The organism is Nostoc sp. NMS7 (assembly GCF_017115085.1).
In the GTDB taxonomy this organism is placed as follows: Bacteria; Cyanobacteriota; Cyanobacteriia; order Cyanobacteriales; family Nostocaceae; genus Nostoc.
Window position 1 is genome coordinate 1 of record NZ_JABXKJ010000211.1, and the last position, 52,730, is coordinate 52,730.

Consider the following 52,730-nt stretch of genomic DNA (forward strand, 5'->3'; position numbering starts at 1 on the left):
GTAGGAGGTAAGCGTTCCGCAAGGTTGGCAACGCCATCGCGTATTTGTTCCTCTACGCCGATTTGTAAGGCTTGATTGGCGGCCGTTGTATCACTACCGCCAGAGACAGCAACATCGATTTCTAGTTTACCTTCATCGTTAACGGCGATCGCTACCAGGTTTCCTTCTGCCGTAAGTCCGCCTATCAATCTTGGATTGCTCACAAATTAAATCCCGCTTTCTTTAATTGCTCAAACCCTTGCTGTTCTTCAAACATTTTCAAATCTTGCTCCCGTTGCAACTCCTCTATTGCAACATTCCCCCGCAAACGATCGCCCACCTGTTTGGTTAATGCTGCTAATTGTTTCGGCGATCGAGTTTTAGTTAGATACTCAATTTGGGTAGAGTTGGGAAGCAGTAATAATTCTGCGAGTACGTCAATCTCAAAATCGTTTGAAGTAACCCTTACTTCCTTTCTTCCACTTCCGACTTCCGACTTCTCATAGTCATATCCCATAAGTAATTCCAAGCCTGAGATCCAAAAGTCACCTCTACTCTCAGCAGCTATGAAAAAACTATGGCGAGATGCGGAAGACAGTACACTGGGGTCGAAGTTTGGTTGCAGGCGATCGCCTATCTTCTGGTAGTAGGGAGCGTAATTTTCATACAATACGGCATCGGCTTCTACAAGGTGATGATGAGGGAGAAGTCGCACTCGGTTGAGGAGTTCCAAATGGTAGGCACGGGCAATCGGCGCTAATTCTAGGCTGGGTGCAGCAACTAAGAAAAAGTCGTCATGAGTATCCAATCGCCGAAAGCCTAACACGCTACTTGCTGGTTGGTGTAATAGAACTGATATCCCAAGCCAGTACCGTCGTTAGGATCAGGGAGAACCCGCAACTTAACTTCTCTTTTTGGATCTGTCCCCAACTGCCCTGCGGGAAGCCTTGAACAGTTCCGCGCTTGGAATCCCGCGAAGTTCCCGTTAAAATCAATCCCCGCCGCTTTAACTGCCACCACATCCAAGAGTTGGGCGGTGATTATTGTAGCTTTCGCAAACGTACAGGGCACCCAGCCCCGAATTGTAGACCCTGTTGCCGCTAAGGTATCACTGAGGGTAATTCCCAAGCTTGCCCCAACTGTAATTTGATCTCCAGTGGGGGCAGATGCAACGATCGCCACTTGCTTTGCAAGCTTTGTTGTGGGGTCAATATAATAAATCTCAGGGTGTGTGTTCGCATCTTGAACCGTTACCTCAAAACCCGCAGTTCCAGTTACACGAGCAGCGATCGCGGTCGTATTCATCACAGCTTCAAAATAAACGAACCCATCAACGTCGTCAGCCGATGCTAGCAACCGCCCGTGAGTAAAGGTATCAAGTTCTGGCGCACCAACGGAAAATTCTAATGATATTTCTGGTTTGAATCCTTGAATATAGGTAAAAGCCACAACACTTTCACCCTTACAAGAAACGTCTTCCAATTCCTTTAAATCTTCATTTTGGGCAATTGTTAAAGTCGTGGGTGCGACAATAACCGGGAAGGGAATCAACACAGGACTATTAGAAATAATTGCCTGTCTTGAAAGTGAAATCCTCGAAACAGTTCTCAGTCCATACTTGCTATCAACTGACATATTATTTAACCAAAACGCAGGGAACAGTTAAACTAACAACGTAAAAATAAATACCACTATCGTTTTTTGCAAAGCGATCGCTCTCTAAATAAGTTTCTCCAATTACGCCACTGACACATGGGTGAAAGCCCATTAATAGATTTTCGATATCTTCAACCAGAGCGATCGCTTTATCTTCATTCCGAAAATCCTTAATTTCAATTGCTACCTGAAAAGAGCGATTTACTGATTGCAGTCCAACTGATTGAATCGTATCGGGTGGGGTGAAAGTACCGGAGGTGTAGCCAATTCTTAGAGTGTAGTCACTGGTAATTTGAGCAGCGCTTCCAGCTTTTCCGTCGCTGTCATCTACGACTATCCGCGCTCTGTCAGATAGGGGTTGAAGTTGAGAGGCGATCGCTTGTTTGATTTCAATTAGCATCTGAACGCTGAGGCACAGGAGGGATTAGAAAAAGACTATTTCCTATAACCTTAAAGTCCCATGTTTCACCATCTACATTTTGAGGATGGATATAAAAGCTGATGGAACCATCTTCGGAATGATTGACCCGTAGTGCAAAATCTACTGTTTTATCTTTATGATTGCGAAAAAAATCTTCTAGTGAGGGAGACACAGCTAATTCCCCTTTTCTATATTTTGTCTAATTTCATCAACAGTGGCACCTTGATTAGCAAACATACGCGCTTGTTGAACTGCAAAAATAGCGTATTGCTTAGTTACCTCATCTTCAATTTCAGTATCAATTGCCTTAGCAAATTCCAGTGCAAGAGCATTGATGCGATCATATTTACGGACGCGATCGCTACCTGGGATTGGAGGGTGATAACGAAAATATTCTTCTATAGGGATAGGGACTTGTGACATCAGTACAACCTTAATCTTTGTTCTGTAAAACTCGGTCTTTCTTCACTCGGAATATAAGAAGCTGACCAATCATTTAAGGTAAAGCCTCGGTCATCAACTAAAGCATTTGTTGCCGTCCTTTGTGCGATCGCTACTCCTTCATTTGTCACCAACAGCATCACACCTTTCTCAATATCCTTGAGACGAGCGATCGCATTGGTGTAGCGGGTGGCATATTGCTCAGGAGCATTATTTTTGGCTAGCCGGTACCAAGCAATATCAATGCAGTAGATTTTGAGAATATCGGGAATCGGAACAACGGGAATATTGTAACGAGTCGCTAAATAGGAATTGATTTCGCCGCTTGCAGTATCAAGTATCTGGGAGAGGCGATCGCTGTTAACCGTAGTAGCTGAGGGGTTATCAAGATTTGTTAACTGGATTGTCTCTTGAGTCTCCACCTCATTTTCAAAGTCAAGAGGAGTGGCATATTGCATGATTACTCCTTGGTTTTTATGGGAGTGAGAATTATGGTTGCCCTTTTAACCGCGCCTAATTCTAGAAGTTCCTTAGCTTGCCTTTCATCAAGTTCTAAAGTATCTCCAATTTCATAAGGTTGATTATTATGATTAATCCTCTCTATCGCCTCGTAAGTAGCTGTGGGTAATGCCATAAAGTTGAGTAATGAGTAATGAGTGAACTATTATTTTTCTTTCAGCTTCCTAAATAACATTTTGAAACAAGAATCCTGCACCGGGGAAGGTAATGACTGGATCGCGTTCTGCTTTGACTGGGAAATACCAAGTTTCTTCGTTCTCACCCCAGTAAGCAGGAAGGGCGATCGGAAAACCCTTGAGAGAGTATGTATAGCCAAAACTAGGGGTGATTATATTTGGCGTGGGGCTAGGGTTTACATAACCCAGCCAAAACTGATTCGCTAGGATGTCAACTTTTATTCCTGAAGTAGGATCGATAACCAAAGCTGTTGCAATGCCAAGGTTCTCTAGATTCCAATATCGCTTAAGCATATCGGTAGTTAGAGAATTGTCATTGGTGTATTTGAACTGATCCCTAATGTCAGGATGCACATCTAACGCATCAAAAATACCAGAGCTAAAAATAGCTGTATTTGGGTATTTCCCTATAGCTTTTCTAATCGCCTGCTTGCCAACATTAATTGCAGTCTTGGGGGATGAAGCTGCGCTTGACCATTGGGAAGTGCCACTTAAGACTACTTTGAATAAAGTTGAATAAGCATTTGGATCACTCAGCAATGTTAGCTGATCGTATTCAAGCCGTAAGTCAATTGTTTGCTTGGCTAAATCGACCGTCATCAGCTGCAAATCAATTGGTACTTGATTTGCTTGCACTTCCTCCAAAAATTCAATTGGTAATTCACCCTCAATCTTGTCTTGATAAAGGGTGTATTTATCAGAGCTATATGTCAGGGCACGCCGCTTGGTACGAGCGCCTGGGGCGCGGCGAGTATCAATTAGCGCGAAAGCGTCATCGCCAAAACGAATAATCCGCCCTGATCGCACCGAGACTGGAACAGTAGGAAACGCTAAATTACCAACATAATCGCCTTGGGATGGGCCAAGCTGAACTTGCTTAGTAAGAATGGGGTCGATGACCCGTGCTTGATCTAGATTTAAAATTGCCACTTATTTAATGAGTAATGAGTGATGAGTAATGAGTAATGAGTAGTGATGAAGGAATAATGAGTAAGAAGTTTTACTCATTACTTCTTACTCATTACTTATTCCTTCGGTTAGAATTTCCCTTCTCTAGTAATAAAAATTTCAATAGTATTGCCAGTAGTCCCCGCAGCTTTAGCACGGGCGAAAATAAATTGTCCTGCGGTAGTTGCGGTGATTAATTGGCCATTCGCGTTAGGAGTTAAAGGATCACCAATAGCCACCGTGCCGCCGATTTGAGCAATAGTTGTTCCACTTGTGGCGATCGCCACTGGGGTTCCAGAAGTGGCCGCATATCGGGCAATTCCATAAATAGCAACCCCTACTGTGCTAACTTGAGCGCCTGTGTAATCTACTGCTAAATTAGCTCCAACTGCCCCAGACGCTGTAATTACATCATTTTGGTGGGGTTCTCTGGTAATGAAAACCTCGATGAATTGTCCTGCCGCCGATGCAGCTTGTTTGGCACGAGCAAAGGCTGACTCACCGGACTTAGCCTTAATTACTTGTCCAAAAGCATCAATCTTCAGTGGATCTCCCAGTGCGATCGCTCCCCCGGTTCGGGCGACAGTCGTACCCAGCACCGCAACTGCAAAATATTCACCAATAATACTGATATCGCTGGTGGCAATCCCCAGGACAGGAACCCCAAGAGATGAAATTTGGTTGCCTGCATAATCAACAGCCAGTCCCACTGATATCGGGGTCAGTGCCTTGAGGGAGTGGTCGTCAATGGATTTAGAAGCTACTTGAAATGCGGTTAAGGCCATAAAAGGAAGTGCTGTATGAGTTATGAGTTATGAGTTATGAGTAAAAACTTACTACTCCGTTCATCGCATACTTGCTTCCAATGCTTGATTCCAATCAGTTTGGTTATTGCGGTCGAGTTTATGGGATTCGCAGTAGGCGATCGCCTTGATGTAAATCTTATTACTGTCCCCATCGACGCTGTATCCGGCGGGTGCGCTGAAACTAGCAGGGCTTGGCGCAGTTTCTCTTACTACAATGTCTTCAGAGAAGTTCCAAGCTTTGCGACTAGCGTAATCTGTCATTAGCGCCTGACGTGGGGTTTTCTTACCCAATGATTCTGAAAACTCAATTTCTGTCGTATTAGGGGTGTTAAGCAAAAGAGTTATAGTATCTTCCCGGCGACCCGAAACTAATTTTCCTTCCTTGACTAATCCCTCAACAAAACTGGAAACTTCTTGGTGTTCTAGGGCACGTTCGCGGTTTGTCAGTGCCTCCTCACGCGCTGCAAGGTCAGCTGCTTTTTGCTCTAACTCTTCACTCATATCAGTGGAATCATCCTCATCCGAATCAGAATCACTTGCGAAAACTTTATCCAAAGCTTTTTTCTGCTTGGCGTTAGGCACTTTTCCTGATTGGCAAATATCAGATACTTCTTGGGGCGTTAGTCCAGATTCTTTTGCCACCTCGGCAAGAGTCATGCCCGATTTTTTCAGTATTGCTTTGTAATCAGTCATTTCATTTTCCTCGTACCCCACAGATGGATCGTCGTCGTCATCGTCATCATCGTCATCAGCATCTTGTTGCAACTGGGCTACCTGCATCTGCAATTGGAGAATTTGCTGGTCTTTCATCGCATCCCTTGTTGCAGCATCCCGCAATGCGGCAATCTGATCAGCCGGCAAGACTCTATTTGCCGTCTCTAGATCCTCAGAATCGATCATATTTTCTCGTAGAAGCTGAAAAAGGTCAGCGGTGATTACCCAAGGGGATTGGGGGGAGCTTACATACATACCAAAGCTGATTACTCCTTCTTCGTTATCTTGAAAATTGATTGCATAAGACTCAAATTCCCCTGCCTCACACCAGTCTGAGGGCGGCTCTGGGGGAGGAGCTAAACCCTTACAAGCTGGGGGAGTTGTCCCCAACCCTGCGATATGGCGCAAACTCCACTTGCCTGGATACGGATTATTGGGGCTATTGGGAAGATAGAAACTTGAACTAAATGAGTGAATTTGTTTATCACGCACCCACTGGGCAAAGTCACGCGATATTTTTTCAAACCCCGCGTACAGGCGATCGCCTACTCGTCTCAGCGAACTTGGGATGCCGTGACATAATTCTTTAGATTTGGATACTGTTTTGTCCGTGTAATTCCCTATGTCATGTCCCAAATTCCCACTAACTATTAATGGGGCGCGGAAAGCTTCAGGGTTATACGAATCGACAACCTCTTGTAGATACTCAGGTGTAATTGTGGTGGAAACTCCATTTGATGCTGGTCGAGTTCCCGCCAAAAATATTTCTACTTCATACAAGTTAGAGGTTGCCAATGTTACTTAGTTATCAGTTGCCAGTTTTGCTTAAAATAGCCTAATAGCGGTTATCTTGAAAAGGATATCCTTCTATCCTTCCTATAGTTGCAGTGCCTAAAATTACAGAGTATCTGCCATGCGTTACGTTAAAGCAGGTGAGACTTCAAAAAAAACTAACCCAAACCGAGTTAGCTATTCTGCTAATCCAGTCTGGGCATCATATTAATAGTAATTTTATTAGTAGGTTTGAGTCAGGACACAGCAGACCTTGGCCTGCTGCGAGGAAGGCGATCGCTTCTGTATTAGAAATGAGTGAGTTTGAATTATTCCCAGAATACCAACAACAAACCCCTCTGGATTGACTGCCGTAGCAGTTCGCAGAAGGGTTATGCATGAAGATTGTCTAGGTTGTAATCGTCATGCAAAAACCCCTCAGTTTTCTTTAGGGTTTGCGGTTTATATATCGTTTTGTAATGCAGTTAGTACAGCACGGCGTAAATAGATAATCAGGGAAAAACTGGCAATACAAGCTTTTTAACTTTCGCCTTGCGGTACTAGGCTTCTTGTACGGAATCACACCTTTTTCTTTGCATCAATGCCATCCTGATAGCCTTTCTCCAACAGAGATTTTAACTGCTGTCCTGCTTCATCAAATTCTAAATATCGAAGCGATCGCACTAATTCAAAGGGTACTAGCTCCTCTGCAAAGTTGAGGCTATTAGAGGCGATCGCGTGTTCTCTTAAATTTTGAAATAGGTTAGTTAATAGCATTATTTAATCCGTTCTTTCACTTTTTGAATATAATTTTTAATATTGCCCAATTGTTTAGTATTTTGACTGCCTAAAAACCCTATAAATCTCTGCTTTAATTCATCTGCATTCCCCTTAGCATCAAGTTTATAGTCATCAACCAACTCTTTAACTTGGCGGTAGGTTAAAGCGTTTACCATTTCGTCGGCTGCATCATCACTCGTTGGGGGTTGTTCAACAACTTTAGGCTTAATTGCGTCTGATAATTTAGTGAACACCAATCTGCAAAGACATGCAATCCTGCAATCACATCTCTGTGTGGGATAAACAACCTCATCAATTGGCACTATACCCATAGCCGCATACTGAGGGCATTGAATACAATGATAATCGCTCTCACCCAATACTCTATAAGCACCATCCAATCCCGATCGCACCGCCGCTTGTTTTTCTCCCCTAAAATACGATACTTTGGCTGCTTTAGCATACATCGCCGCCCGGATTTGGAATTGAGCAGGTGACATCACCCCCTTGGTTAAATCAACGGCAAAGTTTCTCAGATATTTGTACTGATTCTTGAGTTCCCGCGCCAATACCAAGTAATCTGTTTTCTCCATCTGAGACTGTCCCCCTATACCCAAGAGATATTGCTGGGTGTGGAGTATCTTCAGGGATTCGGCAAACTGCTCTTGCCACGCTCTCAGGGTGATTTTCCCATCTAAGAGTAGATTACCTAATGAGTGCAAATCTTGGGTAACTTGGGCGATTCTAAGTTGGGTGAGTAGAGATGTCGCACTTTTTGATAAGAATTTACCGGAGGTGCGAAGTGCGTTCCGCCCCGCTTCGCTAACGCGGTAACGGCGCGAATTGGGTTCCCATCGGTAAGCGGGATTTTGGGTGGCGGTGGCGAAATCAAGCATTTTCGCCTATTTCGCTTTTGATTTAGTTGAATTTGCAACCGATTTTGTATCCGATTGTTTATTGTCTGATCCTTCATCACCCTCCGGGTTCGCCACTCTCCCATCTGGCTGCAAGCCAAGACGGGAGGTGGACTCACGAGCAAGACTTATTCCAGCATTGTCTTCCAAGGAATCTAGTTCTTCTATAAATCGCTGTGTAGTTTCTTGGCTTACCATTTTTCTCCCAAATTTTTAAATAAATTTTTAGCATTTTCTGGCATAAGCACCATATATTTATCTCCTGACTTTACCTCAAAACCCATCTTTTTGTAAAAAGGTATAGCCCCCTCCACAGCAATTAATTCTACGCGTCCATCAAATCCAGATTGTTTGCTTTTTTTTACAGCATCAAGTATTGCCATCCGTCCAGCACCTTTTACGGATTTATCGCTTTTTAGCAAATTATCAGGAGAAGTAGCTAAATCTGTTACAAATACATGATCTTTGCTTATTTTGTATTTATATAGAGCCTGTAAATTACCGGATGAATCTACCACACCCGCCAAGTTCTTATTTCTGGCATTTGTTTCATCGCTTGTTGCAGCCTGGAAACTATTTTTAGTCCCCTTGGCATAATCATGGAGAAATTCAGCAACGCCGAATGAGTCTTCAATCTGCTGTTTAGATAATCCGTTATATGGATTTTTATTAGAAACAGGTTTATCAGATTGAATGTCTGAATACGCTGCTTTTAGATCGGATATACCTGAATTCCATTTTTTAGCTAATTCTTTTAGTTTGCCGGGATCATTAACTACCTCTGAATTACTGGATGACAAGGAGTTACTAGGGGTTTTTACAGAATTTTGATTTCCACCTGTTGTTAAGAGATCGTCGATACCTGATGAAGTACCTGAATCTGATGATTTGCTGTTCTTCTGTCTATCTTTTGCCTCCATTTCCTTTTCAAATTTATCACGTCTCTTTAGCAAATCTTGAGCGATCGCCTTTGCTGCCTTGCTTTTGCTATTATTGGCGTATTTCTCAAGGATATCTTTTTGGAAAGCATTCGGACTTCTGGGATCAGACAGTTCGTTCTTCTTGTCTTCAGAAGCTATTTTGTAAATCTTCAAAGCTTCTTCATCTGCGGTTTCTGCAAATTTTTTACCCAAGGGACTTACATCCCTAACGGAACCAGCAGTATCTAAATGTTTTAATAAAACGTTATCTTGAATAATATTGTCTGCTTCTTTTTTATCCCCGGTAAACCTTGCCAAGCCTTCAACTCTAGAAGTAGCCGTATTTGGCAATTCGAGAGCATCAACTGTTTTTCTGCTTAAAATATCTCCCACTTGAGATGGGATTTGAACTTTGGTATCCGGTGTTTTCTTGTCCTTTCCTTTCTCGACAATGTGCGTTCCGCCCCGCTCCGCTATCGCCTTCACCACCGCCTTCTCTTCTGCACTCAACCCCAGAGATTTACACTTATACCCAATCTTGATGCAATACACAGAGCTATCAGGACGGGTACAGGCTGAAGATTTACCTTCTTTACACTGCTTGGATTTACTACCGGGTGCAGCAAATTCATATTCTGAAAAACTTGCAGGATTAACGGGGGTATCAATTTGGGTATAATCTACATCCCCCGTATCAGAATCAATGGTGAAATTGAACGATTTTGTCAACGACGGGGAAACAATGTCGTAAAATATACCTTCAATCTTACTCCCCTGAACTTTGACATTTTTAAACCCAGAGATGCCATCGGTGTAACGTTTCTCCAATATCTGCTTAATTTGGTTGCCCTGCTCATCAAAATTGAGAGGGAAGAGTTGCGATATTGCTTCTAACTCTGAAATAGTAGATTCTGAGAATTCCGCAGTACTGCGGTGATTATGCAGATTTAAGAATAACTCAGCTATTGGCATCTTCTTCTCCTATTAAGTTTTTAAATTCATCGGGCAATTCTTGACCCCAGTCTTTGACTGCTGTTTGCACATCATCAGAGTCAACAGATGCGATCGCCTCATATTCTGAATCCTCCAATATCTCACCCTCAATCTGTATTGGCTCTCCAAACTCAAGTTTGCTGATTAGTAAATCGAGTCTTGAAACGTGGGGGGCAAAGGCGGACTCTACCGCTTTGGTTATTGCATCCTCTGAGAAATTGGGACTAGGCGGTATTAAATCAAAAAACTGAGTCAGTGTTTCTTTGATATCTGATAACTGTTCGCTAAAATGAGCCACTCCGGTTTTGGGGTCTTGCGGTTTAGCATATTGATCTAAATCATTGATTCCTATTTCCCTAATTCCACCAAAATAATCTAGCGGCATCTCGCGCAAGTAAGCAGCCTTAGCATCATCCAAGGATTGATAGCCCAAAAGCATTTTGTCTTCATCAAAGCTCCCGTCTTCTGGGGATATTTGAGAAACTTTGAATAGGCGATCGCTCGGTATTGTAGTATCGTCAAAAAATGCCGGGGCAAGGTAGCAGTCAAGGGCTTCCCCATCACAACCAAGATGGTTCCTCAAGTGGCCGTAACCCGATCGCAGCTTGCGAGAATTCCGACGACCAGGGAACCTTACCTGTCCTGGCTCATATTCCAAGCCGATGTCTTTTCCGTTCCACTTAATGACACGGTGGATGATTGAGCCAAATTCTAGGGATTGGGTGCTAGATGTTGGGCGGTAGGGATTAAATTCATTTTTTAGGGAATCCCTGACAGCCTCTGCTATCTCGTCGGTGCGAGGGGTTAGGGGTTGGGCGTTAATCCCCCTTTCCATCAATAACTGATAAACTGTCGCCTCAAATGCACCGTCCACCTCAGCCTCATCAAACTCTGAGTAGTCGGTATCGGGGTCGAATTGCTGGGCGATCGCCCTTTTAAAGTCAACATTATTTGTCAGCATCTTCTGAGCTTGGTATTGGCTTTGCGTCTGGATCTGGCTTATTTTTTGTCACCTTCGGCGGTTTTTTTTCAATTTTCCCAACGCCTGGAAGTCCCAAAGGAAAATTCATTTTCTCTTGCAGATTGCTGAAATCGTCAGACATATTAAGCTTCGTCCATATATATTTTGACCTGCCCATTCTTTTTTTCTATCTTTGAAACCTTAAAGCTTGAGCCAGATTTAAATAAAACCTCATCTTCTTTTGGAATGATAGAAAAATCTTTAATAGAAACACCTTTTTTAGACTTAATTTCGTAAAGCACAGGAGTATATCCCTCAACTGTACTATCAGTAGAGGCGAAATCGCTAGCTACTTCTTTATTAGTTGTAGTGCTAACAAAGGCTTTTTCCTTTACAGTATTCCCCACTTTATACTGACTTAACACCTCATTGGGCAACATAGCCCCTCGGTAGACAGACCCTTCATATTTCGGCATATTTTCAAGGGCAGCGTTAGTCATCTTTATGTGAGATTCAACTATCTTTCTGATATTTGGTTTTAGAGCATCTGATCCATTTCTAAGAGAATCATTCATCTGCCCATAAAAAGCACTACTATAACTTTCTACCCCTGCCAATTCTTCAGGGTATGGAGGCGGACTATTTGGTATTTTTTTCAAATTTTTCTTTGCCCTATCTAGAGTAGATTTTTGTACCTCCCCCCTATATTCCTTCCTTTCTATTTCCGTTGTAGAGGATTGACGTTGTTTACCGCCATAGGCATCCGGTTGAGATTGCAGACTCAAAACAGGTTCTTTTTTAGACTTAGATGCTTTTGGCGGTTTTTCAGAAAGCGGTTTTTGAGGTGGTTGTTTTGTTGTTTTCTCTACAATCGCCTTCACCACCGCCTTCTCCTCACCACTCAACCCCACTGATTTACACTTGTAGCCGACCTTGATGCAATAAGTTGAGCTGTCAGCACGGGTGCAAGCCGAACTCTTCCCTTCTTTGCACTGCTTGGATTTACTACCGGGTGCAGCAAATTCATATTCTGAAAAGTTCTGCTCTAGATTCCCGGTATCAATTTGGGTATAATCTACATCCCCTGTATCAGAATCAATACTGAAGTTAAACTTTTTCGTTAATACTGGCGAAACAATATCAGAAAATACCCCGATAATCTTACTCCCCTCTCTACGAGACGCTCCGCGAACAACCTTCACCCCTTCCAAACCGGAGATGCCGTCAGTGTAGCGTTTCTCTAGGATCTGTTTGATTTGGTCGCCAGTTTCGTCAAAGTTCAAGGGGAATAAAAGGGCGATCGCGTCTAATTCGCCGATATCAGTTTCTGAGAATTCCGCAGTGGCACGGTGATTATGCAAGTTGAGAAATAGTTCAGCTATTGGCATCCCCAAACCCTCTACCAGATTTAGCAAACTTCAACTCTTCCTCAAGCCGCGCTATATTTGCAGCCCTTGCCAATTCTTCTGGACTTGGCTGTACCAGCTTTTCTTGAAGCCGTGCTATATTAGCTGTTTTTAGCAACTCCAGTCTTTTCCAGTCTTCCCGCCCTTGAATACTGTTAAGAATAAATAGCACGTCTTTTCTTGAGGGAAGCCTACCTGTTGCAATGCTTTTAAATCCCCATTCATCAGCATAATTTTCTGCTTCACCGAGAATTGAATCAATCCTACTTCTGTAGCGGTCAAGATCCTCAGTATTTGAATCCTCAAAACTGGTACTATCAACAGCATCTTTTATTTGCTCAATGTTGCTCCAAAGCCTTACTATAGCAGCTTCTTGTACAGGCGTAATTTCACTTTTTTCTTTGGTTACAAGAGGAACTTGGGATTGAGGGTTGAGCGCATTCCCAATAGTGATAGCACTTGAAAGCAACTCATGCAATGTCAAATTCATGGCAAAATCATTTATACCGTTGTATCTCACTAACTCCCGTGGTAAAGACGGGAAAATGGCAGATAATGAATGGGCGATCGCAGCTTTCTCTTCTGGATTTGATAGTTTCTTTCTTAATGGCTGCGTTAATTTATTCTTAACGGCGTTAGACAAGGATTCGTAATCATCTACACCATCTAAATAAAATTGCCCATGGTCTCCCAAAAACAAGTCTCCAAGGGCAAGATAATTGGTATCGGTTAAGTGTTCAGCAATATAAGTTTTATTTCTTAAGGTAATTTCCATGATCCAAGTATTCGCAGATTTACAACCCATTCTACGATCACTCACCCGATTAGGTGGAAAACTCACCATACCTACTGAATTTCTCAAGTCTACTGGTGATTATTTGCTCAAACGCGCTGAACAGGGATTTAGAACCGAAACTGACCCCTACGGGCAAAAATGGGCTCCGTTATCCCCAGCGACGATCGCCCAAAAGGAACGCTTAGGATATCCCCGGAAAATCCTGACTCGCAAAGGGGACATGAGGAAAAGCCCTACTGCAACAATTCAAGGTAAATCTGTCAAAATCACCATAGCGTTTCCATCGGAATTTCATCAGCGTGGTACTCGGAAGATGCCCAAAAGACAGATATTACCAGAGGGGAGGTTGAGTAAAACCGATGAGAGAAATATTATAGATTTGGCGGTTGATTATTTGGAGATTTAATCTTGGGGTTGGGCGCGATCGGATTGTGCTACAGGAGGGATTTTAAGTTTTGTAACTGTTAAATATAAACTTATTCTATTTCTGGCTTATACATTAGACTATCTGGTAAATACAGTCTGACAAAATTAAATATAACTTGTTAGAAGTACTGTAACAAGTTTTAATTGTGAGGACATTGGACATGAGCAAGCTATCGAAAATCAAAAAGCGAAGAAAATTAAGTTTATTAGCCAACAAAGAAAGTGCTAAAACAAAAGATACTCCATTGAATCATTCTTCAGGAAATACCCGATTACATAGTGATATACCAGATATACTTAAGTCGTCTCATAAAATTATTAGCATTTTTGATGCTGCAAAAATGTTTTTTGCAAAATTCGGTAGAGGCATGATTCTTTACAATAAACCTATGCTTCCTTTTGGTTATGTACTTTTAACTAATAAAGATTTGACTGATTTAGACAGGAGTATCATTAAAGACTATAATCCTAATAAAGAATTCTATATGTCAGGACGCTTAGATGATGATACAAATAGTATGATATATATATCATCTATATATACTGAAAAGGATAAAGAAGCAAAATTACGTGTTTTAATTCCAAAAAATGAAGGGTTTGAATTTTCTGAATCCCAGGTTTTTAGATGACAATCTATATTTATGCAAGCTCTGATTGCAAAATAAACGAGCCAGGATTTTACATCGAAGCATATTCTACTCTTGAAAAAGCGATCGCATCTTACCCAGGTGAGTGGAGACAAACATCAGATGGAATTTGGGAGATATGTGAAGAATCCCCCTATGACTATTTAATTAAAGAAGTAAAGTTAGACCCTAATCCGTATGAGTGAAGCATTGATAGAAAAAGCTAGAACTGTCAGCATGACAGACATACACAATATTGTTTCTGATTACGTACACTTGACAGCCAGAGGCAAGGATTATCACGGGGATTGCCCCTTCTGCAAACAGAATTGCACCTTTACGATCGCACCAAAGTTCGGTATGTTTTATTGTTTTGGATGTCGGGAAGGTGGCGACCCGATTAAATTCTTGCGGTTAATGACTAATAAGAATAGTGAAGAGATAGTAACAGAATTATCCGTAAAATACAATTTAGCATGAGTGAAAATACTTTCTTAACAGATAGACATGAAAAGCAAAAGAAACAAATATTTGATGTTTATTTGGGAGATGGAGTCATTATCAATATCCAACAGTGCGATATTGATTATTTGTTAGAGTTGCGAGAGTCGGTTTTGGTGCAAATTGCTAGCATAGAAAGCCAAATTGACAAAGCTAAAAGTCTTGCAGCCGCAGAAGGTGTTTATTCTGATAGACACTGGTTTTTATCTGCACAAAAGAGCTTAAGAGTCAAAAATGTACAATTAAACATTATTGAGAGAAGAATAAAAGAGCTAAGAAAGGTGCAAGAGAAGGAAAAAAATGAATCTGTGAATATTTTCTATCAGAACTTTTATAAAACTGCTAAAAGATTCCTGGCTAAACCAATCATTGAGCTAATTGAGAACGAGATTAAGAAAAAAGAAAATTCACTATGAAATTAACTTTTCCCGATGTAGCCATCATCCTTTACTTGGTACTCAGCATTGAAAACATTAGAAAACTGCTGTCAGTCGATGAAGCATGGGCTACAGCGATCGCCTTTGCAGTTGTGGGTACTATGCTTTCGGCTGGCTATGTTTTGACGGCAAGATTCCAGGAAGCTCGAAGGGTTGAACAGATAATCAAAACAGACATAGCCCAAAGCGCGATCGCAGCAATGTCTCAAAATCCCGGTTACGATCACAAGCAAGCCGAGAAAACTGTCCGGGCATTATGTGCGAATATCTCAGAAGACAATGCTGAAGTGTTGTTAAAGGCGATAGCTTCTCAATGCGTGGGTAAATTATGACTGGATTTGTTTGCTATCCCGAATACCTGGAACCCGATGATCCAGATTATGACTTACATGATTATTGGGATGGTGATGAAGACGATGAAAAATCGTTCGATTGCGGTTTTGTACCTGGCGAGGGTTGCACTTTGGGAGGCACAGAAATATGTGATTTTGACTGCCCTTACCGAGATGCGCTGATAAATCATCCTAGCTACCCTAATGTTGATTTTCTCGCATCCGACTATAGCTTTTGAAATGTCGATTTTGGGTGGATCACGCGATACCTACCGCAGGCTACGCCAACGCCGTCGTGTCTGACATTAACATTTTCAATTCCCCATAAAAGCGGCTTCTACGCTCTTCAACCATTCGATGATGCTGGTATTGAGCATAATAATGTTTGGCGATCGGGGTGATTAAAGTTTTGATGGCACCAAATAAAACCAACAGTGCAACGACTAACGCAACTATTAAAAAAGATGGAGATTTCATTTTCAAATTCCTATACAAGCGAGTTGAAGTGATTGCCTGCTTATTACTAATATATACTAAACTGGCATAGATGTAGTTAGTGATTTTGCTGAAGTTTGTATAAAGGTATTTTGAAGAAACTAATGTCAAAGGTCAAGGTATTTAACCGTAATACAAAATTGCTACTTCAATCGTTTGATAGTAGGAAAGAGGCTGTTTATTGGTGTAAGGTCAATCAATCGTTGCCGATACCTGATTATGGATGGAAAGATGAATTTTATATTGAGAAGTAGAGGCGATCGCTATGCATAAAGAAATTGAATTAGTTTCAAGTCTCGCTGGAGAAATCTTTTCTAGGTTTGTCGATGAGATAAAATTAATAAACCAAACAAAACATGATAAGTTAACCGATCCGAAAATACATTTTTACTTCGAGGAAGAGTTTGAATGCTGGATAATTCGAGTTTCTTGGATGTGTGCGGGTACTCTCTGTCGATATCAATACGCTTATAATATTGTCGAGTTAAAGACTTCACTCTGTAGCCGTTCGGCTATGTCAGAACTCTTTTTGAGAAAAGCTCTTAAAGTTTATTCAGAAATAGAAGGGTGGGAGCGATCGCTTTATGGTTGATTTTGATTTTTCCGGTTCTTCTGTCGTTGGACAAGACGTGGTTGAGGCTCTATCCAAACACCCGCAGATAATAACTGCATATCAAAATAAGGGCAATACTGGGAACCCTCCAATGGAATGGGTGCTTAAATATGTTTTTGGTGAGAACGCCAAAATGGTTCAATCTAGTCAAGTCGGAAAATTGGATGCTAAATTTAAAATTATTGACTGAGGGTGATCGCTATGAACATCAACGAACCGTTAATTGAAGCATCACAAAACTTTATCATGAAACTCCACTCAACCATAGATTCTATGTGTGCAGCTTATTTAAGTGAGACTGGACACAGTGGGTTTTTAATTGAGGAAAAGTATAATTTGGGATTAAAGTATTGGGTGGCTAATCACAATGAATTCCCGTCTCTTGAGGTTCCGACACCAGATAGCTTGAAATTGATAGAGCAAACTTATCTTCAACGCAAAAATCAAGAGTGGCGATCGCTTACTGATTTTCTCGCAAGCCAAGTAGAAATAGTGGTTGAGAGCAATAGCCTTCAGTTTATGAGTTTTCGGATTCAGCAGAGAGGCGATCTCTGCGGCAACCCGAAAGAGGAAAGACCATGACTAAAGCGCAGGCTTATCGTGACTTCACTATACAAAGCTTTCGATTTATAGCAGGTTTGTCAAATGCTTGCCCTGAATCAGAGCGATACACCTTTAAGTACTTTATTGATGGGCGATCGCGTGCTTCTGAATTGCGTCAAATGAAGCAGTATTTTCGTGTTATTAACTCAAAATATACAAAAAGAGAGTTAATTGAGTTTTTCTGCAATCTACCAGCAGGTGACAGAAAGTTTTTACTTGAGAAAATACCCGACATAATTACTGTTTTGCCGTCAGACTGTGATAATTTTAAGGTTGAACGCCCCAGGGCGATCGCTCTTCGGTATGCGAATTTTGGCGGGAAAACTGTAGAGTATGATGTTTATGCAGTGGTTGACTTTTTGAAAGCTGTCGAGCAAAAGATGTTGCTAATTAAGACTTAAGGAAAGAGCTTTTTTATGATTCGCCACCCAATATTAAGCTTAACGCCAAAAGAAAGAGAAGTGATTGCGTTTGTCCGACAAGGATTCAGTAATAAAGAAATAGCCAAAGCAATGGATGTCAAGTGTAGAACTATTGAGAGTCATCTTTACAATGCTAGCTATAAATTAAATGCTAAAAATAGACTTGAGCTTGTATTAATTTTAGATGGGCGATTGAAATCAAGAATAGAGCCAATTCTTAGTTTTTCAAATACTAAAAAGCTATTGAAAGCTAGAATCAAAAAATTATATGAGCAAGGTCTTAGCGTTTTGCAAATAGCAGAAAGAGTAGGGATTCGCTATGAATCGGCTCGTGTTCATCTAGTAAATATGAAATTAAAGGAAACCAGTGATTAAATTTATGTCAAGAAATGGAGGGACACTGTTAGGTCGGCACAGCTACCGATCATCGTTTATGATTTAAGGGAAAGATATGATGGGAAGCTGTTAAAGAAGCGATCGCCTACGAACCCAACAAGAATTCCCATAACCAGAATAGACTGTAGATATTGAGATTTGGCTTAAGTTCTAGCACCTTGCATGGCAAAAAGAGCAGAAAACCCGCATGGATTAACTGATTTACAACTGAGATTTTGTCAAGAATACGTCAAGGATTTAAACGGGACTAAAGCTTATCTTCGTGCTGGGTACACGGCAAAATCTGAATCTGCGGCTGCTGCTGGGGCATCTGCGCTTATAACAAATCCTAAGATTAAAATCTATTTGGGGGAATTATTGAGTCTTACTGAAGCCTCAGTAATTTCAGAAATTGCTAAAATAGCTTTTGCAAATTTTACTGATATTGCTGATTTCACTTCTAATTCAATATCAGTAAAATCTAGTGATACTTTAAGCGATCGCGGCAAATCTGCACTTCAATCAATCAAATTTACTGAGCGATACACAGAAGAAGGAAAAATTTGCACTGTAGAAGTAAAGATGCACGATAAGTTAGCAGCACTGGAGAAATTAATGCGGCGTTTGCGGCTATATCCCCAAGCCATGAGTACCATGAGTGCAGTAACGCATTTATTGTCGCAGGGTTTGCTAACAGATGATCAAGCAAGGGTAATAATTGATGGCGTTTCCGGGATTGAAGAAGGGTTGCGATCGCTTACTAGCCGAAAACCCGAATCAACCGACACAGAGTAGCTTAACTCCAGATTTTGTGAAAACTGCCTACCACGAAGGTGGAAAGCCATTTGTTGCAGCAGTCGAGAAATGGGGGCGTAACGAGAGAGGCGATCGCCTTACGCTGCATAACTGGCATAGAGAATATTATGAATTAATAGCTACCTTCTACATAGCAGAGGTGCTTGCTACCGGGGCAAGTCAAATCGGCAAATCGGTAGCCCATACTTTGCTCCTCTGTTATTGCATCACAGAGGGCGGCTTAAACACTCTGTGGAGTTACGACCAAGAGCGATCGCTAAACATCCAAGTTCCAAGTAATTTCCGCCCCGTAATCAAAGCATGGCTCAAAGCCAAAAACATTAAAGTTAAGCTATCTGAAGGCACGCAAAATAATACCCTTTACCAAGTCAAAGGTGCAACTGCCCAGTTTGTCTACGTTTCCACCAGTAAATTAAAAGATGGTGATGGTTCGGCGGCGGCTGGTGGGATTGCTGTTGGGGTGAGTAGAGATATTCTATTTAAAGAGGAGCGATCGCAGTATCCCCCAGGCGCAGACGCACCGCTAGACCGTCGCCTCGATGCTGGGAGATTACCATCCCGCCCAATTCGCCAAATCGGGACTCCAGGGTCGGGGCTTGGTATTGAGTTAGAGATTGAAACGGCTGATTATGACTTTCACCCCCACACCCAATGCCCCAAGTGTAAAGCTGAATTCAACCTCACCCCGATGGGCTGCTTACTGCGGGAAATTAAGCAGAAAAACAATAAACCCGTTTACCTCTCAGAATCGGGGAGGCCAGTAAATTGGCATCACCATAATCCGCAATCCGCGATCGCGTCTGCTTACTTTGCCTGTCCCAATTGTTTTACTGAAATCCCCAAGAGCGACCGCACCTTAAAAGCGTGGTTTCGCTGCATCAAAACTGGAATTAACCTGCGATCGTTCCTAGATTCTCTCCCCAAAGGCTACCCAGAACGTCGCATTAAGGTGGGTATCTGCCTTAGTCCCCTCTTACGGGAAACCGAGTATAACCTAGCTACTGAAATTATCAGGGAAGGGCTAGAAACATCTAACCCGGCTGACTGGAGTCAACAGCGATGCGGAATTGCTTCGACAACTGGGGCGACTAACGTTAGTTTAGATATGCTCAAAAGTGCGATCGCTCTAATGCCACGCTTAGGCAAACCCGATTTTATCCTAGCTGGTATTGACCAAGGCCGCGCCGAAGATTGGTTGTGGATTTGTGCCTACTTTCTCCCGGAGGATCGAACCTCTCTTAGTACTGCCGAAGTTATTGAACAAACCACCCGTGTAGTGCTATTCGGTGGCGATGTGGTGCGTGATGCCATTCCTGAGAAGTTGAAAGAGTATGGCGTTGTTTACGGTATTATCGACAACGAACCAGATCGTGCCGATGCCTCAGATTTATGCCGTGTCAGCTGCCTTGAAATGGCAGACCAAAAGCCAGGTCAAAAAGATGCAGCTGTTGAATCAACTGTTAATGATGGTGGCATTGAATACCCCTGCTGGCATATTCGCTCTGAGAAGTTTTTAAAAACTGTGGTGGTCGCCTTTGCGATGGAAAAATACTGTTTACCGAGTGATTGGGATATATGGCTTGGAATGATGGGGAATGAGCGATCGCCTATCACTCATTTATCCGCCCCTTCTTACGATCCCAAATCTGGGAAGTGGAAGCGGGGCAAAAATAATATAGATGACCTTTACTATGCTGCTATGTTTTGCGAAGTGGCTTTTTATCTACATTTAGACAGTTATCAGTCTGATGTTAGCTTTGATTTTGGTGGGGAAGATAGAGAAATCTATGGAGCGATCGCACGCTATTGATATGACACCAGAGCAATTCAAAAATCTCAAAACAGGTGATATCGTGAGAGGCGTTCTCTCATCTCATACTTATATTGTTACGGATAATTACGGCGATCATGTAACAGCAGTCAGAACGGTTGATCTGACAAACCCAAGTGAGTGGGAGTTGGTGCAGAAAAGCTTGTATGCAAAACCATGAGGCGATCGCTTGTGGAATTAGAATCAAGGTGGTTTTACGGTTACAAAGTTTGGTGCAAAAAAAACAATGTGGTGTACGAAGAATCAGAGGATATGTCTTTGTGCTTGCATGAAAGCTTTCTTGCTAACCCTCTGTATAAAGCAACCTACTATTTGTGGATTGCTGAGTGTAATGGCAGGTTAGGACGGCAGATGTATAAATTTCAGTAAGGGTGCGATCGCTTGTGAACGTGAGCTACGCATTTCGGCAATATTACTTTTCAGCGCCTGGAAGAAGACGCTGTGAAACCTTGGCTACAAGTTCATCACCTGTTAGGCTAGGTGAATATGCATCGATTAGAACTTGACAAATAGCATTGTGTGTTGACAAAGCTTCGTCCCAAGTTGAATACCTAAAAGTGGTATCGTCTAAATCACCACCTCCAAAAATCATTGTTTCAAATAAAATTGGCTGTCCCTCTAAACTCCAATTATGATTTCTTCCCAAAAATACAGTAGACATCCTGCCCCACTCAAACTCAGCTAACGCCACAAGTGTGTCATGAGTTTCCATCCAGAACTCCCACTCAGCAATATCCGTTTCTTCTATGGGTACGCGGTTTTCTAAGATGTAATAGTATCTGGGCAGCACAATGCCTACTTCACAAGGGGTAATCGCATTTTATCATGTGCAACCTGCCACAGGCGATCGCTCTAAGCTTTTTTGCTCTTTGTTTGATTAATTTGTTTTTGTGGATGAACTTTAGCTTTAGTTGCCTTTTTAACCAAGACAGATTCGATTTCCTCAAAAGTCCAGCCCTTTTCAATCAAGATTTTTGCTGCATCGTTACGAGTCTTGCTCATTGGTACAAATTGAAGGGACTATATAGACAGGATGCGATCGCATAGTATTAAGAATTTATGTCGGTCAAAAGCAATATCTCATCTAGTCGTTTTGTACGTTCCTGCTCCCAGATTTTTTCAGTTGCTTGGGATAGTAAAGTATTGTGACTCAACCTGTAAGGACAACAATCAACCTCGTTAGGGTCTTTGTCTGACAAGAATACCTTTATATCACTTCTGATATTTTGACATTTTTGAGTTTTTAGCAAGTAGACAATAGCAACTGAGTAGGCGATCGCTGTGACCGTTGAAATCAGATCCAGATCGTCACTGGAAGAATATATAGATGAATTTATCTCATTGACCAATCCCACTGTGAAAGTAAGTACTGCTACGACTACGCACAAAGTGAGTGTTGAAGGCTTATCCAACTTTAGCCATATAGATGACAAAAAGTAAGAAAGCACAATTGAGCCTAAAAAACTTGTCGCTAAAATATATATAGATAACAAAGCTCTCATTCTTTTAACCACTACAAGACCCAAGCTTATTTTAGCTTGGGGCGATCGCTTCTGTGGATGATGAAGATGTGAAGGAGGCGATCGCTAATTGGAAGCAAGTCGCACCAAGTACTTACGTTAATATTTTGAGTGCTGAATTATGAGATTTTTCTTAGATACAGACTTATTCATAGCGCCGAAGAATTTCTTTTGCCCAAGCAATAGCATCTTCAACGCGAATCCCAGTAGGTTGAAGCTAGTGATTGGGTAAAACAAAACGTTATTTCTCAACTGCCAAGCCGCGATAATCCTTCTTGGAAAACAAAAGACGCGATCGCCTTTGATGTGATGGCTTTTATTAAGCAAAAAACTCCAAAATTTAAACTTTATCACCATACATTTGACGAACTTAAAAAATTGGAGGTAACAGAAAAACCTGAGATTTGGGCGTACTATGCAGATTATGACTGGGTTTGCTTTTGCCAACTTTTTGGCACAATGATGGACTTGCCAAAAGGATTTCCAATGTATTGCCGTGACATTAAGCAATGGTGCGATTACCTTGAAAACCCAGAATTACCAAAACAAGGTAAGGGTGAACATAATGCACTTGCTGACGCTAGGTGGAATAAATTAGCTTGGGAATTCCTTGATGAGTATGAAACAAAAGTGCTTTATTGGTTTTAATGTTTAGCTAGATAGTAAAAGTCTCTGTTCCTGGGTTTTGTTTTGGGGGAGTATAATTTAATTCAAATACCCGCGATCGCCTCATGCCTCTTTCAGCAATATTATCCCAAGAAATCGCCGCCGCCGACACCGACCCCAGGCATTACCTATTTGATGGTTTCGCTCAAATCCCAGACGACACATTGCTTTACCTACTGGGTGGCGACACAGATTTTTATGATTTAGTACTAAAAGATGCCCATGCAAAGGCAGTACTGGAGACACGCGATCGTAATGTAACTTGCCGTGAATGGAAAGTTACCCCAGCTTCAGACTCCAAGGCGGACAAAAAAGCCGCCGATGTCGTCAAGAGTATTTTGACCGATTTCGACTTTGATAAAACCTGCTCGGATATGAATCGGTTTTCCTTTTTGCGAGGCACAAGCTTTCTTGAGTTTAAATGGGATCTTGTCGGGAACCTAACTAAGATTAAAAGAGCTACAGCCAAGCCCACCTATCGGTTTCGCTTCAAAATTCCCGATGGCAAAGAAGGCGAAGATATTGGCTATTACGAAGGTTACGAAATCCGCTTGCTATCTAGAAGTGATTACTATGAAGGCATGACGGTTCCCCCGAAACGGATACTTTGCCATTCCTACGATCGCATCAATGATAATCCGTGGGGTATTGGGCTAGGGCGGGTGTTGTATTGGCTAGCAGTGGTGTTCAAAAAGGAGCTAACCAAGCAACGCCTAATTTACCTTGATAAATATGCCCAACCATCAATCATGGGTAAGGCTGGTAAATCTAACGAAGAACAACGCGAGGAATTCACCAAAGTACTTGCCCAGATGTTTAAAAAAGGGTATGGTACACTTCCCCCGGGATGGGATGCCGTACTGATGGAAGCCCAACGCTCATCAACAAGCGACGTATACCAAACAGCGATCGATTGGTGCAACGCCGAGATGAGTAAACTTGTGTTAGGCGAAACCCTTTCTCTGGAACTCCCCCAAGGTGCTGGTTCTAGGGCAGCTACTCAAACGCATCAAGATGGGAGTACGATATTTCTTGCCAAGTTTGATAGCGATCGCCTCTCCACTGGCCCACTCAGAGAATTAGCCAGATGGATAACTGAGCTTAATGTCCCCGATGCCCAGCCGCCGATGATTTGGCGACACTTTCCCGAACTCGAAGAAAGTGAGGATCTTAACCAACGGGTGAATCGGGATAATACACTTAATACTATCGGGTATAAGATATCTGTTGATAAAGTTAAGGAAGTGTACGGCGATGGCTACGAGGACACGGCAGCCGTACAAGCCGAACAGCAAAAGCAGCAGACGCAGCAGCAACAAGATAGTGGGGCGTTTGATGTTGGGTTTGAGGAGGATAATTATGAGGCGAGAAAGGCGATCGCCTTTAAGAAACGTTTAGAAAAATCAGGACAAAACTTATGGAACAGTCAATATCCGCAAAAATTACACAAAATGAACATTTAGGCTACGATGCTTTGCTGACTCAAGAATATATCTTAAAGCTAGCGCAATCGGAACCAAAACTTGGTGTAGCTGTTGGATTTTGGCGAGGCGGAGATATTTCTTGGGAAAAAGCAACTTATTTGATGATCCTTGAGTTACTGGAGACAATACGTATTGCTCGTCGGAATTCTGAGTTAAGCGATTTAAAGATTTTTCCAGAAACAAGTGTTCTTGAGTCATGAAGTAAGTATGCACGTAACCAACAATCTTGATTTCAAAAGGGCGATCGCCAATGCCAGTAGCTGAACTATTCCTCAACTTGCACCGTTGGCACCTAGCTAGTACAAGCTTCTCTGAGTCTGACATCTCGGAGTTAGATGCGATCGCCCAACTCTTCCCCTTAAACTTTGATGAAACTGGCAATCAAATTAAGCAGATATTAGAGAAGCGCTACACAGATGGGATTTCTGGATTTGAAGGGGTGAAGGTTGTTCGCGGAGCGTCTCGTAGAGAGGGGAGTAAGATTATCGGGGTATTTTCTGATATTGTTTCGCCAGTATTAACGAAAAAGTTTAACTTCAGTATTGATTCTGATACAGGGGATGTAGATTATACCCAAATTGATACCGGGAATCTAGAGCAGAACTTTTCAGAATATGAATTTGCTGCACCCGGTAGTAAATCCAAGCAGTGCAAAGAAGGGAAGAGTTCGGCTTGCACCCGTGCTGACAGCTCAACTTATTGCATCAAGGTCGGCTACAAGTGTAAATCAGTGGGGTTGAGTGGTGAGGAGAAGGCGGTGGTGAAGGCGATTGTAGAGAAAGGTGGTAAAGGGCAGAAACGGAAAGGATCGCCTTCGACGACAGGTGGATCTACCCCTACGACTTCTGCACCATCAGCCCCATTAGCTACCACAACACCCTCCGCGACAAGCGCAGTCAAAAAAAATAGCACCTCCAAAAAAACTGCTGCTTCCATTACTCCCCCAGCGTCTCCAGATCCTGATGGAAACCCCCAAATCAAAACCAATGATTTGAAGCAATCCAAGCCTGGGCGATCGCAGCGCCTGCAAGATATGGACGTAGCACTTAAAAATGGAGACTTCAGTAAAGTTGCGGACATTACTGAAAAAATTTATGATGATGCTGGAAAATTAAAACTTAACCCAGGGGAGGAAGATGCTGTTCTCAAGCAGCTTTATAAAGAGTCTGGATTCGATGGCAAACCAGCAGTAAAATCCGAAAAAGAGATGAATTCATTAGCTGCTTCTGGATCGACAATGATGGTACGGGGTGTGACAACTGAACATTTCGCTGATCAGTTCCGTAATGGGGACTATTTTGTAGGTAATGGACAATATGGGAATGGGACTTATGTAGGGAATTCTGGATCTCTGTCCAAGGATGGCTCTAGTTTTATACATGGGGGAGATACTGAATCATATCACCGCACATTTGATGAGGTAGCTAAACGCGGTTACATAACGCCGGATGGAAGTACTTTGCGGATGGCACTGAGCAACGATGCTGTTGTTGTGACTCAAAAGGCACTCGCCAAACAAATTGCTCAAACTGAAAAGAAAGTTAATAGCTGGGAGGCGAAGGAAAAAGTAAAAATTATGAAGCAAGAAGGAGATTCTAGCCACCAACTTCAGCAATTGAAAGAAAAAGCTAATAAACTGCGTTTGGTTCTTTGGGGAGATTTAGGGGATGGGGCTTCGGGGCGCTACGCGATCACACACGGTATTGACGCGATCGCCCTAAACAAGAGTTACCAACCTAACACCTTCATGAATCTTTTAAACAGAAGTAAAGTTACTGTACAAGATACTAATCTGAAATTTACCGATGGGCAGAAAAAGGGTGTAGGAGTTTAATTGATGGATGCAGAACTCTCTAGAACACTAGCGTTAGCTAAAATGTCGCCTTATTACCGCTATACAATCTCAGGGTTGATAGTTGATTCCAAAGAGGATGCAGGTGCAGGAGAAAAATACAGCAATCAATTGTCTGAAGATTGCTTAAAAGCAGGCACAATAAAAAAACTGAGCAGCGATCGCCAAAAATTTCTTGGAATATGTTTACTTTCTTTGAAAACTGCTAAAAAGTTGTTCCCAGAAGTTAATTCAACAGATTTTTTATCTGATAAGCAAGTAGAATCTGCGGTAATCGAAGCACAAAAAAATCATGCCAAATCTTAAATATGGCGTTCATCAAGGGTTTTTTGGGCATGGAATCCCTTATTTTGCTGGTGAGTCGTGTCCCTACATTATAAGGGATTTTCCATACCGAAAATCGCTAAAAGCCTTATTCTGACTGAAACAGAAGTGCAGCTTACGCCGCATTCTGTTTCTATATAGATCTAAAAACAAAAAACCTGTAGTGACTACTACAGGCGAATTTACAAAAAAAGTATATGTCAGTCTATCCTGGATGTGTTTTTTCTAAGGCTTGTAAAGTTTGCTGGATTTGGCCTTGTTTAATCAAACCCCGCGACCTTCTCCCAGCATCAACGGCTTGACGCATTAAAGAATGACCCTCGACATATTTACCAAGGCGTATCAACTCAATTCCCCTGCTACTGAAATCTTTAACTTCAGAGGCAATAGTTAGTAGTCGTTCTCTATCCATTTGTTTGCTCTTGAATAACTACGATGATTGATTCTGCTTCTTCAAAAAGTCTTTCGGCTCTTGCCTCCAAGAGACTAGCGTCAGCATAAAATTCATTCTGCATTGCTTTCTCATATTCGGCGTACAAGTCGAATATTATCTCTTGCAACCTGTTATAAGCGTCAAGCAATGCTGTAACTGTGGTCTGCTTCACTTCATGTTGACCTTTAGTATCTATTTTATCGAGATTAAGCAGAACACAATGACGAGTTGCGAGGAGAGCGGCTCTCAGTGCCATCGCCCTCACCCTCCGGCATCAGCTTTCGCATATCGTGAGGGACTCCTCCACCTCTTGTAGTACTAAACTTGCGATCGCCCTCAATCCCCAACAATCAAATCTCGCTTTACTGCCTCACAAATTATCCGCCGCAGGTATTTCACCCTCTCTTCTTGTGGAAGTGCATGCAGGGCATCGTGAATGCTTTGCGGTAACTTCAAGCCCGTTACCTTCTTTGATAATGGCTCTGTCAATTCTTCGTCGTAGACTTTAAATTGCTGCTTCTTAAAACCTTCTGACTGTACTGGCGTGGGATTGGTCATTGCTGGTTAACTAGTGATAGCCACCATAATAATCGCTAAAAATAATTAAGTCAATCGTTGACATTCCCGGTTAACCGGGTTATAGTCGATATACAAGGGACAAAAAACACTACCCCTTGCCAGGAGGTGTAAAAAATGACTCAATCTGGAAACGGACAAAACAAAGATGCCAACCCCAATGACATTGATGTTTATGAGAAGATTCCACAAGACAACCCCGCGCGAGAGCCTGACTGGTTCAAGGAAAACTTAGCTACAGGCGAACGAGAGGTTGTTCCTGCGGAAGATGCTCCAAAAGAGCTAGAAGAGAATGAGGATAATCCTCAAGGTTAATTAGTTTGTTTAAAGCCCCTACCCCTGTGGAGGGGCTTTAAAAAGCCACTTTATCAGATTTTAACTCATGGATACCACTATTATCTACCCAAGCTACTTTCGGATATTTGAGTGCAGAAATGGGCGTTGGTTCATTAAAAATCTGGAATCATTTGTAACTACCACTACAACAAATCATGAGGATATTAAAGCACTTTATGACATTACTGAAGGACAAATAGTAGTTGAATTATTCCGAATTAATGCAGGCAAGTCTGGATATTACCTAGCGAATATTCGGGATAAAAAATATTATTATTGTGTTGATCGTGACGGGACAAAGAATAAATTACTTGAATTGGGCATTGGTCGAGTAGATCCACAAGTTGGATATCAATAAAGATGCTTGCGATCATCCTCATCCCCCAGTACGCATTTCCGCTCCAAAATCCCACAGGGTAAGTACGTTTAAGCAATCAGGAAAGAGAGCAGTATGATTTGGCGATGCTGATAAAGCAAATTGTGCAACAGATTTTGTAGGTATTAAAGGAAGAACGGTTGAAGCAGCTAGGAAAAAAGCCAAAAATTTATGTCTGTTAAAACGAAAAGATGACTTGCATAAATTAAAAAGCATTTTAAGTATCCAATAGACTGTATTTTATACTTCCCATTCAGCGAGAAGAATAACGGGTAGAAGTGGATATATTTGCTACATAGTTCGCAATACGCCCATTCGTTTAACTTGAATCCTTAGCACTGGGTCATTTTGGCATTCTTGCAGGAATTCTTCAGGGGGACATTGCCCCATTGCCGCATAGGATTTAAGTCTTGAAAGTCGCTGCGATCGCAACTTAGAGTTCTGAGCAAAATCTTGCGGGACTGTGGAGTAATCCGACAAATTGATACCCCACTGCGGGTTGCTTACGATTGCACCCAAAAGACTTCGCGCATGAGGTGTTTCTAGCAGGTCTGCGATCGCTTCTTTGGACGGACAAACTCCCTGATTTGCAGCATCTAGAATGTCTAATATCTCGGTGTTTGTAAGGTTTTGTTCATGCTGCGCGGCAGGCGCGGCGGAACAAAAGCCCTCATGACAGTCTTTCTGCTCAACACCAGAATTTTGGTTTTCAGCCAGCAACGAAGTGGGTTGACTCTCTGTAGCATCCACGAGCGTTAGCGTCGTGCAGTCGGTTGCCATAGGCAAGTCTTTCTCTTCCACGCCCTCGACAGTTTGAGGCGATGCACCCCCAAAGGGTGCGATCGCCGTCTCATCACCTTGCAAAATCTCGTTTGGCGTGGAAGAGACACACATCAGCAACTCTTTTGAAGAGTTGCTGATGTGTTCTTGAGGAGTTCCTGAAGGGTTTTGAAACGCTTGTACAGCAGGGGTTTGAATAACTATATCCGGTTTATTCGTTGCGGTATTCGCTTGTTCTGAGGTGATATCCCGTTTATTTGAGGCGGTATCCACCTGAGATTTTTCGCCACGCCAAAAATCCTTGACCCTAGCACCATGTAAATTTCGGACTTCCCAATAGGACGTTCTGCCGTCGCTTTCTGAACTGATGCGACGGAATATGAATAGACGCATTGCTTCCAATGCTCTTCTTGCAAACCTAAAAGCTGAATCACTAAGGTTGGTTGCTAGCTTCATCCAACGCGATCCGTAAGGGTCTGCTAACCAGCATTGATGCCAGAATTTTAAGACACACGGTTTCTGATCCACCATCAATACCGTGTCTTCTTCTGGAACAATCCAGTGGCGGCGGTTAAACACTTTGGTAGTCTTGCTTTTTGATGCTACTGCCACACTCATGACTCACCCCCAAATGAGCGATACTGTTTCAACACCTGCTGTTTGAGTGCGTCAAATCTCTGTTTTTCTTCCTCTGATACAACACCCGTCAGTCGTTCAACCTCAGCCTTTTGCTGAAGTCTTACCTGATGACTGGTGATAGCAGGCAATGTTTTTACATCAGATTCATTGCCAGGACGGAACCGACGACGGCGAAACATAAACCTAAAATGTCGTTTATCCTGTAGCGGTAACTTCTCCCACACAGGAGCGTCCCATCCAGGCGGGATAAAGTCAGCTGATATCGGTAGCAGGTTTTGCACTTGGGATTGGAGTTCTGCGATCACTCTACCCTGCTCCTTAATCACCTGGCTTTGCTCTTCAAACTTGGACAGCAGTTGAGAAACTAGTTCTTGAGATTGCGGGGCTAACTCTGCCTCACGGGTTTTAACAGCAAAGTAGTTTTGTGCGGCGGCGATTTCTGGTTTACGAGAATCGCCGTTCATTGCTGTCAAGTAGCAAGCATAGCGAGAAAGCTTGTAATCATCCCCTGGTCTACCTCCTATACTTTTTGCCACCGTCGGCAAAAAGTGCTTTTCAATCTCATGCCCCATGTTTTGGCAAGCGGCGATCGCTCTAGATATGGCCTCATAAAATCGTCGCCACTGCTGATATCCCAGTATGGGCATTAAGTCACGGGCAACCCAATACTCAATACCTTCTGCATCAAGAAGCCTGATTTGGTCAAATGGATTTACACCGTCATTAGTCAATGTGAGATCCGACATACTTATTCTCCGTATAAAATTCTTATGTAAAACTGGCTCCACATCAGTGCGAAGTCACTAATTCATTTCAGGAAGAGCCAAAAGCTAGATTCGATTCACGCAAACTTTAAATATTTTTCAGTGTGTTTACTGCAACACTGTCTACTGATAAAAAGTTAAAAATAAGGATATTAACCACTCAGTATCCAGCATGAAGCATCTCAAGCGTTTAACAGTAGTGTTGTCTGCCATAACTATTTCAGTCTTAAGTTTGAACAGTGCAGCCGTTGGTCAACGTGCAGAAAAATTTGTGAACGTTGGGTTTGACAGTGATGGCGATCCGTTTTTGCTGGACAGGACTAGTATGCAAAAGAGCGAACCCAGATTTGGCCATGTTCTCAAGATTTACCAAATGAAAAATGACTTGATGACCGAAATCTTGGTTCGGTCTTCCTGTGGAGATGAAAGCTTGTCGATTGTCGCACTCAGAACTTACAGTCAAGGAGTTAAGTTGACCGAAGAGAAAGTACACCAACAAGTTCAGCCCAGAACAACAGACAACCCTGCTAGCCTTGCAATGAGCTATTACTGTCACGCTATCGACGCTCGTGGTTGGTGATACGTTTCCTGTTGAGAGCGATGCCTACGGCTCTCGGTGCCATCGCTCTCACCTTGTATATAAATGTTTTTCCACTTCAACCAAGCGATTGATATTTTGGTAGTATTTAACATGAATTTTGTTCGTATCGGCTGCATTTTTTCTGTACTAACTGTTTTTGGTTTTGGTCACACTGCTGTAGCACAACAGGTTGAGGAAGCCGCGAAGCCAATTTGCTATATGCAAGCTGAAAGCGGCAAAATAATTAATTTAGGAAGCTTGTGCGGCGATGGAATGCCAGCAAGCGTATCTCAGCAAAATGATTATGTTGGTGGTTCCTCCAGTACTAAAAGAGGAAATTGTCAATACTCTTGGCAATTTGATTCATCAGTTAAAGCGTGCGGTGATCGCTCCGCAAGTAGTCGCTCTGGCTATAGCGACAGTCCGAGTTATGCACCTAGTTATTCTGGCTCCAATAGTGGAACCTATGTTCACTCTTACACTCGCTCCAATGGCACATTCGTTGAAGGTTATCATCGGAGATAATTAATTTTGCTTCTGAAATACTTAAAAACTAGGCTAGCATCTGGCTAGATATATTGCAAGCAATATTTAGCCAGATGCTAGCCATTCAAAAAGCAATCGCCCCCTAGGTATCTGTAGGGGGCGATTGCTTTGCTATATTTACTAGATTTTTAGCGCTTGCTAAGAAGGTTTCTAGCTGGCTTTTGAGTTGCTGGTTTTCTGCGGCCAGTCCGCCTTTAATTCCCCCAGCATCGCTCTCAACTCCTCTATTTCTTGCTGCTGCTGTTTTTTAAGTACCTCTATTTCTTGCTGCTGCTGTTTAAGTACTTCAGTGAAATCAATCACGTTATCAGCTTTGAGTGTTCTGCCGATTCGTTGAGAAATATAACTTTCGATGTCACTTGTCATGCTTATACCTTCCCTGTCGAGAAGGCTCTTGTACTCCTCATATAAGGAATCATTTATGCGAATACTTAGTTGTGCGTTTCGCTTTCTGGCAACGCCATTAGACTTCTCAGACATTTTATTGCGGTAATTTAATTACTAACACTATATCGAAACAATCTAGCCAGTGGCTATAAATAAGGCTAAACCCCTTTGTCTAGACATATCAATGTTTTTGGCTAGATATTTCTCGCTATTTGCTTGACAGTGGCTAGCCACTGTCTTACACTAAATATAGACACCAAAAAGCGATCGCCCTGCCTGGAAAGTTGTGCGATCGCTTTTTGAAACACTCACCACAAAGATGGAGTTGATTTGATTATGACCCATGCGACTTACCCTAAGCAAGCACTCTCTGCTAATGACGTAACCTTCACCGACATTGACGGCTTCTACAACTTTGAAGCACAAGCCAACGGTCAAACGATTGCTGAACTTTCCCACGATGCTTTCAACTCTTTAAACGCTTGGTACGTGTCTGTTTCTGGAATTGAGGTTTATCGCACCAGTCTTTATTGCCAAGCGACTGATTGGGTGAAGTCACAGTATATTGCAGGCACATTATCCAAGCATAATCATTGCCAAGTTCAGGCATTGACAACACGAGAAGAACGAGCCGCAACGATTGAAGTATTAGAACAGCATGGGGATGAGTTTGTCGTCCACAACTGTGAGAATGACCACTATTATGTGGTGCGTCCTAATTACCCCGAATTTAAAGGACGCTGTGAGTGTGCTGATTGTCACTACCGAGGGGTCAAGTGTAAACACCAAATAGCTGTAGAGAATTTCTTAGAGGAAACGTTTCCCACTGTTGCACGCTTCGTAGATGACTTACTAGATAAACCCTTTGACGAACTTAGCAGTGAGGAATGGGAGCGGTTGAAGAATAAGAGCGCAACAAGCGATCGCATGGAACTGCTAGCAGCATAAAACAAAAGTCAACGGGTGGGCGGTGTCCCACCCAAAAATATTGGAGGAAAAATGTTTAAACCAGCAACCAAATCAAATTTAAAGATCCGCCTTGCCCTGAGTGGTTCAGCAGGCGCGGGTAAAACCTATTCCGCCTTAGCAATTGCTTCAGATATCAGTCAGAAGATAGCAGTTATCGACACTGAGCGAGGCTCTGCAAGTCGCTACGCTGACCTATTTCAATTTGATGTGTGTGAACTTGACAGCCATCATCCAGCTAAATACATTGAGGCAATTAAATCGGCTGAAGCGGCTGGTTACGAAGTGATTGTCATCGACTCACTAAGTCATGCTTGGTATGCCGAATTAGAGTTAGCTGGCACTAATCGGGGAGGAGGAACCAGCTTTGACGGCTGGAAAAATGTTCGTCCTTTGGAGCGAAAATTACTAGATGCTATTGTGAGTTCCCGATGCCACATCATTGCTACGATGCGGAGCAAGACTGAGTGGGATACCACACAAAGGGATTCTAACGGCAAGATGAAACCAACGAAAATTGGTACTGCTCCCATTCAAACTTCGGGGATTGAGTACGAATTTGACATTGCCGGTGAACTCTCTGCTGAACACATACTCTACATCAGTAAATCTCGTTGCCCAGAATTGCAAGATACCAGTTGGCTAAAACCAGGATTAGAGTTGGCGCAAGCTCTTAAGAATTGGATGAGTACTGCGCCCGTTACGCAATCAGGCGCCCCAACTGTGGCAGCAGTACACCCGCAAGACTTACGAGTTAAGCAAATACGCACCTTGCTTGACTACCCTGTTGATTTGGTCAAGGAATGGTTAAGTTTTCAGGATGCCAAGTTTCCCAGTCAGCTTGAACCACATATAGTTGACGAACTTATAAAAACTATGTGTTTAGCTTGGGCTGCTGATAAAATCGACCATCCTAATCATGCTGAAAATTCTTTTAAAAAGCACGTAAGTAGCGCGATTAGTCCAGAATTTGAGGAGCTAGCGGCGATTAAGCAGTGGATGCAGCATATCCAATCAGCAAATGTACAAAACGTACCAGTGCATTCTGCTTAAGTTATTCACCTAGAGGCGCAATAATGCGTCTCTTTCTTATTTTGTAGAGGAGAATAAATGAAAATTCCTAACAGTTGGGAACTGCCCAAATATCATTTTGGACAACGGGTAAAACAAGGCGAAATCACCGGATTAGAATATCATCCCCCTGGTACACAGAGAGCCTATGAACTGGGCGAAGGCTGGAGTTACACCGTTTTAGTGGATGAATACTCTGATTATATTGAGATTTACAAAGAACGCCAGATTGAAGTGGCAACACAAGAGTCACGCAAGGAAGTTCAAGAATTAATTGACCAACATCTAATCAGAATAGCCGCACTTACTGAACAGTTAAACGAGGGTCAGGAGTAATGGATTTAGAATCGATTAGGGGAATTCGCCACGGCTTGCAAGATTCTCGCCGTGATGGGTTAACAGAGTTTTTTCACGAATTCATGCTTGTCTTACTCTCCGAAGGTTATAGCTTTGAAGACTTGTTACACGCTATTGCTAACTGGGCAAGTGAGCAACCAAGGCTTGAAGAGGTTGTGGGGCATCTGGAGAAGGCCACGGATGAAATTCACGAGAAAAATTAGATACAATACTTAACTTATTTGAACACCGCTTAATGAGCGGTGTTTTTTTGTAACTAGCTTTCTTGAGGCGGGGAAATAGATGTTTGGTGTAGGTGCGATGCCCTTCTGTGCGCGAACGGCATCGCAAGTAATCAGTGTCTTTACCGTTATTAATCCTTTGTGTAATAGATTACAACGTAATTGGCAGAGATGGCGGGTCGCTCCCGCCTTGCTTATATTTCTGCCGTGTTGTTTTCTGCCAAAAAAATCTCAATGAAAATTCATGCATTTGCAATCGCAGGTCTTTTATCCTGCTTAATTACGGCTTGCAATAACAACTCAAAAGAGTTAAGTCAAGCCGTAAAATCATTACAGCAAGTCGATTCAGCCGCTAGTGTGGGGACTAATATCGGCAACTATGCCACTCAGGTTATATCCGCAAAAACTGAAGTAGACACCTATCTACTAAAGGACAAGGATTCAGAAACAGCTAAAAAACTTAGCAAAGTATTAAATAGCCACTTAGCTGCTGTTGATTGGTGGAGATGCGATCTCTCGCAAGCAGAGTCTTTCTTGAAGGATGAGTATGACGTTGCCTCCGAATGCCGTGATGCTATCTTGCCAAGGATTTTTGAGTTATCACCCGACATTAAAAAGGAAGCGGAACAGGCGATCGCTACTAAACCGATGCGTCACAAAAGCGATTCTCTTGATAAGTCAGCAATGTTGCAGATGATTTGGCAGGAAACCTCCAGCGATACTAAATCATTATTTAAAGATACTAATCAATAACAAATAGGGCGATCGCTATTCAATCGCCCATTTTGCTAATACACTGGGGTTGTAGCACTCAGGATGTATTAATTATATCCTGGGAGCCTCGCTGTGGCAGCAATTTCACCATTGGTGTTGATTTTCCAAGCGATCGACCAAGCGTCGCCTGTAGTCAAGAACATTATCTCTGGACTAAAAGAGAATGTTGGCGTTGTTGGTGCTTTAAGTCTTGCTTATAACGAAACTAAAAAAGCAATTACAGACTTTGCCGCCCAAGGTCAACAAGCTTATCAGTTACTAATTGGTCAAAACGTAGAGCTACAAGGACAGCTAATTGCTACACAAGCATCCTTAGCGGCTACGAATAAAGTCATCTCAGATGGTTTTGAGGTTAAAGACCCGACCAAAGCAATTCAGGCATTAACTGAACCCGTAAATCAGGCGATCGCTGATTTGAGAAAAGGGTCTTTTGATTTAGTCGGGGTTACGTCTAACGACCTCATTCCGCTATTTCAATCAGTAGCTAATGAAAGCTCGAAAATTGGGGCAAGTCTACAGCAATCCACTGAGTTAGCCTTGGGATTTGGCGCGGCCACCCAAACTTTAAAAATCCCCCTCCAGCAAACAAGCAACGAGTTGAAGCTAATTTTACAGGGGCAAGTTTCCAGCGAAAATAGACTGGCAAGTGCTTTAAATTTAAATAATGAAATAGTTAACAGATGGAAATCGCAAGGTGTATTTGTTGACGAACTAAATAAAAAACTAGCAACATTTCGAGCCGGTAATGCTCTCGCCGCCCAAACAATTGATGGGGTCGTTGCCAACGGGAGAGAATTATTTTTAGAATTTGGCAGGATTGCAGGTGAGCCATTTCTACAGCCGATTGTCACTCAATTAAATATTCTATATACGTTGGTAAAAAACAACCGAGAAACAATAATCGGCGTAATTTCAGGAATTAGTAGCTTTTTCTTAGAAATTGGTACAAGGATTCAGGAAATAGCCACAATATTACAACCAATTATAGAAAAATTAGCCCAAGCGATAGGGAATGAGTTAAATGCTAATTTGATTGCTACTGAGAATGCAACTAGAGCGATCGCAGACCTGCTAGTTTCTTTAGTTCAGCTAACCGCTCCAGTACTCGATTTAATAGCTAGTATCGCCCTAGAACTGTCAAAGATTTCCAACTCTCCCTTTGGTCAAATCCTGATAGAGACTGGCCTTTTATTAGGGGTTCTGAGCTTGTTGCAGCCCGCAATTGTTGGGCTAGGCATAAATCTTATTAGCGTCATTTCTCAAATCATCATATTTGGTGAGTCTGCTGGCGCTGCCTACACTGCGATTGGTGGATTTGAAGTAGTAATTAATACTTTGGCTTTGGGCGGACTTCCAGCACTTCAGGCTGGGATTGCAGCAGCAATCCCAGAATTAGCAACGTTTGGAGTTGCGGCTACAGCTGCGCTAGCTCCACTTTTACCCTTGATTGCTTTAGGGGGATTAATTGTACTTACTCTTGAAGTCAAGGGAAGGAAGGATTTAGAGGACGGCAATGAAGAACTTGAGGAATATAGAAAACAAATAGATGCCCAAGGCGAACAGACTTTGGATTTAGCCAAAAAATTGAAAGTATTAGCTGATTCTAGAATTGCTAATGGTAGCCTTGATGCAGAAGAAGAGGCACAGTCCAAAAGATTGGAGTCCCTACAGCAGAATGAGGTTCAATCAATTCAAGATAAAATTAAAAGCATTAAAGAATTACAGAATCTCAGCCCAGAACAAGAAGCGACGCGAAAAATTGAAATTGAAGACCTAGAGAATCAGATCAAGTTGTTACAAAAATACTCTGAAGGTACGAAGTTGCAACCTAAGGACTTACAAGTATTAGGCAATGAATATCAGCAATTGGGGAATAAAGTTAATGAGGCGCTGGCTAAATTCAACCACCCGGCGACTGACGCGGAATTCAAGCAAGCAGCTAAGGATGTAGTCGATTATACTCAACAACAGTTGAAGGCTGGGGATATCAGCCAACAGCAAGCTGAGGCGAGGCTGGCCATTGTGCGGGACGACACCAGGATAACACTCGACTTACAAAAAAGTACTGATGATGCGATAGTCAAGTCCCGTGAAGACTCGCTTAATCGCTTGAATGAATTAGCTAAAGTTAGTCAGCAAAAGATTAAGGCTCAAATTGACGATGAGGTAATAGGGAATTTTGAGGGACAGCAAAAAATTCTGGAGTCTAAGGAGCGCCAGTTACAGTTAGAAATTGAGTTAATTAAGTCGGCCATACAAAAAGAAGATGCTCTGCGTGTTGCTCAGGTAAATACTGAAGTTGACCGCATTAACAAAGAAATTGCTGCAAGCCAAGCTAGGCTAACAGCCAATCCAGGTAATACAGCAGACGATAAACAGAAAGCTAGGCTAGAGCAAGCCAATCTAGAACGGCTGCAATCACAAAAAAATGCGGCTCAGGCATCACTCAATATTCAGTCAGAATCCGAAGTTAAACGCAAGTCTCAGCTAGAGCAAAATGAAGGAGAATTATCTTCCGTTCAATCTGAATCAAGAAAAAATCGTAGGGCTGAGGCACTAAAAGAATATGATGAACAACAACAAATTCTTGACTCCCAAAACGCCCAGCGACTGATAACCGAGCAAGAATACAATGCCCGATCGCTCACCATCACCAAAGCCAAAGGTGAGGCTGAAATCAAGCAATTAGAGGAAGAAAGGGCAAAATTACCTAAGAGTGACAAGGAAGGACTTGAGGCGATCGCCGCGAAAGAGGCACAAATCCGCCAAAAAATTGCTGCCTCTACAGAGAAATTTGAGGAGGAAAAATCAAAGGTGCGGATTGCATTAGTTGATACCGAACAGAAGGAATTAGCCGCCAAATTAGCCCAGAGTGAGGTATCACAACAGCAATTTAACCAACAGTCCCTAGCACTGACGAAACAACGGTTGCAGGCTGAACTTGACGAAGTGAACCGTCAACGGGCAAAAGCGGTGAAAACGGGGGATACTCAGAGGCTTAATGAGTTAAATGCGACTGAGGCAGATATACGTAAGCGTGGGGCTGATGCTGTTGAGAAATTTGATGAGGATAAGTCAAAGGCTAGGATCGCTCTTCTTGACAATGAACAGAAGGAATTAGCGGCTTCATTGGCTGAAGGTATCGTGTCTCAACAGCAATACAACCAGCAGTCCCTATTGCTGACTCAGCAACGTTTACAGGCTGAACTTGACGAAGTGCAACGCCAACGAGTCAAAGCTGTGAAGGCGGGAGATGCCCAGAGGCTTGATGAACTTAATGCACAAGAGGCGGATATACGTAAGCGCGGGGTTGATGCGATCGCTCAAAACCAAGAACAGCAAGTTGCACTTATTGACCAAGCACAGAAGAAAGCGACTGATATTGTTAGTCAATCTGAGAGCGATCGCTTAGTCGAAATTGACAAACTAGAAGCCACTCAAACTATCCACAAAGTTGAAGCGGAGAAATTACGAACGGATGCGGCTGGCGATCGCATTAAAAAGGAATTAGCACTTGAGAAAGATAGACTTGCCCAACTTGAGGCACTACCACCATTTAGCGACCCTGCCAAGGAAGAACAGCGTCAGGGTCAAATTAGGGCATCACGACTGAAAACTTCTCAAATAACTAAGTCACTAATTGATAACGAAGTTCAACAACGAGAAGCGGCGTTTAGGGTTGTCGAAGACAAACTCAATAAAGAAATTCAGCAGATTCAAAATAATGCTACTGCTGAAAACCAAGCGCTGGAGAAGCAAGAGCAATTACAAAAGTTTATCAGCAGTACCCTTGAGAATCAAATCAAGTTACTGGAAGCGAAGAAAAATTTAGTTTCTTCAGTGGCTGGGTTCTATGAAGGGGAACTCAATGTATTAAAAGAAACCACCAAGAATCAACGGGAACAGGCGCGACTTGCGGAGACGGCGGCGGAAAATCGTCTCAATTCAGCGCGGGCATCATTTGAGATTGAGAAGGAGATCACTAAGGAGAAGCAGGAACAGCAACAGATTGACTTGGCTATGAAAGAATTGGAACTACAAGGTGAGCAGTCTGATGCGGCTTCAGCCACATTAAAGGCGCAGAAAGAACAGAAAAAAGTGGAGGCGAAATTTGGGGTGACTCAAGAGGAAAAGGATACAGCTGCACTAGATGTTAAATCAGCAGTGGACAAGGAGTTGAGGTTGCAGTTTAAAGGTTTGCTTTTGGGACAAGAGAAGACACTTGTTACTACCCAAGGACAACAAGAATTGGACAATTTGGGACGCACTCAGCAATTACAGGATGACCAAAACCGCCTTGGATTGGCCAATGCTAGGGTGAGCAAGGGACGAGGGAGAAGGGAGTTAAGGAGTTTAAGAGAAGATATATTAAAACGGGGTGGGGTGACTTCGACCAGGGATTATGCCAAAAATGTAAATTTCAATGCATTGGGGGGCGGCAGCGCAATATCCTCTCAGTTGGCAGAGTTGCAAGCGATGATACAAGGGGTACTGTCAACTGGAGCGATACCACAGATACCACAATCCACTCAAAGATTAATCACTGGGACGCAAGCTGCTTCGCCAATTCAAGTAAAATCTAGTGATGTGCAGGCAGCTACTCAAAAGACGGTGGGAGCAGTAAATATTACCCTTAACAATCAATTTACTGGAGATGATGCTACCAACGGGAAAGCTGCTAACAAAGTGACTCAAGATGTCCGAAAACAGCTTTATGATTTAGGGGTGTTACTGACAAGATAATTTCATGTTACAACCGATAAAATTAATAGAAAGAATTGAAGTTAAATCACTTAAAACGCTCTGCCAAGAATTAGAAATTACAGAGTTCTTTGTGGACAAAGAGGGCAATAGTTGGGGATTCCAAGGTAAAAATGTCATGGCAGTCCCCTTGTTGCCAATATGTACAATAAGGGTAGAGTGGGATGAGAGTTATTCCACGGGCTACCCTTTTGAAATGCCAGAGATTTACGTTAGAAGTGTAGATGTTCCTTGGAATTACAAGGAAGTTTGGGATAAACCCTATGCTTTAAAAAAGATTTGTGTGCGTACCGATGTTTACCCTTTAGCTTGGGTCTATTGGTGGGTTTATTTTCGGGTAGAAGCAAGTTTAGCTTTGTTTATGCGAACATTTGTTTATTTATTAGAGATTTGGGGTATGGCTCAAATTAATTCAGGGGAGTTGGTAGGGTGGTATAACATTAAGTTTTTGCGGTGGCTAAAAGGTAAACCCAAAAGCGATCGCCACATATAAAACGATGAGTAAACGCAAGAGAATTAAATTAACCATTTCCTCTCACTGGCAATCTTATGAGGCACAAGTTTTACCTAAAGGTTGTTCACCAGTTCAATTGCAAGAAACTAGGAGAGCTTTTTATGCTGGGGCTGTATCTGTTTTAGCATTGATGGCTAAATTAAGTGAAGAAGAAATTACGGAAGAAGAGGGATCGGATATTATTGAAGAATTGATGCAGGAAAGTAGAGATTTTACCGCTCGAATTGGACGCGATCGCTAATGACACTACTCTCAGAAATCCAAGCCGCTCAATCTCAGCTATTACCGCCCTTCATCAACAAACAATTGTTAGTGCGATCGCCTCTATCAGTTATCGAATTATTTAACCCCAGTCACTACAACTTATGGCAGTTCGACCCCACTAATTACGGTGATAGCGCAGATTATGTTTACCTGCGATTATTCCCAAATTACGAGAGTGCTGATGAGGTGCAAGGGGACAGAGGATTTAAGCCAAGTTTTAACGCGACTGTGGCGCAACATACAACCACGCGTAGGATTTTTACGGCAACAGTTAAGCAACAGACGGCTTTTGTTTTTTACATTATTGAGAGGTTGGCATTGATCGCCAATACCTCTTCTTACACCACATATACACCCATTAAAATAATTGATTTTTGCTCTCCTGAGCCAAGTGATGATCCAAACACTGCTGTCTATAATGGGGAATTGGCAACGACTAGATACGGACGGATAGATATTCAGAAGCGACCAGCGATCGTTCGGGGATTTCAGATGGATTATTGCCTATCAGAGTGGGAATTTAAGTTTAGTGAAGTGGATCTACGTCCCTAGCTGCTAGCTGAGATAGAATTATATCTGTTGTTGTCAAAGCACCCTAATGAATCGTAATCAATGAGTCTGCCGACATTTCTTCATCTTCGGTAGGCTCATTTTCATGGACGCGGTGACAACTCTCACCGCTAAATGCAAGCAGTGTGGTGGGAAAATTATGTATTATAAAAAGTTGACCGACCAAGAAATTGGAGAGATAAAATGGTTAGGGAAACACACCGATAACTCGGTAATAAGAAGTAGCAGAAATTCATGCACAAGAGATACATATGCTGCAATAGGAAGTCTATATAATATATCTGAACGTTATACGCGACTAATTATAACAACCGAACTTTATTCAACGATATCTATTGTTAATCCCTCTAATGAAATTCTAGAAAAATTAACAGAATTAATTGAATCAAAGTCTAGATTAAATAAGTCTGGAATAGATAGATTTTTGAATAAACGTAAATTAAACGCATTAGAAAGTCAACAAGGAACTTTTAAAAAGGGAAATTCCAAGCTATCAGAAGTAGAAGTTTCTCAAGTTAAATATTTACTTCAAAATACTTCAATGACAGCGCGGGAGATAGCCTCACTTTTTGATGTAAGCGCAGGAGCCATATACTCAATTAAATATAATAAAGCGTGGTTTCATGTGCCAGCAGCAAATGCTATTGGTATAGTACATTACAAGAAATAAGGATGAAAATATGCAGCCAGATAACGAGGAAATCATTAAAGAGATTAGCAATGCTGAGGAATATTTAAGGCAGTTATTAGTCCGATTACTGGCTTTGAACGCAACGCCGCGTAGGCGTAGCCAGCCGTAGGCATCGCTTTCAGATATTGTCCAAGCGCTGGAAACAGTCAGCCGATCATATATCAGTACAGACGCGATTGAAACTCGACTTATTGCACGATACAATGACCCTCTTCCTCCAGCAATCCACCCAATGGTTATTGAGCAGATCCAAAAAGCAGTAAAGGAAGCAATACCGAACGGGTCTAATCTCTGAAATAGTCTCAATATTTATTGACATCCTCACCGCCGTAAACGGTCGGTGATTCCAAGAATCACTTCTTGGGTTTCCTCTTTCCGCGACTCGGCTTACTTGGAGGAGTTTCCCCATCCAGGCAGAGGTCGATGTCTCCAGAGGCGTTAAGCGTTCCCGTGTGCCCCACGGTACGTAGTCCAAGCTCTAATATATTCCGAGCAGCATTCCAGTCTCTATCTAATACAAATCCGCAATGGTGACATTTATGAGTTCTTGTACTCAAAGACTTCTTGACGACTTCCCCACAGTTAGAGCAATTCTGGCTAGTGTAGTGAGGTGGAACAGCAACCGTTGCCACACCAAAAACTTTGCCGAAATACTCCAACCAATCACGAAAAGCCGACCATGCTGCGTCAGAAATAGACTTAGAAAGCTTTCTGTTTTTAACCATGTTCCGCACCATCAAATCTTCATAAGCAACCAAGTCGTTAGACTGGATAACGCATCTTGCCAATTTCACAGCAAAATCTTTACGCTGCCTACTTACTTTGAGGTGCTTTCTACCCAAACGATTGCGACGCTTGACTCTATTTTTAGAACCCTTTTTAGTCTTAGAAAGTTTACGCCCAAGACGTTTGAGGGATTTTTCAGACTTCCTGAGATGTCGGGGATTCTCAATTGTCTGCCCGTCCGAATCGGTGTAGAAATGAGACAAACCGACATCCAATCCGATGGTTTTATGCGTTGGTTCTCGTTTCTCAATCCGCTCAACATCAAGGAGGAATTGAGCGTAGTACCCATCAGCGCGACGAACAACCCGAACTCGTTTAATCTGATTCAACTGGTAGAAGTGCAAATCACGGGTTCCCCACAAACGGAAGCTCCCTGCTTTAAAACCATCGGAGAAAGTGATAGTTTGCCTATCCTCCGAAAGCTTGTAGCCTGTGGTTTTGTATTCTACAGAGCCGTGTGTTTGATGCTTCTTAAAGCGCGGGAAACCCTTTTTGGCTACATTCTTTTTGCAGTTGTCATAAAACCGAGTGATTGCAGACCAAGCCCGTTCAGCAGAAGCTTGTCGTGCCATCGAGTTGAGGTTGTTAGCAAAGGGAAAATCTTTAGCCAGAACAGCACAATAAGCGCTCAGTTCATACTTCCCAATTCCCTTGTTATCCATCCAGTAGCGAAGGCAAGAATTTCGGACAAAACGAGCAGTACGAATTGCTTCATCAAGCTTTTCATATTGCTCATTACTACCCTTAAGTTTTGCCTCGAATACAAGCATGGTTACGCCTTTACACCTAGCGTAATTCTACCACAGCCATGAGCAATAATCAAGAAAAAGCCGTCCTGGAAGGACGGGGCTTTAGACCCAACTTTTCGGTAAGAAAAAACTAGGGTAATGCCGTTACCCTAGTTTTTTCTTTTCCATCTTTACTTAAATAGAAGTGCCACTAACTGTAATTTCCGACACTCTGTCAAAAACATTGCTGGGGGTTCTATTTATTGATCACCCTATTAGGAGTGCTGAAAGTATTCAGTTTGTCGCGGATTGAGGTTGTGCCGAAGCTGGAGACGATGAATCTGTTGCAGGCTGTAACCTAGCGATTATTGCATCAACCTTGGCTGTAGAATCCGCGATCGCTTGTTTCTCAGCAGCTAATTCTGCTGGGTCTACAGATGTCCCGGCTTGCGCTAGGAGTGCATTATATTTCTCATCAAGTGCGCTATAAGCATCCTTTTGGGTTTGGGCAGCAGCTTGATAATCGGTTACAACCTGAGAAATCCGGTCGTCTAATGTTTGAAGGGTTGCATCTTCTGCTTGAATGTCGGTAAGAATTTCTGAAGCCATTTGCTTAATCTCCTTGATATCTTCAAATAGTGGATGAAGTATTTCTCGAATTAGTATCGATATGAAATTGGTAGCCTGAGTCATAAATGAAATCAGCTTTATGACCAACGTAACTTGATTTTTACCTAGTGCCAATCTAAACTGAAGACAACTTATTTGCCGGAGGTGACGGAAGTTGGCGGAATTAAACAAGAAGGAGGCTCAAGCCTATCTCAATATTTCAGAACGCACTTTAGAAAGGTATGTAAAAAAACATAAAGTTGCTGTACGCTACGAAAACACTGAGCATGGAAGAGCGCCGTTTTTTCCCTTGAAGGAGTTGGAGAGAATCAAGGAGGAGCGCAGCCCTACCTATCAAGGCGCGATTACTCATGAGTCTCCTATTATGCCAGTGCAACAACCTGTATACCAATTGTTCGCTGATACTGAAATTATGGAATTGAGCTTCAAGTTAACCTTGAATTTGAGTGAAGCGGCATTGATTTCAGGAATTGGGCGATCGCGTTTACTTACTGCGATCAAATCTAGAGAATTGAACGCGATAAAATTCAAAGGTTGGCGAGTGAGGCCGCAAGATTTGAGAGAATATGTTGATAGTTTGTGGGAAAATTTTGAGGTATTGGGGGGCGATCGCTCTTTACCATCGGAGAAATAAATGATGTCACTACACGCAATACTTCAAACCGAATTATTAATAAAGGTGAAAAATATGCTTAATAAAGAACGAGAAGCTTTGAGTGTTGGTCAACAAATCTTTTATAGAGATTATCGCCTTTCTGTGAAAACCCCTAAAGTGGTTGCAACTGTTGTTAGCAAAAAAAAATATTCGACCGAAATCAAATATACTAGAGAATCAACTATAAAATTTCCACCAGAACACGCTGGTAAAGTAAACAGATTTGAGTCCATAGCAGAGGCAATTTCAAGTTCACTGTTTTTCACTAATGATGATAGCGATTGGTACGATTACAGGGGTTATACACTTTCTTTACATCCTTTTGGTGAGGTGTATAGCGTAAAGATTTTTGTAGGCAATTATGAAGCGATGAACCTATGTGATTTCAACAGGGAAAATCCACACTCCTATAGTCTTGAAGATGTTAAGAAATACATTGATTTAACATTATTCAAAGCCCCTTCACCTTTGCCATTGCAGCAGGAAATAATTACGGGATGCAATTGGTGGGCTGAGAATCTAATGAGTTTTGCAGCTAAAATGCCTGACGATGGATTTGAGAGATCGCCAGATGAAACCTTTTTAACTTTGAGTTTACTACATAATGTTCCACAACCTAAAGTAGAAAATATTCGGGATTTTGCACAAAAGCTATTAAAAGCTTTGAATCAGGCAGTTATTTTTTTAAAAAACCCCCATTTTATATTAGCGGTAGATAACATTGGTGATTTATGCCCACTTTTATCAGATGCGGCAGATGGACTAATAGATGAATATTTATTCCCCGCTAAAACTGTGATGCGAATTGGGGAAGGGTACGTTGAGGTGAGTATGGGGTACGGGGCTGATTTTGAAAAATTACCATTATGCCAGGTAACAAATATTGTACCAACAGACCATAACTTTAGGTTTGACATGGAGCGATGAATGACGAGCAAAAATGGTTATTACAAAGCGTAGGCGTTCCGCAGGAAAGCCCGCCCTTGGTATCGCTCCTTTATCACAACGTCCCCCGATTTATAAAGCACATTGGACAAAGGGGCGGCGTGAGTATCTCAGTGACATATTGCTAAATTGTATTTGTAGAAATCAAAAATATTAGTTTGACAACTTAAACGACTTGCCAAAACACACTCAACCCAACCGTGACTAGAGTTGCGCTTATCTCCTAATTGCCAACCATCTGAGACTACTTCATAAATAATTTCATTGGGATGCTTATACCAAAAAAGTATAAGCACCAATTGCTCATTATTCAAAAATTTAGTTGTGTCGCAAGAATTGTTCATTATAAGCCTCTTTCGTTATTTGCTGCTCATGCTGATGTTTAAGTGCTTTTAAAATAATTATTGACATCCTTTTGTCTGAGCTAACATCAATTGTCGCCATAGAGGAACCAAAAATAGCACTATAGTAATCTGCTCTTTCAATTGCTGTTTTTGGTTGATATCCGTTAGGTAAAAAAGATTTATTTAGAAAATATTTATTAAGCTCATTGATAGTGTCTAGCGCAAATTCTTCTAATTCTACTTTGTCTTTAATAATATGTTCGACTTTATTTTTAATAGCCGATAGTATCCAATTAAAGCAACTACTATCTTCCCTTTGATAAAATTTCTGAATATTAGCAATTATTTTTTCTTTCCAAAATTCACAAATATCTTTTTTAGGAGTCAAGGAGATGCCTTTTACTGCCTCTTTATGATTTCGCTTGAAAGCCATAATTGTCACTTGAACTGCAATCCTGTTTGCGGTTGGCAAAACTGACCTTTTAGAAAACCCGTCGATTCGTTTCAAATCTTGATAAACTTCTACTAATATCCATCCAGCGTGGTAATTAAATTCATTGCGAATTGCAGAAGGCACAATAAAAAGGGCATATTCTAATCGCGCCCATTCAGCACCATTAACCATAGCTTCGCCGTGTTCTAAATTATATCTAATACCTTGGCGAGTCATATTGACAGCGATCGCTGCTTCTTCGGTATTCTGATACACGGCAGGTTGATCTAGTCTAACAATGGCATAGTCGCGCTTTTTTAGTAATTGGGTATTTGTCCTTTCAATTATTTTATCAACTACGGATTTATTGTTAATTACTTTTCTTAAATAAGATGGGTTAATCCCATAGAATACTTCGGGGCGTTTATTTGCGAACTCTTCTAAATCGGATTTAGATATCGCAACTGAATTCCATCTTAATCCAACATTACCGTTCAGGGTTTTTGCAACCAAGCCACCCCTAACCCAACTTCGTACCCTGTCAACTTTAATATCTAATAATTTAGCTAAAGTTGTCATTTTAAACTCATCCTTGGTGCAAACACTGGTCAAGTTGTGTTTTCTGCATAACTTAGTTATCTGGTCGCCCACCGCGTTTTCTGTGCGCTGATTCCACCCCTTTTTGGCGGCGTAAGTATTCCAATCTCTAGCAATAATCCGAACTGGCAGTTTGTTGATTAGCTTGAGTAGTCTATCGTTTTCTTCCTCAGTCCAAAGATTTTCATAACTGCCTTTGTTGGCACATTTTCTACTACAAAAAACCCGCCTTGCTCTGCCTGTATCTGTAAACTGATTATCACAAACAGAGCAAGTTTTGGTTATTGGCTTCTCTCTAAACTTATTCGAGCAAGCTAATGAGCAGAATTTACGCAAGCTTTTAGCTGATGCAAACAGACTCGCGCAATGAACACATTTCTGCATTACTACTGCCTCCAAAAAGGTCGATTCAATTCCTTATGCACAAGCGTATAAGCCAGGGTCGCGCTTGGTGGCGTTTCCTTAAAATAATGCCCCACTATCCCATCTTTTTCTAGCTCAGAAATTGCTGTCCATAACTCTGGGTATCGCTTAATTTTTAGTGCGTCCTTGAGTTCGGACGCGAAGCGATCGCCCCTCTTCAATTCCGCAATTATCCCTGATTTGATTGGATCTTCCATGTACTATTTTCCAAATCCCTTGTATGTCCGTTTTGTTTTAGGGCTGATTAGTCCTTTCTCCAAAAAGTACTGCTCAAGCTCGTGTTCAGTGCGTCCAGAAAAGAACATTTGCATATCGTTGGGATTAGTAATAGTAGCCTTGGTTTGAAAACTCCAGAGTGGAGTTCTCATTTCCCGCATTATTCTTTTTGCTATCGGGAAAACTCTCAAGGTGTCTCCATTCACACCATGCTCCTCATCAATAAAAGGAATAGAGCGCTCTTGTACCGCTTCAATATTTTCGGCAATTTCAGCAGGCTCTTCAAATTCATTAAAATACAAAATTAATCCAAAGAGTTCAGGATGTTTCGCATACTCGAAGTCAAAAAATATCGGTTCATTGTTGAATTCCAGCCTATTGAGATTAGCCTCTGCTAATCCAAATCCGTACAAAGTTCCACCATTTTGTAGTTCAGCAAGAAATTTAATCATCTAAACCTCCAGTATGTCTGTACATAAATCCAAATTCCAGCCAACCCAATTGTAAATAGTTATGCCAGAAATAATCTTTAAACCTTATTTTTCTCAGCATGAAGTTTGGCTGCAAAAAGATAGTAATGTACCAATTCCGACCTTGCATTTTAAATATTTTTCGTGATGGTTTTATACTCATAATTTACGGTGCTAGTATTGCCTTACCGTATCTTTCCTTTCGATACCATTGGGCTAGTGGCGGTATCCACAAATCAAGTTTTTGCATGACCATTTCCGCAAGTACTCTTGTTTCTAGCTCGGCATCAGCTTTCGTTCTTTGATCCAACCAGTGAAACGTAGCTTCAATGTCTCCAGCTAAGGTGTATTCTTGTCTTGGGTTTTGCGGTAAACAATGCCTTGCATGTTCGTAAGAGTGTTTTAGGCATTGAACTTTAAAAGCGTAGTTTTTGCAAGCTTCAATAGAATTTCGTTTATCTTTATCCCTTTCTTCTTCTAGATAATCGTATTTTCTACCTCCGCGATCGCTATAAAAACCGACTGGGCGAAAGTAAAATACTTTTTCAACGTCTAGCCTGTCTTCGGCAACTTTGATGAAACGTTCATAAGTAAAACGATTGCTCTGGACTAGATGAGCCGAACCCTGATGTGTCCGCATTTGCATAATTGTATCGTGCGGAAAACCGCCTATATTAAACTTTGCAAATGCGAATCTTAATACTGAATAATGACCGCGATCGCTCACTAACTGATGTTTGATGATTGCTGCACCAGGGTCATTAGGAATTGGGCAATCATTGCCTACAAAAGTTTCAGATACACACTGATGTTGTGCCCTCCAAATTGCTCGTAGTGGGTTAGGGCTACTGGCATCACCGTCAAGTTCAACGATAAAATGCGGGTCTTCTAAGGTTGGAATTTTCACTTCTGCACCTCCATCGGCACTAATTCAATATCTGTTCTTTCTGCACAAGACTATAATAATTACAGCGCTTTCAATACATCTCTATCAATCAGGGCAACAAGTCCTTTTGCCCTGCAACCCCTGCCCCTATAACTGGGTGGATTTGCCAAAAAGTTTTTCAAATCTTCTTTATTTATTGAGTAGGTACGGGAGCCTTCGCGGATAGCTTTCAGATAATTAAGCCTTATCCACCGATTAATTGTAGAAGTACCTATCCCAAGCGTTTTTGCCACTTGTTTGACTGAGTAGGTGGTCACGCTGCAACCTCCACAGGCATCGCTACAAGTTCAGTCTCACCACCTACGGAACTCGTCAAGGTATCGTGTTGAGTATTATTTGTTGTTAGCGGATAGCTAAGGTTTAGCCCGTGTTGAGTATTTTGTTGAGTATTGTTTTCTGATACGGAACTCGCCAAGGTATCGTGTTGAGTATTATTTGTTAATTGTTGAGTATTCTTATTTGATGACAAGCTATAAAGGTTCCGTCGCTTGTCTAGTGGGTCTGGATTGCGAGAAATAATGCCTTCAGTTAAAAGTCGATTCAGTGCCGTGTAGATTCCTCGCCCAGATTCGCTGTCCATTCTCAAAGATTCAATTATCTGATTTCCTGACAAGCCACTTTGACCTACTAAAACGCTGATTATTTGCTCAGGAATAGTATTGGCTTTAGTTTTTACAGTAGGAGAAGCCTCACTCGCCGCGTAAAATTGTAGTTTTATTGCAAGCTTGTCACGCTCCGATCGCAATTCATAAATTTGCTGCTCCAATACTTCGACCTCTGGCATTAACTGCTGTTCTGCTAGCTGTGCGTCCATGTCATCCGTCATGACTTCCAATTCCTGATTTTTTGCAATCAAAGAAGCGTTTTCTTGACGCAAAACATCAATTGTGGCGGTGTCTGTCTGTTGCTCCAACAAAGCTTTCAATTCCCTCTTTTTACTCTCAAGCGCCTGCAATAGTGCTACTGATTCACGTCCTATTTTTTCCGATTCTGCGATGCCTACGGCGAGCGAAGCTATCGCATCATCCCGTTGTACAGTCGCTCTTGCTAACTCAGTCTTTAAACCACTAATAACCTCATTTTGTGCAGCAATTACTCCGCTATCATTATTTATAAACTCTACACCACTAGCGCTGCTATAAAGCGATTTAGCCCAGTTTAAAATGTCTTCTTGGGGAATTCCCTTTGTGGTCATCTCACGCCCGTACTCTGCCACAGTTAGCCGCAATTCCTCAGCTTTCTGTTCGCACTCTTGGTATGGCTTCAGAGATGTGGTGAGTTGATTTAGCTGCTCTTGTACTTGGGCGATTTGGTTAGCGATTTGTTGAGTTCCCGAAAATTGGAATGTTGTAGTTGCCATAGGTTTTTCATAATTTGTAGTTATTTCAATTTCACCGCTAGCTGCATCTACGCCCGTCGTAGACATCGCCGCCACAATTCCTTGCGCTTCTGAGAAGCTAATCGCACGATCAGGATTTTTATAAAAGCCAACAATTTCAGATTTAGGACGGACAATAATCCGTTGCTGTGTTGCCCTTTTGTCCCACACGAAACATGAGATAGTGGCGTTGTCTGTTGCCCAGCGACTACCTTTCTTATCCTTGCGGAAGCAGTAGCGAGGCAGGGTTAAAACAAGCGATGGTGGATGTTCTTTTAAAAAAGCATCCCGATCCTCGCAAGGTTCCAGAAAACTTGTCAGAAGAAACGCTGCAACACCTACATGCGCCTTTTTAAAAGCATTTTTAATAATTGGTGCGGCATTTTGCCCATAAGGCGGATTGGTACAAATCCAATCGCACTCTGGAAACAGATCCCATGATTCAGGTGCGATCGCGTCAAGGTGGTAATCAGCCGCTTTTTCTGGATCGATATCATTTGTCCAGATAAGTTTTGTATGCGGCCAAACTTGGAGAAGGGAGGCGATCGCACCTCCACCTACGCAAGGTTCACCAATCACACCAGACAATTTCACATGGCGTAATAATTCAGTAACAAACCATGAGGGCGACTCGTAAAAATCAAGGGGATGTCTGTCACTCTCTACCTTTTCAAGCATCTCGCCACCACTCCTGAAGGAATTTGACTCTACTGAAGGCGATCGCAGCACAGGCAGGGATAACGGATCGCCCGTAGAGATAGCGGCTGCGGATTCTCCCTGGTGTACCTTTGGGGACTGAGACAGGCACGCTGTCCACTTCGGGGGAAAGCCCATAAACAGCGCCATCATCTCGCTGCTCAATTGCTGGGAAGGGGGTATTAGTCCGAGCGATCGCAGTCTCACTTCCAACTTGACTTGCCCAGGAGGGCGGCTGCTCTTTATCTTGACTCCAGCCGTGAGGGTAGGCAACGATAAACAACCGCTCCCTTTGGTGGGGTGCGCCGATTTCCGCAGCTGATATGATTTGCGGATGGTCCCACTGATATCCTGCCATTCGGAGTCCCCCAAGCACTGCTCGAAGTCCGTTGTGGATAAGCCCTGTAGGGTTTTCCACAACGACAAATCGGGGTCTGGCTGTGGCGACGATTCGGAGCATTTCAAACCAAAGAGAGGATTTAGGTCCGGCAAGTCCGGCTCTTTTTCCAGCGTTGCTGACATCAGTGCAAGGGAATCCACCAAACACGATTCCGTCTGTATAATTCCAGTTGACATCGGGGTTGTAGGTGCAGATATCTCGATGAATTGGGGTATCGGGAAAGTGAGATCGCAACACGTTTTGAGCATCTGGATCAATTTCCACCGATTGAATTACTTGTGCTTGGCTGCCAAAAACTTGATTGAGGGCAACCTCAAATCCGCCGATGCCGGAGAAAAGGCTAATGGCTTCCATCGATTTCACGATCCCTTTTGATTTCAAGATCCCTTGCATCCCTTAGAAAAAAAATTGCCTGCTGAATTAGCTTTAATTGTTTATCGGCAATTTCCGCCCCCTTATCCCCAATCACGCCAAGAGTGACAGTCAGTAGAGCTTTGCGCTCAATAACCCGATCGCAAGCTTCAATTAAAAAATCAAGTGGCACTTGTTTTTCTGATAAATCCAGTACCCAATTGTGCGATCGCACTATATGAGCCGCGATTTGGGCTGCTGATTCTTCACGTTCTGAATCTATTGGCATCGGCCAAGAGCAATCGCAGACGTAAGTTTCAGGATTGCCGGCACCTACACAATCATCACTAGCAGACCAGCGAGCGTTTATGATTTTCATCTTTATAAAACTATTGGTAATTTCATGTCAGGCGGGAGTATCCAAAGGTGGTAAATAACCAAAGCATATTGCCTTGGATTTTCTTAAGTGCAATCGCGTCTAGTTGGTTTTTTCTCTGATGTCTTTGGCGACGACGCTGGCGTCGGGTTGGGTAGTTTAATTTTGCAACCATTGTTTTGCGATCGCCCGTGAATCTACTTTGGGTTTGGGCGCTGTGTACTTA

General features: G+C 42.2%; 78 protein-coding genes. 38 read left to right on the top strand and 40 right to left on the bottom strand.

Annotated features, from left to right (window positions below; translation table 11 throughout):
- From HWQ38_RS24450 to HWQ38_RS24500, 11 genes are all read right to left on the bottom strand, one after another.
- A partial coding sequence (locus HWQ38_RS24450; RefSeq protein ID WP_292798760.1) for a hypothetical protein occupies positions 1-203 on the bottom strand: 203 nt, incomplete at its 3' end.
- Entirely contained in the window at positions 200-805 is a 606-nt protein-coding gene (locus HWQ38_RS24455; protein WP_292798762.1) for a hypothetical protein, read from the bottom strand. The genes HWQ38_RS24455 and HWQ38_RS24450, both read right to left, overlap by 4 nt.
- Positions 799-1,614, bottom strand: coding sequence for a hypothetical protein (locus HWQ38_RS24460; protein ID WP_292798764.1), 816 nt, complete (start codon positions 1,612-1,614; stop codon positions 799-801). The genes HWQ38_RS24455 and HWQ38_RS24460 overlap by 7 nt, the downstream gene beginning before the upstream one ends.
- 1 nt (position 1,615) lies before the next feature.
- On the bottom strand, positions 1,616-2,035 hold the full coding sequence (locus tag HWQ38_RS24465) for a Gp37 family protein (RefSeq protein ID WP_292798766.1): 420 nt from the start codon (positions 2,033-2,035) through the stop codon (positions 1,616-1,618).
- Complete coding sequence (locus tag HWQ38_RS24470; protein WP_292798767.1) at positions 2,025-2,228, bottom strand: hypothetical protein; 204 nt, start codon at positions 2,226-2,228, stop codon at positions 2,025-2,027. Before HWQ38_RS24470 ends, HWQ38_RS24465 begins: the two co-directional genes overlap by 11 nt.
- A 2-nt stretch (positions 2,229-2,230) precedes the next feature.
- Complete coding sequence (locus HWQ38_RS24475; RefSeq protein WP_292798769.1) at positions 2,231-2,479, bottom strand: hypothetical protein; 249 nt, start codon at positions 2,477-2,479, stop codon at positions 2,231-2,233.
- Entirely contained in the window at positions 2,479-2,955 is a 477-nt protein-coding gene (locus tag HWQ38_RS24480; RefSeq protein WP_292798772.1) for a DUF1320 domain-containing protein, read from the bottom strand. Before HWQ38_RS24480 ends, HWQ38_RS24475 begins: the two co-directional genes overlap by 1 nt.
- Before the next feature lie 2 nt (positions 2,956-2,957).
- Positions 2,958-3,131: a hypothetical protein gene (locus HWQ38_RS24485; protein ID WP_292798774.1), complete on the bottom strand. Its 174-nt coding sequence runs from the start codon at positions 3,129-3,131 to the stop codon at positions 2,958-2,960.
- A gap of 49 nt (positions 3,132-3,180) precedes the next feature.
- The gene (locus HWQ38_RS24490; RefSeq protein ID WP_292798775.1) at positions 3,181-4,122 is read right to left on the bottom strand and encodes a hypothetical protein; all 942 of its coding nucleotides are present in this window, start codon (positions 4,120-4,122) and stop codon (positions 3,181-3,183) included.
- A 107-nt stretch (positions 4,123-4,229) separates the two neighbouring features.
- The gene (locus tag HWQ38_RS24495; protein ID WP_292798777.1) at positions 4,230-4,925 is read right to left on the bottom strand and encodes a capsid cement protein; all 696 of its coding nucleotides are present in this window, start codon (positions 4,923-4,925) and stop codon (positions 4,230-4,232) included.
- Positions 4,926-4,985: 60 nt separating this feature from the next.
- The gene (locus HWQ38_RS24500; RefSeq protein ID WP_292798779.1) at positions 4,986-6,455 is read right to left on the bottom strand and encodes a helix-turn-helix transcriptional regulator; all 1,470 of its coding nucleotides are present in this window, start codon (positions 6,453-6,455) and stop codon (positions 4,986-4,988) included.
- A gap of 92 nt (positions 6,456-6,547) precedes the next feature.
- Here HWQ38_RS24500 and HWQ38_RS24505 point away from each other — a divergent pair, with 92 nt between their 5' ends.
- Positions 6,548-6,799 carry a helix-turn-helix transcriptional regulator gene (locus HWQ38_RS24505; RefSeq protein WP_292798781.1) on the top strand — a complete coding sequence of 84 codons (252 nt, stop codon included), beginning with the start codon at positions 6,548-6,550 and terminating at the stop codon, positions 6,797-6,799.
- Between the two features lie 211 nt (positions 6,800-7,010).
- On the opposite strand, the gene HWQ38_RS24510 is transcribed toward HWQ38_RS24505, so the two are convergent.
- The 8 genes from HWQ38_RS24510 to HWQ38_RS24545 form a co-directional block, all read right to left on the bottom strand.
- A complete protein-coding gene (locus tag HWQ38_RS24510) occupies positions 7,011-7,208 on the bottom strand; it encodes a hypothetical protein (RefSeq protein ID WP_292798782.1) in 198 nt (65 codons plus the stop codon).
- The gene (locus HWQ38_RS24515) at positions 7,208-8,107 is read right to left on the bottom strand and encodes a hypothetical protein (RefSeq protein WP_292798783.1); all 900 of its coding nucleotides are present in this window, start codon (positions 8,105-8,107) and stop codon (positions 7,208-7,210) included. Before HWQ38_RS24515 ends, HWQ38_RS24510 begins: the two co-directional genes overlap by 1 nt.
- 6 nt (positions 8,108-8,113) lie before the next feature.
- On the bottom strand, positions 8,114-8,323 hold the full coding sequence (locus tag HWQ38_RS24520; protein WP_292798785.1) for a hypothetical protein: 210 nt from the start codon (positions 8,321-8,323) through the stop codon (positions 8,114-8,116).
- Positions 8,317-9,873 carry a GNAT family N-acetyltransferase gene (locus HWQ38_RS24525; protein ID WP_292798787.1) on the bottom strand — a complete coding sequence of 519 codons (1,557 nt, stop codon included), beginning with the start codon at positions 9,871-9,873 and terminating at the stop codon, positions 8,317-8,319. Before HWQ38_RS24525 ends, HWQ38_RS24520 begins: the two co-directional genes overlap by 7 nt.
- 130 nt (positions 9,874-10,003) lie before the next feature.
- Positions 10,004-10,999, bottom strand: a complete 996-nt coding sequence (locus HWQ38_RS24530; protein ID WP_292798789.1) for a hypothetical protein — start codon at positions 10,997-10,999, stop codon at positions 10,004-10,006.
- A complete protein-coding gene (locus HWQ38_RS24535; RefSeq protein WP_292798791.1) occupies positions 10,986-11,141 on the bottom strand; it encodes a hypothetical protein in 156 nt (51 codons plus the stop codon). Before HWQ38_RS24535 ends, HWQ38_RS24530 begins: the two co-directional genes overlap by 14 nt.
- A gap of 1 nt (position 11,142) precedes the next feature.
- Positions 11,143-12,282, bottom strand: coding sequence for an ADP-ribosyltransferase domain-containing protein (locus tag HWQ38_RS24540; protein WP_292798793.1), 1,140 nt, complete (start codon positions 12,280-12,282; stop codon positions 11,143-11,145).
- Positions 12,283-12,373: 91 nt separating this feature from the next.
- A complete protein-coding gene (locus HWQ38_RS24545) occupies positions 12,374-13,180 on the bottom strand; it encodes a hypothetical protein (protein WP_292798795.1) in 807 nt (268 codons plus the stop codon).
- Here HWQ38_RS24545 and HWQ38_RS24550 point away from each other — a divergent pair.
- From HWQ38_RS24550 to HWQ38_RS24580, 7 genes are all read left to right on the top strand, one after another.
- Positions 13,179-13,607: a phage virion morphogenesis protein gene (locus HWQ38_RS24550; protein WP_292798797.1), complete on the top strand. Its 429-nt coding sequence runs from the start codon at positions 13,179-13,181 to the stop codon at positions 13,605-13,607. The two genes, HWQ38_RS24545 and HWQ38_RS24550, sit on opposite strands and share 2 nt — an antisense overlap.
- Positions 13,608-13,788: 181 nt before the next feature.
- Positions 13,789-14,256, top strand: a complete 468-nt coding sequence (locus HWQ38_RS24555) for a hypothetical protein (protein WP_292798799.1) — start codon at positions 13,789-13,791, stop codon at positions 14,254-14,256.
- On the top strand, positions 14,253-14,459 hold the full coding sequence (locus HWQ38_RS24560; protein ID WP_292798801.1) for a hypothetical protein: 207 nt from the start codon (positions 14,253-14,255) through the stop codon (positions 14,457-14,459). Before HWQ38_RS24555 ends, HWQ38_RS24560 begins: the two co-directional genes overlap by 4 nt.
- Positions 14,452-14,733: a CHC2 zinc finger domain-containing protein gene (locus HWQ38_RS24565; RefSeq protein ID WP_292798803.1), complete on the top strand. Its 282-nt coding sequence runs from the start codon at positions 14,452-14,454 to the stop codon at positions 14,731-14,733. The genes HWQ38_RS24560 and HWQ38_RS24565 overlap by 8 nt, the downstream gene beginning before the upstream one ends.
- Positions 14,730-15,170, top strand: a complete 441-nt coding sequence (locus HWQ38_RS24570; RefSeq protein WP_292798805.1) for a hypothetical protein — start codon at positions 14,730-14,732, stop codon at positions 15,168-15,170. The genes HWQ38_RS24565 and HWQ38_RS24570 overlap by 4 nt, the downstream gene beginning before the upstream one ends.
- Complete coding sequence (locus HWQ38_RS24575; protein ID WP_292798807.1) at positions 15,167-15,523, top strand: hypothetical protein; 357 nt, start codon at positions 15,167-15,169, stop codon at positions 15,521-15,523. The genes HWQ38_RS24570 and HWQ38_RS24575 overlap by 4 nt, the downstream gene beginning before the upstream one ends.
- A complete protein-coding gene (locus HWQ38_RS24580) occupies positions 15,520-15,762 on the top strand; it encodes a hypothetical protein (protein ID WP_292798808.1) in 243 nt (80 codons plus the stop codon). The genes HWQ38_RS24575 and HWQ38_RS24580 overlap by 4 nt, the downstream gene beginning before the upstream one ends.
- A gap of 40 nt (positions 15,763-15,802) precedes the next feature.
- On the opposite strand, the gene HWQ38_RS24585 is transcribed toward HWQ38_RS24580, so the two are convergent.
- Positions 15,803-16,000 carry a hypothetical protein gene (locus tag HWQ38_RS24585; protein WP_292798810.1) on the bottom strand — a complete coding sequence of 66 codons (198 nt, stop codon included), beginning with the start codon at positions 15,998-16,000 and terminating at the stop codon, positions 15,803-15,805.
- A 283-nt stretch (positions 16,001-16,283) separates the two neighbouring features.
- Here HWQ38_RS24585 and HWQ38_RS24590 point away from each other — a divergent pair, with 283 nt between their 5' ends.
- The 9 genes from HWQ38_RS24590 (at position 16,284) to HWQ38_RS24630 (ending at position 21,047) form a co-directional block, all read left to right on the top strand.
- The gene (locus tag HWQ38_RS24590; RefSeq protein ID WP_292798812.1) at positions 16,284-16,610 is read left to right on the top strand and encodes a hypothetical protein; all 327 of its coding nucleotides are present in this window, start codon (positions 16,284-16,286) and stop codon (positions 16,608-16,610) included.
- Positions 16,603-16,821: a hypothetical protein gene (locus HWQ38_RS24595; protein WP_292798814.1), complete on the top strand. Its 219-nt coding sequence runs from the start codon at positions 16,603-16,605 to the stop codon at positions 16,819-16,821. The genes HWQ38_RS24590 and HWQ38_RS24595 overlap by 8 nt, the downstream gene beginning before the upstream one ends.
- Positions 16,822-16,832: 11 nt before the next feature.
- Positions 16,833-17,213, top strand: a complete 381-nt coding sequence (locus tag HWQ38_RS24600) for a hypothetical protein (RefSeq protein WP_292798816.1) — start codon at positions 16,833-16,835, stop codon at positions 17,211-17,213.
- Complete coding sequence (locus HWQ38_RS24605) at positions 17,210-17,635, top strand: hypothetical protein (RefSeq protein WP_292798818.1); 426 nt, start codon at positions 17,210-17,212, stop codon at positions 17,633-17,635. The genes HWQ38_RS24600 and HWQ38_RS24605 overlap by 4 nt, the downstream gene beginning before the upstream one ends.
- Before the next feature lie 15 nt (positions 17,636-17,650).
- Entirely contained in the window at positions 17,651-18,031 is a 381-nt protein-coding gene (locus HWQ38_RS24610) for a helix-turn-helix transcriptional regulator (RefSeq protein WP_292798820.1), read from the top strand.
- A 183-nt stretch (positions 18,032-18,214) separates the two neighbouring features.
- A complete protein-coding gene (locus tag HWQ38_RS24615) occupies positions 18,215-18,826 on the top strand; it encodes a terminase small subunit (RefSeq protein WP_292798822.1) in 612 nt (203 codons plus the stop codon).
- A complete protein-coding gene (locus HWQ38_RS24620) occupies positions 18,753-20,657 on the top strand; it encodes a hypothetical protein (RefSeq protein ID WP_292798824.1) in 1,905 nt (634 codons plus the stop codon). The genes HWQ38_RS24615 and HWQ38_RS24620 overlap by 74 nt, the downstream gene beginning before the upstream one ends.
- Complete coding sequence (locus tag HWQ38_RS24625) at positions 20,635-20,838, top strand: hypothetical protein (protein ID WP_292798826.1); 204 nt, start codon at positions 20,635-20,637, stop codon at positions 20,836-20,838. The genes HWQ38_RS24620 and HWQ38_RS24625 overlap by 23 nt, the downstream gene beginning before the upstream one ends.
- An 11-nt stretch (positions 20,839-20,849) precedes the next feature.
- Complete coding sequence (locus tag HWQ38_RS24630; protein WP_292798828.1) at positions 20,850-21,047, top strand: hypothetical protein; 198 nt, start codon at positions 20,850-20,852, stop codon at positions 21,045-21,047.
- Positions 21,048-21,090: 43 nt separating this feature from the next.
- On the opposite strand, the gene HWQ38_RS24635 is transcribed toward HWQ38_RS24630, so the two are convergent.
- From HWQ38_RS24635 to HWQ38_RS24645, 3 genes are all read right to left on the bottom strand, one after another.
- Entirely contained in the window at positions 21,091-21,468 is a 378-nt protein-coding gene (locus tag HWQ38_RS24635; protein ID WP_292798830.1) for a hypothetical protein, read from the bottom strand.
- A 62-nt stretch (positions 21,469-21,530) separates the two neighbouring features.
- Positions 21,531-21,680 carry a hypothetical protein gene (locus HWQ38_RS24640; RefSeq protein WP_292798832.1) on the bottom strand — a complete coding sequence of 50 codons (150 nt, stop codon included), beginning with the start codon at positions 21,678-21,680 and terminating at the stop codon, positions 21,531-21,533.
- 47 nt (positions 21,681-21,727) lie between these two features.
- Positions 21,728-22,180, bottom strand: coding sequence for a hypothetical protein (locus tag HWQ38_RS24645; RefSeq protein WP_292798834.1), 453 nt, complete (start codon positions 22,178-22,180; stop codon positions 21,728-21,730).
- A 270-nt stretch (positions 22,181-22,450) separates the two neighbouring features.
- Between HWQ38_RS24645 and HWQ38_RS24650 the strand changes: the two genes are divergently transcribed.
- The 5 genes from HWQ38_RS24650 to HWQ38_RS24670 all read left to right on the top strand — a co-directional run bounded on the left by HWQ38_RS24650 (position 22,451) and on the right by HWQ38_RS24670 (position 26,506).
- Positions 22,451-22,846: a 3'-5' exoribonuclease gene (locus HWQ38_RS24650; protein WP_366933340.1), complete on the top strand. Its 396-nt coding sequence runs from the start codon at positions 22,451-22,453 to the stop codon at positions 22,844-22,846.
- An 83-nt stretch (positions 22,847-22,929) separates the two neighbouring features.
- Positions 22,930-24,327: a DUF935 family protein gene (locus HWQ38_RS24655; protein WP_292798836.1), complete on the top strand. Its 1,398-nt coding sequence runs from the start codon at positions 22,930-22,932 to the stop codon at positions 24,325-24,327.
- Entirely contained in the window at positions 24,282-24,548 is a 267-nt protein-coding gene (locus tag HWQ38_RS24660) for a hypothetical protein (protein ID WP_292798838.1), read from the top strand. The genes HWQ38_RS24655 and HWQ38_RS24660 overlap by 46 nt, the downstream gene beginning before the upstream one ends.
- A 50-nt stretch (positions 24,549-24,598) precedes the next feature.
- Complete coding sequence (locus HWQ38_RS24665; RefSeq protein WP_292798840.1) at positions 24,599-26,182, top strand: hypothetical protein; 1,584 nt, start codon at positions 24,599-24,601, stop codon at positions 26,180-26,182.
- A gap of 3 nt (positions 26,183-26,185) precedes the next feature.
- A complete protein-coding gene (locus HWQ38_RS24670) occupies positions 26,186-26,506 on the top strand; it encodes a hypothetical protein (protein WP_292798842.1) in 321 nt (106 codons plus the stop codon).
- Between the two features lie 223 nt (positions 26,507-26,729).
- On the opposite strand, the gene HWQ38_RS24675 is transcribed toward HWQ38_RS24670, so the two are convergent.
- The 3 genes from HWQ38_RS24675 to HWQ38_RS24685 form a co-directional block, all read right to left on the bottom strand.
- Complete coding sequence (locus tag HWQ38_RS24675; RefSeq protein ID WP_292798844.1) at positions 26,730-26,936, bottom strand: hypothetical protein; 207 nt, start codon at positions 26,934-26,936, stop codon at positions 26,730-26,732.
- On the bottom strand, positions 26,929-27,213 hold the full coding sequence (locus tag HWQ38_RS24680) for a hypothetical protein (protein WP_292798846.1): 285 nt from the start codon (positions 27,211-27,213) through the stop codon (positions 26,929-26,931). Before HWQ38_RS24680 ends, HWQ38_RS24675 begins: the two co-directional genes overlap by 8 nt.
- Positions 27,214-27,293: 80 nt before the next feature.
- Positions 27,294-27,515, bottom strand: a complete 222-nt coding sequence (locus tag HWQ38_RS24685) for a hypothetical protein (RefSeq protein ID WP_292798848.1) — start codon at positions 27,513-27,515, stop codon at positions 27,294-27,296.
- Between the two features lie 135 nt (positions 27,516-27,650).
- Between HWQ38_RS24685 and HWQ38_RS24690 the strand changes: the two genes are divergently transcribed.
- The gene (locus HWQ38_RS24690; protein ID WP_292798850.1) at positions 27,651-27,848 is read left to right on the top strand and encodes a hypothetical protein; all 198 of its coding nucleotides are present in this window, start codon (positions 27,651-27,653) and stop codon (positions 27,846-27,848) included.
- Positions 27,849-27,915: 67 nt separating this feature from the next.
- The gene (locus HWQ38_RS24695; protein WP_292798851.1) at positions 27,916-28,227 is read left to right on the top strand and encodes a hypothetical protein; all 312 of its coding nucleotides are present in this window, start codon (positions 27,916-27,918) and stop codon (positions 28,225-28,227) included.
- Positions 28,228-28,536: 309 nt separating this feature from the next.
- Here HWQ38_RS24695 and HWQ38_RS24700 read toward each other — a convergent pair whose 3' ends face one another.
- Entirely contained in the window at positions 28,537-29,643 is a 1,107-nt protein-coding gene (locus HWQ38_RS24700; protein ID WP_292798852.1) for a hypothetical protein, read from the bottom strand.
- Positions 29,640-30,410 carry a BRO family protein gene (locus HWQ38_RS24705; RefSeq protein WP_292798853.1) on the bottom strand — a complete coding sequence of 257 codons (771 nt, stop codon included), beginning with the start codon at positions 30,408-30,410 and terminating at the stop codon, positions 29,640-29,642. Before HWQ38_RS24705 ends, HWQ38_RS24700 begins: the two co-directional genes overlap by 4 nt.
- Positions 30,411-30,600: 190 nt before the next feature.
- On the opposite strand from HWQ38_RS24705, the gene HWQ38_RS24710 reads away from it, so the two are divergent.
- Together HWQ38_RS24710 and HWQ38_RS24715 are read left to right on the top strand one after the other, a co-directional pair.
- Positions 30,601-31,008: a hypothetical protein gene (locus HWQ38_RS24710; protein WP_292798854.1), complete on the top strand. Its 408-nt coding sequence runs from the start codon at positions 30,601-30,603 to the stop codon at positions 31,006-31,008.
- Positions 31,009-31,119: 111 nt separating this feature from the next.
- Positions 31,120-31,533 (top strand): hypothetical protein, encoded by a 414-nt coding sequence (locus tag HWQ38_RS24715; protein ID WP_292798855.1) that lies wholly within the window; start codon positions 31,120-31,122, stop codon positions 31,531-31,533.
- A gap of 171 nt (positions 31,534-31,704) precedes the next feature.
- Here HWQ38_RS24715 and HWQ38_RS24720 read toward each other — a convergent pair whose 3' ends face one another.
- The gene (locus HWQ38_RS24720; protein ID WP_292798856.1) at positions 31,705-31,920 is read right to left on the bottom strand and encodes a hypothetical protein; all 216 of its coding nucleotides are present in this window, start codon (positions 31,918-31,920) and stop codon (positions 31,705-31,707) included.
- 357 nt (positions 31,921-32,277) lie between these two features.
- Here HWQ38_RS24720 and HWQ38_RS24725 point away from each other — a divergent pair, with 357 nt between their 5' ends.
- The 10 genes from HWQ38_RS24725 (at position 32,278) to HWQ38_RS24770 (ending at position 42,109) form a co-directional block, all read left to right on the top strand.
- Positions 32,278-32,889, top strand: coding sequence for a hypothetical protein (locus HWQ38_RS24725; protein ID WP_292798857.1), 612 nt, complete (start codon positions 32,278-32,280; stop codon positions 32,887-32,889).
- Positions 32,890-32,940: 51 nt separating this feature from the next.
- On the top strand, positions 32,941-33,960 hold the full coding sequence (locus HWQ38_RS24730; protein ID WP_292798858.1) for an ATP-binding protein: 1,020 nt from the start codon (positions 32,941-32,943) through the stop codon (positions 33,958-33,960).
- A gap of 57 nt (positions 33,961-34,017) precedes the next feature.
- Positions 34,018-34,314 (top strand): hypothetical protein, encoded by a 297-nt coding sequence (locus HWQ38_RS24735; RefSeq protein ID WP_292798859.1) that lies wholly within the window; start codon positions 34,018-34,020, stop codon positions 34,312-34,314.
- On the top strand, positions 34,314-34,538 hold the full coding sequence (locus tag HWQ38_RS24740) for a hypothetical protein (RefSeq protein WP_292798860.1): 225 nt from the start codon (positions 34,314-34,316) through the stop codon (positions 34,536-34,538). Before HWQ38_RS24735 ends, HWQ38_RS24740 begins: the two co-directional genes overlap by 1 nt.
- A gap of 252 nt (positions 34,539-34,790) precedes the next feature.
- Positions 34,791-35,309, top strand: coding sequence for a hypothetical protein (locus HWQ38_RS24745; RefSeq protein ID WP_292798861.1), 519 nt, complete (start codon positions 34,791-34,793; stop codon positions 35,307-35,309).
- Positions 35,310-35,402: 93 nt separating this feature from the next.
- Positions 35,403-40,073: a hypothetical protein gene (locus HWQ38_RS24750; RefSeq protein WP_292798863.1), complete on the top strand. Its 4,671-nt coding sequence runs from the start codon at positions 35,403-35,405 to the stop codon at positions 40,071-40,073.
- Between the two features lie 4 nt (positions 40,074-40,077).
- Positions 40,078-40,584 carry a hypothetical protein gene (locus tag HWQ38_RS24755; protein ID WP_292798865.1) on the top strand — a complete coding sequence of 169 codons (507 nt, stop codon included), beginning with the start codon at positions 40,078-40,080 and terminating at the stop codon, positions 40,582-40,584.
- A gap of 4 nt (positions 40,585-40,588) precedes the next feature.
- Positions 40,589-40,846, top strand: a complete 258-nt coding sequence (locus HWQ38_RS24760; RefSeq protein ID WP_292798867.1) for a hypothetical protein — start codon at positions 40,589-40,591, stop codon at positions 40,844-40,846.
- Complete coding sequence (locus tag HWQ38_RS24765) at positions 40,846-41,421, top strand: hypothetical protein (RefSeq protein WP_292798869.1); 576 nt, start codon at positions 40,846-40,848, stop codon at positions 41,419-41,421. The genes HWQ38_RS24760 and HWQ38_RS24765 overlap by 1 nt, the downstream gene beginning before the upstream one ends.
- 172 nt (positions 41,422-41,593) lie before the next feature.
- Positions 41,594-42,109 carry a hypothetical protein gene (locus tag HWQ38_RS24770; RefSeq protein ID WP_292798870.1) on the top strand — a complete coding sequence of 172 codons (516 nt, stop codon included), beginning with the start codon at positions 41,594-41,596 and terminating at the stop codon, positions 42,107-42,109.
- A 374-nt stretch (positions 42,110-42,483) separates the two neighbouring features.
- On the opposite strand, the gene HWQ38_RS24775 is transcribed toward HWQ38_RS24770, so the two are convergent.
- Entirely contained in the window at positions 42,484-43,686 is a 1,203-nt protein-coding gene (locus tag HWQ38_RS24775; RefSeq protein WP_292798872.1) for a transposase, read from the bottom strand.
- 252 nt (positions 43,687-43,938) lie between these two features.
- Positions 43,939-44,337 carry a hypothetical protein gene (locus HWQ38_RS24780; RefSeq protein WP_292798874.1) on the bottom strand — a complete coding sequence of 133 codons (399 nt, stop codon included), beginning with the start codon at positions 44,335-44,337 and terminating at the stop codon, positions 43,939-43,941.
- Positions 44,338-44,428: 91 nt separating this feature from the next.
- Between HWQ38_RS24780 and HWQ38_RS24785 the strand changes: the two genes are divergently transcribed.
- Together HWQ38_RS24785 and HWQ38_RS24790 are read left to right on the top strand one after the other, a co-directional pair.
- On the top strand, positions 44,429-44,908 hold the full coding sequence (locus HWQ38_RS24785) for a helix-turn-helix domain-containing protein (RefSeq protein WP_292798876.1): 480 nt from the start codon (positions 44,429-44,431) through the stop codon (positions 44,906-44,908).
- Positions 44,909-45,856 (top strand): hypothetical protein, encoded by a 948-nt coding sequence (locus tag HWQ38_RS24790; protein WP_292798878.1) that lies wholly within the window; start codon positions 44,909-44,911, stop codon positions 45,854-45,856.
- Between the two features lie 128 nt (positions 45,857-45,984).
- On the opposite strand, the gene HWQ38_RS24795 is transcribed toward HWQ38_RS24790, so the two are convergent.
- The 9 genes from HWQ38_RS24795 to HWQ38_RS24835 form a co-directional block, all read right to left on the bottom strand.
- A complete protein-coding gene (locus HWQ38_RS24795; RefSeq protein WP_292798880.1) occupies positions 45,985-46,218 on the bottom strand; it encodes a hypothetical protein in 234 nt (77 codons plus the stop codon).
- Positions 46,193-47,647: a hypothetical protein gene (locus tag HWQ38_RS24800; RefSeq protein ID WP_292798881.1), complete on the bottom strand. Its 1,455-nt coding sequence runs from the start codon at positions 47,645-47,647 to the stop codon at positions 46,193-46,195. Before HWQ38_RS24800 ends, HWQ38_RS24795 begins: the two co-directional genes overlap by 26 nt.
- Positions 47,635-47,868: a hypothetical protein gene (locus tag HWQ38_RS24805; RefSeq protein ID WP_292798883.1), complete on the bottom strand. Its 234-nt coding sequence runs from the start codon at positions 47,866-47,868 to the stop codon at positions 47,635-47,637. The genes HWQ38_RS24800 and HWQ38_RS24805 overlap by 13 nt, the downstream gene beginning before the upstream one ends.
- A gap of 3 nt (positions 47,869-47,871) precedes the next feature.
- A complete protein-coding gene (locus HWQ38_RS24810) occupies positions 47,872-48,339 on the bottom strand; it encodes a hypothetical protein (protein ID WP_292798884.1) in 468 nt (155 codons plus the stop codon).
- Between the two features lie 184 nt (positions 48,340-48,523).
- Complete coding sequence (locus HWQ38_RS24815; protein WP_292798886.1) at positions 48,524-49,264, bottom strand: FAD-dependent thymidylate synthase; 741 nt, start codon at positions 49,262-49,264, stop codon at positions 48,524-48,526.
- Between the two features lie 59 nt (positions 49,265-49,323).
- Positions 49,324-49,560, bottom strand: coding sequence for an excisionase family DNA-binding protein (locus HWQ38_RS24820; protein WP_292798888.1), 237 nt, complete (start codon positions 49,558-49,560; stop codon positions 49,324-49,326).
- Positions 49,557-51,359, bottom strand: a complete 1,803-nt coding sequence (locus HWQ38_RS24825) for a hypothetical protein (RefSeq protein WP_292798890.1) — start codon at positions 51,357-51,359, stop codon at positions 49,557-49,559. The genes HWQ38_RS24820 and HWQ38_RS24825 overlap by 4 nt, the downstream gene beginning before the upstream one ends.
- Positions 51,352-52,131: a DNA cytosine methyltransferase gene (locus HWQ38_RS24830; RefSeq protein WP_292798891.1), complete on the bottom strand. Its 780-nt coding sequence runs from the start codon at positions 52,129-52,131 to the stop codon at positions 51,352-51,354. Before HWQ38_RS24830 ends, HWQ38_RS24825 begins: the two co-directional genes overlap by 8 nt.
- The gene (locus HWQ38_RS24835; protein WP_292798893.1) at positions 52,118-52,507 is read right to left on the bottom strand and encodes a hypothetical protein; all 390 of its coding nucleotides are present in this window, start codon (positions 52,505-52,507) and stop codon (positions 52,118-52,120) included. The genes HWQ38_RS24830 and HWQ38_RS24835 overlap by 14 nt, the downstream gene beginning before the upstream one ends.
- Between the last annotated feature and the right edge of the window lie 223 nt (positions 52,508-52,730).

Excerpts from the sequence above, each read along its gene's own strand:
- HWQ38_RS24460 (WP_292798764.1), bottom strand. The coding sequence starts at position 1,614 with ATGTCAGTTGATAGCAAGTATGGACTGAGAACTGTTTCGAGGATTTCA.
- HWQ38_RS24465 (WP_292798766.1), bottom strand. The coding sequence starts at position 2,035 with ATGCTAATTGAAATCAAACAAGCGATCGCCTCTCAACTTCAACCCCTA.
- HWQ38_RS24475 (WP_292798769.1), bottom strand. The coding sequence starts at position 2,479 with ATGTCACAAGTCCCTATCCCTATAGAAGAATATTTTCGTTATCACCCT.
- HWQ38_RS24480 (WP_292798772.1), bottom strand. The coding sequence starts at position 2,955 with ATGCAATATGCCACTCCTCTTGACTTTGAAAATGAGGTGGAGACTCAA.
- HWQ38_RS24485 (WP_292798774.1), bottom strand. The coding sequence starts at position 3,131 with ATGGCATTACCCACAGCTACTTACGAGGCGATAGAGAGGATTAATCAT.
- HWQ38_RS24495 (WP_292798777.1), bottom strand. The coding sequence starts at position 4,925 with ATGGCCTTAACCGCATTTCAAGTAGCTTCTAAATCCATTGACGACCAC.
- HWQ38_RS24510 (WP_292798782.1), bottom strand. The coding sequence starts at position 7,208 with ATGCTATTAACTAACCTATTTCAAAATTTAAGAGAACACGCGATCGCC.
- HWQ38_RS24515 (WP_292798783.1), bottom strand. The coding sequence starts at position 8,107 with ATGCTTGATTTCGCCACCGCCACCCAAAATCCCGCTTACCGATGGGAA.
- HWQ38_RS24520 (WP_292798785.1), bottom strand. The coding sequence starts at position 8,323 with ATGGTAAGCCAAGAAACTACACAGCGATTTATAGAAGAACTAGATTCC.
- HWQ38_RS24530 (WP_292798789.1), bottom strand. The coding sequence starts at position 10,999 with ATGCTGACAAATAATGTTGACTTTAAAAGGGCGATCGCCCAGCAATTC.
- HWQ38_RS24535 (WP_292798791.1), bottom strand. The coding sequence starts at position 11,141 with ATGTCTGACGATTTCAGCAATCTGCAAGAGAAAATGAATTTTCCTTTG.
- HWQ38_RS24550 (WP_292798797.1), top strand. The coding sequence starts at position 13,179 with ATGATCCAAGTATTCGCAGATTTACAACCCATTCTACGATCACTCACC.
- HWQ38_RS24545 (WP_292798795.1), bottom strand. The coding sequence starts at position 13,180 with ATGGAAATTACCTTAAGAAATAAAACTTATATTGCTGAACACTTAACC.
- HWQ38_RS24555 (WP_292798799.1), top strand. The coding sequence starts at position 13,789 with ATGAGCAAGCTATCGAAAATCAAAAAGCGAAGAAAATTAAGTTTATTA.
- HWQ38_RS24560 (WP_292798801.1), top strand. The coding sequence starts at position 14,253 with ATGACAATCTATATTTATGCAAGCTCTGATTGCAAAATAAACGAGCCA.
- HWQ38_RS24565 (WP_292798803.1), top strand. The coding sequence starts at position 14,452 with ATGAGTGAAGCATTGATAGAAAAAGCTAGAACTGTCAGCATGACAGAC.
- HWQ38_RS24570 (WP_292798805.1), top strand. The coding sequence starts at position 14,730 with ATGAGTGAAAATACTTTCTTAACAGATAGACATGAAAAGCAAAAGAAA.
- HWQ38_RS24575 (WP_292798807.1), top strand. The coding sequence starts at position 15,167 with ATGAAATTAACTTTTCCCGATGTAGCCATCATCCTTTACTTGGTACTC.
- HWQ38_RS24580 (WP_292798808.1), top strand. The coding sequence starts at position 15,520 with ATGACTGGATTTGTTTGCTATCCCGAATACCTGGAACCCGATGATCCA.
- HWQ38_RS24585 (WP_292798810.1), bottom strand. The coding sequence starts at position 16,000 with ATGAAATCTCCATCTTTTTTAATAGTTGCGTTAGTCGTTGCACTGTTG.
- HWQ38_RS24590 (WP_292798812.1), top strand. The coding sequence starts at position 16,284 with ATGCATAAAGAAATTGAATTAGTTTCAAGTCTCGCTGGAGAAATCTTT.
- HWQ38_RS24595 (WP_292798814.1), top strand. The coding sequence starts at position 16,603 with ATGGTTGATTTTGATTTTTCCGGTTCTTCTGTCGTTGGACAAGACGTG.
- HWQ38_RS24600 (WP_292798816.1), top strand. The coding sequence starts at position 16,833 with ATGAACATCAACGAACCGTTAATTGAAGCATCACAAAACTTTATCATG.
- HWQ38_RS24605 (WP_292798818.1), top strand. The coding sequence starts at position 17,210 with ATGACTAAAGCGCAGGCTTATCGTGACTTCACTATACAAAGCTTTCGA.
- HWQ38_RS24610 (WP_292798820.1), top strand. The coding sequence starts at position 17,651 with ATGATTCGCCACCCAATATTAAGCTTAACGCCAAAAGAAAGAGAAGTG.
- HWQ38_RS24615 (WP_292798822.1), top strand. The coding sequence starts at position 18,215 with ATGGCAAAAAGAGCAGAAAACCCGCATGGATTAACTGATTTACAACTG.
- HWQ38_RS24620 (WP_292798824.1), top strand. The coding sequence starts at position 18,753 with ATGGCGTTTCCGGGATTGAAGAAGGGTTGCGATCGCTTACTAGCCGAA.
- HWQ38_RS24625 (WP_292798826.1), top strand. The coding sequence starts at position 20,635 with ATGGAGCGATCGCACGCTATTGATATGACACCAGAGCAATTCAAAAAT.
- HWQ38_RS24640 (WP_292798832.1), bottom strand. The coding sequence starts at position 21,680 with ATGAGCAAGACTCGTAACGATGCAGCAAAAATCTTGATTGAAAAGGGC.
- HWQ38_RS24645 (WP_292798834.1), bottom strand. The coding sequence starts at position 22,180 with ATGAGAGCTTTGTTATCTATATATATTTTAGCGACAAGTTTTTTAGGC.
- HWQ38_RS24655 (WP_292798836.1), top strand. The coding sequence starts at position 22,930 with ATGCCTCTTTCAGCAATATTATCCCAAGAAATCGCCGCCGCCGACACC.
- HWQ38_RS24660 (WP_292798838.1), top strand. The coding sequence starts at position 24,282 with ATGGAACAGTCAATATCCGCAAAAATTACACAAAATGAACATTTAGGC.
- HWQ38_RS24665 (WP_292798840.1), top strand. The coding sequence starts at position 24,599 with ATGCCAGTAGCTGAACTATTCCTCAACTTGCACCGTTGGCACCTAGCT.
- HWQ38_RS24670 (WP_292798842.1), top strand. The coding sequence starts at position 26,186 with ATGGATGCAGAACTCTCTAGAACACTAGCGTTAGCTAAAATGTCGCCT.
- HWQ38_RS24675 (WP_292798844.1), bottom strand. The coding sequence starts at position 26,936 with ATGGATAGAGAACGACTACTAACTATTGCCTCTGAAGTTAAAGATTTC.
- HWQ38_RS24680 (WP_292798846.1), bottom strand. The coding sequence starts at position 27,213 with ATGGCACTGAGAGCCGCTCTCCTCGCAACTCGTCATTGTGTTCTGCTT.
- HWQ38_RS24685 (WP_292798848.1), bottom strand. The coding sequence starts at position 27,515 with ATGACCAATCCCACGCCAGTACAGTCAGAAGGTTTTAAGAAGCAGCAA.
- HWQ38_RS24690 (WP_292798850.1), top strand. The coding sequence starts at position 27,651 with ATGACTCAATCTGGAAACGGACAAAACAAAGATGCCAACCCCAATGAC.
- HWQ38_RS24695 (WP_292798851.1), top strand. The coding sequence starts at position 27,916 with ATGGATACCACTATTATCTACCCAAGCTACTTTCGGATATTTGAGTGC.
- HWQ38_RS24700 (WP_292798852.1), bottom strand. The coding sequence starts at position 29,643 with ATGAGTGTGGCAGTAGCATCAAAAAGCAAGACTACCAAAGTGTTTAAC.
- HWQ38_RS24705 (WP_292798853.1), bottom strand. The coding sequence starts at position 30,410 with ATGTCGGATCTCACATTGACTAATGACGGTGTAAATCCATTTGACCAA.
- HWQ38_RS24710 (WP_292798854.1), top strand. The coding sequence starts at position 30,601 with ATGAAGCATCTCAAGCGTTTAACAGTAGTGTTGTCTGCCATAACTATT.
- HWQ38_RS24715 (WP_292798855.1), top strand. The coding sequence starts at position 31,120 with ATGAATTTTGTTCGTATCGGCTGCATTTTTTCTGTACTAACTGTTTTT.
- HWQ38_RS24720 (WP_292798856.1), bottom strand. The coding sequence starts at position 31,920 with ATGACAAGTGACATCGAAAGTTATATTTCTCAACGAATCGGCAGAACA.
- HWQ38_RS24725 (WP_292798857.1), top strand. The coding sequence starts at position 32,278 with ATGACCCATGCGACTTACCCTAAGCAAGCACTCTCTGCTAATGACGTA.
- HWQ38_RS24730 (WP_292798858.1), top strand. The coding sequence starts at position 32,941 with ATGTTTAAACCAGCAACCAAATCAAATTTAAAGATCCGCCTTGCCCTG.
- HWQ38_RS24735 (WP_292798859.1), top strand. The coding sequence starts at position 34,018 with ATGAAAATTCCTAACAGTTGGGAACTGCCCAAATATCATTTTGGACAA.
- HWQ38_RS24740 (WP_292798860.1), top strand. The coding sequence starts at position 34,314 with ATGGATTTAGAATCGATTAGGGGAATTCGCCACGGCTTGCAAGATTCT.
- HWQ38_RS24745 (WP_292798861.1), top strand. The coding sequence starts at position 34,791 with ATGAAAATTCATGCATTTGCAATCGCAGGTCTTTTATCCTGCTTAATT.
- HWQ38_RS24755 (WP_292798865.1), top strand. The coding sequence starts at position 40,078 with ATGTTACAACCGATAAAATTAATAGAAAGAATTGAAGTTAAATCACTT.
- HWQ38_RS24760 (WP_292798867.1), top strand. The coding sequence starts at position 40,589 with ATGAGTAAACGCAAGAGAATTAAATTAACCATTTCCTCTCACTGGCAA.
- HWQ38_RS24765 (WP_292798869.1), top strand. The coding sequence starts at position 40,846 with ATGACACTACTCTCAGAAATCCAAGCCGCTCAATCTCAGCTATTACCG.
- HWQ38_RS24775 (WP_292798872.1), bottom strand. The coding sequence starts at position 43,686 with ATGCTTGTATTCGAGGCAAAACTTAAGGGTAGTAATGAGCAATATGAA.
- HWQ38_RS24780 (WP_292798874.1), bottom strand. The coding sequence starts at position 44,337 with ATGACTCAGGCTACCAATTTCATATCGATACTAATTCGAGAAATACTT.
- HWQ38_RS24790 (WP_292798878.1), top strand. The coding sequence starts at position 44,909 with ATGATGTCACTACACGCAATACTTCAAACCGAATTATTAATAAAGGTG.
- HWQ38_RS24795 (WP_292798880.1), bottom strand. The coding sequence starts at position 46,218 with ATGAACAATTCTTGCGACACAACTAAATTTTTGAATAATGAGCAATTG.
- HWQ38_RS24805 (WP_292798883.1), bottom strand. The coding sequence starts at position 47,868 with ATGGAAGATCCAATCAAATCAGGGATAATTGCGGAATTGAAGAGGGGC.
- HWQ38_RS24810 (WP_292798884.1), bottom strand. The coding sequence starts at position 48,339 with ATGATTAAATTTCTTGCTGAACTACAAAATGGTGGAACTTTGTACGGA.
- HWQ38_RS24825 (WP_292798890.1), bottom strand. The coding sequence starts at position 51,359 with ATGCTTGAAAAGGTAGAGAGTGACAGACATCCCCTTGATTTTTACGAG.
- HWQ38_RS24830 (WP_292798891.1), bottom strand. The coding sequence starts at position 52,131 with ATGGAAGCCATTAGCCTTTTCTCCGGCATCGGCGGATTTGAGGTTGCC.
- HWQ38_RS24835 (WP_292798893.1), bottom strand. The coding sequence starts at position 52,507 with ATGAAAATCATAAACGCTCGCTGGTCTGCTAGTGATGATTGTGTAGGT.